Genomic DNA, 55827 nt, shown 5'->3' with positions numbered 1-55827 from the left:
CCGCCAGAATCAGAACAGCGGCCATTGACCTCCAGGCGGATTTCCCCGATGGCCGATTGCACCAGCAGGTGGTCACACCAGCCCCGCCCCTTCTCAATCAGCTCCTGGGTGAACAGGATCAGCGCCGGCAGGTTGGGTGCGAACAGTCGGCTGGCCCGGCCGGACTGAATCTCAATGACATCCCTGTGCAGGAGCCGGCAGGCCTCCTGATTGACGAACTGGACCCGGTCCTCAATCGGATCGATCACCAGTTGTGCGGTGGCGGAGTAATAGAAAAAACGTTCGTCCTGCATAGGGGCCTGCCGTTAAACCGTGGGGTCTGCAATACAGCTAACAAATTTCGGGCCAATAACGACGAAAAATCGTTTTTTTGCCTACGAATTTTCGTGAACTACGATTTTTCGTGGTGGGTATAACGGCTTGTTGTCAGTTGTTTATCTTTTTAAATCAGATAATTGACAGTTGTCAGCAGGGTTGGCACCAAAGTTGCGATGTAGTAGGGCAGCAGTTGCTATCAATGCGAGCAAGCAGGATTTGATAGAACACCGCTGCCCGTCCACGAGCGGTTCTCAGGGTTCAGTGCACCAGCACAGTGCACTGCCACAGCGTTAGCTACAAAACGAAGAGGAAATACATCATGGCGACGAAAAGTTTAGGTAACCCGTTTGATGCCGACACCAGTCTGATGCACACCAATGATTGTTCCTGCAGGTTATGTCAGGCCGAATCTGTAAACCCCGGTGGTCTTAGCGACGATCAGCGCCTGGCCCTGATGGAGCAACAGGCTGAACAGGGAGAGGGTCACAGCCAGTCGGCAAAAGCGGGGGGTATGGCCTTCGACAGTTCTGAAGATTTACTCGACCGCGCAGTGGAAAGTGCCATTGTGCGCGGTGTGTTTGGACACAACGATACCAGTCGTCGAAACTTTATCCGGTTGATGGGCGGCGGCACCCTGGCCACGGTGCTCGGCAGCATGATCCCGCTGGAAAAAGTGAAAGCGGCGGTGAAGGAGTCGATGGGTCCACTGGAGAAAACCAAACTGAAGGTGGGATTCGTGCCGATTACCTGTGCCACGCCCATCATCATGGCCCAGCCAATGGGCTTCTATGCAAAGTATGGCCTCGATGTGGACGTGATCAAGACAGCCGGTTGGGCGGTGGCCAGGGATATGTCACTGAACGGGGAATACGATGCCTCTCACATGCTGACGCCCATGCCGCTGGCCATGTCCATGGGGGCCGGATCAACGGCGACTCCTTACATCATGCCGGCCGTGGAAAACATCAACGGTCAGGCCATTGTGCTCCACAACAAGCACAAGGATAAGCGCGACCCGAAACAGTGGAAGGGCTTCAAATTCGGGGTGCCCTTTGACTATTCCATGCACAACTTTCTGCTGCGCTATTACGTGGCGGAACATGGGCTGGATCCGGATCAGGACATTCAGATCCGGGTCGTGCCGCCGCCGGAAATGGTGGCCAACCTCCGGGCCGGCAACCTGGATGGCTACCTGTCGCCGGATCCGTTCAACCAGCGTGCTGTGTTCGAAAAGATCGGCTTTCTGCATATTCTCACCAAGGATATCTGGGAGGGCCACCCCTGCTGTGCCTTTGCCTGTAGCCAGAAGTTTGCCACGGAGATGCCCAATACCTATGCAGCCCTGTTCAGGGCCATTGTGGATGCCACCCATTTTTCTGCCAAAGCGGAAAACCGTGAAGAAATCGCCCGGGCCATCTCGCCGAAAAACTACCTCAATCAGCCGGAGGTGGTGGTCAGGCAAGTTCTGACGGGCCGCTATGTGGATGGCTTGGAGGAAAAGATTTACGACGTTCCCGACCGCATTGATTTTGATCCCTTCCCCTGGCACTCCATGGCGGTATGGATTCTCACCCAGATGAAACGCTGGGGTTATATCAGTGGTGATGTGGATTACAAGAAGATCGCCGAACAGGTCTACGTTGCCTCGGAAACCGGCAAGGTCATGGAGGAGCTGGGTTATACACCACCGGCGACCACCTACAAGAAACACATCATTATGGGCAAGACGTTTGATTACAACGAGCCCGAGGAATACATCAACAGCTTTGCCATCAAGAGGGTATGACATGGCCTCACTGAATATGAAGGCAACCCTGCTCTCGCTGCTGCTGTTACTGGTTGGGCTCGGCATCTGGGAGGCGATGAATCAGGCGCCCTCGGCCACGGCGGGGTTGTCGGAGTATGAACTGATGATGGGCGGTGCGGATCAGGAGGCCCGCGTTCCACCCCCGTCTCAGGTCTTCAGCCATGCCTGGGATGAGCTGAGCGACCCCTTCTACGATGCCGGTCCCAATGACAAGGGTATCGGCATCCAGTTGGCCTATTCCCTCTATCGGGTGCTGACCGGCTATCTTGCGGCGGCGTTGATCGCAATACCTCTGGGTTTTGTGATCGGCATGTCGCCTTTGATGCACAAGGCACTCAATCCTTTTATCCAGGTGCTGCGTCCCATCTCACCACTGGCCTGGATGCCGCTGGCCCTTTTTATCATCAGGGACTCGGAGGGGTCAGCCATTTTTGTGATCTTTATCTGTTCCATCTGGCCCATGTTGATCAATACCGCCTTTGGTGTGGCCAATGTCCGCACCGATTGGATCAAAGTGGCCCGTACCCATGAGCTGAGTCCGCTGAAAACGGCCTTTCTGGTGATTCTACCGGCGGCAGCGCCCACCATTCTCACCGGGATGCGCATTTCCATTGGCATCGCCTGGCTGGTGATTGTCGCCGCCGAGATGTTGGTGGGGGGGACCGGTATCGGCTATTACGTCTGGAACGAGTGGAATAATCTAGATCTGAACAGCGTTATTTTTTCCATTTTAATGATTGGTATCGTCGGTATGTTGCTGGATATGACCCTGGCGGCGGTGACGAAACTGGTGCAATACGAGGATTAGCCCATGAGTCGACATTTTGTCAGTATCGAAGGGCTTTCCAAAGTCTATCCTTCAAAAGAGCAGGACCTGGTGGTGTTTGAAGGTGCCAATATCGGCATCGACAAAGGGGAATTTGTTTGCATTATCGGTCACTCAGGCTGTGGAAAGTCCACCATTTTAAATGTGATGGCGGGATTGGAGACCCCCACCACCGGCACCATGATTATGGACAACAAGGAAGCTTCCGGGCCGAGCCTTGATCGCGGTGTGGTCTTTCAGAATTACAGCTTGCTGCCCTGGCTAACGGCTCTCCAGAATGTCAGTTTTGGGGTCAAGGCGCGCTGGCCGGCGTGGAATAAAACCAAAGTGGACGCCCACAGCAGCCATTTTCTGGAAATGGTCGGCTTGTCCGGGGCGCTTCACCGCAAACCATCCGAGTTGTCTGGCGGCATGTGTCAGCGTGTCAGTATTGCCCGCGCCTTTGCCACCAGTCCCAAGCTGTTACTGCTCGATGAGCCGTTTGGTGCCCTCGATGCACTGACCCGGGGCGTCATTCAGGATGAACTGCTGAAAATATGGAGTGAAACCCAGCAGACTGTTTTCATGATTACCCACGACGTCGACGAGGCCATACTCCTGGCGGACAGGGTGTTGCTGATGACCAATGGTCCCCATGCCAGAGTGGCGGAATCCGTCAAGATCAATATTCCCCGTCCGCGCAACCGCGCCAATATTATTGAAGATCCTGCCTACTACAAGATTCGCAATTATCTGGTGAATTTCCTGGTGAAACGCTCCGGGCAATTGTCGGGCTCAGCCGGGCAGGTTGGCGGGGCCACACAGGAGGTAGATCCCTCCGTTGAAATCAACCCACAAAGTGAACAGTCGGCAGCCCTGAAAGCTGTTATCTAATGAAAAGTGAAGGAGTGTCCATGAACAAAATCTCGATGACTGAAACCATTATCAGTATCAAGCTGGCCAAGGGGTTGAGCTGGGAAGCCATGGCCAATGACCTGGGTATGTCGACGGTATGGCTGACCTCCGCCTGTCTCGGCATGAACAGTGCGCCACCGGAAAAGGCGAAAGCGATTGCCGACTATCTGGGTCTGGGGCCGGAAGTTGCCAGTGCGCTGGCGAGCTATCCAACAAAGAGCTGGGACAAGGCGGTGCCGACAGATCCGTTGATCTACCGACTTTATGAGGTGGTTGGGGTCTATGGCGATACCCTGAAAGAGGTTATCCAGGAAAAATTTGGTGACGGGATTATGAGTGCCATCGACTTTTCCATGGAGGTCGACAAGATTGAAGACCCCAAAGGTGACCGGGTGTTGCTGACACTGAACGGCAAATTTCTGCCCTACAAGAGCTGGTAATGTCCTGCCTGATTGTGCGGGCGTGGTTGCCACGTCGGTTTCTGCGAGGAAAAATTCATGAATGAACCACTGAAACCACCGCTGCCTCCGTTTACGTTTGAGGATGCGGTGCTCAAAGTGCGCAGGGCCGAGGATGCGTGGAATACCAAAAACCCGGCATTGGTAGCGCTGGCCTATACGGAGGATTCCCGCTGGCGGAACCGGTCAGTGTTTCTCTGTGGACGCAGTGAGATTGTTGCGTTTCTGGAGAGCAAGTGGTTGCGCGAGCTGGACTACCGGTTGATCAAGGAGATATGGGCCTTTAGTCATGACAGAATCGCGGTGCGTTTTGCCTATGAATGGCACGATGGGGAGGGTAACTGGTTTCGCTCGTACGGTAACGAAAACTGGCAGTTTGCCGAAAATGGCCTGATGAAAACCCGGCATGCCAGTATCAACGATATACCCATCACTGAGGCTGAAAGAAAATTTGACTGGCCGCCGGGACCCCGGCCAGCGGATTACCCCGGCCTGTCGGCTCTGGGGCTCTGATTCAGGGTTCAGTCGGGAGTGGAGGTGGTCATTACCGGTAATAGTGAAGCACCTGACAGGAGAAGGTCTCCGGCAGATAGTCGGTATTGGCTATTTTCTGCTGGCTGCAGGTGTAGCCAAGCTGGGCCATTTTTTTACTGAATGGCGCGTGATGGCCTCTGCCCGGATCTACGATGATGACTTCGCAGGTGGCCTGCGCGTGTTTATCGATGAAGGTTGCCAGCAGATCGACGTGTTCGCGCTCGTACAACACATCACTGCCGATAATCATATCGAATTTACCCAGCAGTTGGTCCTCATCGGCCCAGCCGGTTCGGACAAAAGGAATGGGTCGTCCCTGATTGAGCTGAACATTGATATCGAGGAACTCCCCTGCCCGGGGATGATAGTCCGTGGCGGTGATGTCTGCACCGCCATGATTGAGCACCAGGCTCGCCAGGCCAATACCACAGCCTACCTCAAGGATGCGTTTGCCACCGGTATCCTGGCTGAGCATGTGGTGTGCCAGCGCCCTGGCCGAATCCCAGACAATACCGAAAAGTGGCCAGCTGGCTGAGGATATACCCAGCGCTTCAGCGTCCCCGTCCGGATCGCTGTATTCCAGATTACTGCGCAAGGTTCGGACATGAATATCCAGTTCACCAAATTCTATGGTCTGGTAGCGGACGCGCAGCAGTGACATGGGAGCTCCAGTATGCGTTGGTTGGTAATGTCAGTTACATTATGGTTCGTCCACCTGGAAAGCAGGGGCGGTGATGACGGGTAAAATTGATTGTTTGCCCCGCCCCTGTGGGGGAAGGCGGGTTTTCGGCAGCTTTGGTACAGACTCGGTTACCACAAACCCGGTGAAGGGGGTGATCAGCCTTCAGGGTATATCACCAGCAGCGTGCAGCCGGTTTCCGATTGCGGGACGTGGGAAGAGTTCTTGGGTTGATGCACAAAATCGCCCTCGCGGTAGTCCTCCTTGCCACCACCGAACACACCGGAGATAACGTAGATTTGTTCTGGGCCCTTTTCGTGCACGTCAACATCGGCGAATTTGGCACCGGGTGTCAGTTCATAAACGGCCACCCAGCTACCATTCTCTCCGACCCAGAGCTTCCGCTCAAAGATACCCGGACAGACTTCGACAGCGTCAACATCTTTCCAGTTGACGCGGGTTACGCCCTCAAAATTCAGTTTGGTGGTCATTTTTATCTCCTTGTCGTAGCTTTAATCTAGCAACATTCAGGATAAAGCGTTAATAAAAAAGGGCAAGGTATAAACCTTGCCCTTTTTCTGTCCGCTTCTTCAGGAAGAAGCGGGCTGACAACTATTCGTTGTCAGCAGGTAGTCTCGGAGTCTCTGTATTAAGAGACGACTACGATGTTTTCAGCCTGGGGACCTTTCTGTCCTTGGGTGACAGTAAATTCCACTTTCTGGCCTTCGATCAGGGTTTTGAAGCCTGAGCTTGAAATGGCGCTGAAATGAGCAAAAACATCGGGGCCGGATTCACGTTCGATAAATCCAAAACCTTTTGATTCGTTAAACCATTTTACGGTGCCGGTAACTGTAGACATATTCGTTTCCTATCTATTCATTGGTAATAAAGTATTAATTGTTGCCTTTTTAGGAGGCGGTATTTGCTGGAAGTATTGCTAGTAATTATGAATAACAGGACGAAGTTCTAAAGATGAGACATCGAAATGGTGTACATAAATATAGGACGTACTTTCAAGCTTTACGCACTATATCGGGTTTTTTTGAAAAAAGGTAGATTTATTTGATCGTCAGTAGGTTTGGGGACTTGACGTCGCTTCTCCTGGGTTCAAGGTTCATCTAGCTTGGTGCGCTTGATTCGGCTTTGGTAGTTTTGGCGAAACTGATCGATCGTATCCAGCAAAATGGCATCCGATACGCCCATATCTGCCAATGCCATCCTGGCCAGTTCGAGACTGGCTTCGAGGTTTTCCGATACCACCCCGTTGGCACCCAGGTCACTCAGAGACTGGCATTGGGGCAGTCCGAGACCCCGAGCATAGATATGCTTCTTGGGATAGGTGCGTCGCAGAGAGGCGACGATCTCTTCTGTGGCTTTCGCGTCATTGATAGTGACGATGATGATCTGTGCGTTGGTTGCACCAGCGGATATGAGAACTTCCGGTTTTCGAACATCGCCAAAATAGACGGGGTGGCCGTTGGCTCGCTCCCGCTTAACGACGCCGGGGTCCGCATCCAATGCGACGAAAGATTTCCCGGAGCGGGTGAGAATTTCTCCGACATTGCAGCCAACCCGGCCAAAGCCTGCCAGGACAATGGGTGCTTCCGCGATAGTTTCTGGCTCATGATGTTCTCCATGGTGGGCTTTGGCCAGTTGTTCAGCTTTTCTTGCCAGCAGCGGAGTCGCCAACATGCTCAGTAATACCACCAGCAGTAGTTGTTGAAACAATGCCGTGTCGAGCAGACCGGATTGATTGGCCAGGGAGAAAATCACCAGCGAAAACTCACCACTTTGGGCGAGTATCAGTGCGACAGCCAGGCTGACACGGGTGTTCAGCCCAAACAGGAGGCAGACCGGCAACAGCACCAGCATTTTCACCAGTAACAGCAGACCGAGCAGGCCAAGGGAGAGGAACGGCTTGTCCAGCAGCAGGCCGATATTGAGCGACATTCCCATGGACATGAAGAACATGCCCAGCAACAGGCCGCGAAAGGGTTCAATTTCCGCAATCACCTGGTGGCGGTAGAAAGAGTCGGAGATCAGCATACCCGCCAGAAAGGCGCCCATCGCCATGGACAGGCCGGCATGTTCAGTGGCGAGTGCGGTACCCATCACAATCAGTACTGCCGAAGCCGTAAATACTTCGCGGCTACCGGACATGGCCACCCGGTGTAACAGTGGGTGCAGCAGATACCGCCCCAGAAAGACTACCAGAGCGACAATCGAAACGGATTTGATCAGCGTCAGCCAGAGGTCGTCATCCATTTTTATTTCGGGTCCGGAGAGCAGAGGAACCAGGGCCAGCAAAGGGACTACGGCGAGATCCTGCATCAGCAGCACGGCGATAGAAGAGCGACCATAACCTGAATTTATCAATTTTTGATCGGCGATTATCTGGATCACGAAAGCAGTGGAAGACAGGGCCAGAGCCGGGCCAATCAAAATGGCCGCATGGGAGGGAATGTCGAATAAAAAATAGGCAATGCTGCCGATCAGGATTGCCGTCAGCAGAACCTGCAGGGAACCCAGACCAAATACCAGGCGGCGCATCTGCCAGAGCAGGGACGGTTTCAGTTCAATACCAATCACAAACAGCAGAAAGACCACGCCGATTTCGGCGAGGTGGCTGATGTCGCTAATGTTGCTGATCAGTCCAAAACCGTATGGCCCCACTGCCAGCCCGGCGATCAGAAACCCCGGGACGGCGCCCAATCGCAGTGCCTGAGCCAGCGGTACAGCGATGACAGCCGCCACCAGCAGGGTGATGATGTCAGTGAGATAGGATGGCGTCATGATCGGGCATAATTTTCAATGGATTGCTGTAGTTTGTGATAGCAGGGGCCCGGTTAAGGGACTGCCATCGGTTAAATACTGTCAGGTGCAATGCGGATCAAGCGTTTGCCCAGATTATCGCCGCGGTAAAGGCTGGCGATTGAATCCGGTGCCTGATCAATGCCTTCGAGAATGGCTTCCCGGTATCGAAGCTCACCATCGCGAACCAGGGGGGTCAGCGTTTCAAGCGCCTCAGCATAGCGATCCACATAATCGAATACCAGAAAGCCCTGCATTCTTGCCCGGTTGACCAACAGTTGCCGGTGTACTCTTGGGCCCTGCGGGATGGGATCCCAACGAGTGATAGAGGCGGTGCCGCAAAGAGTGATACGTGCGCCGACATTGATGTGTCGCAGCACTGCATCGCTGATCGGACCGCTGGTGTTATCGAAATAGATATCCACGCCATCCGGGCAGGCCAGGGCGAGTGCCGCTTCGAAATCATCGGTTCGGTAATCAATCGCTTCGTCGTACTGAAAAACCTCCCGGCAAAGGCCCACTTTTTCGGGGCCACCGGTAATACCGACGGTGCGGCAACCATGCAGTTTGGCCAGTTGGCCCACACAGGAGCCCACTGCACCGGCGGCGGTAGACACCACCACGGTGTCGCCCGGGCTCGGCTGGCTCAGATCGAAAAGTCCAAAATAAGCGGTTAATCCATTGATGCCCAAAACGCCGAGCGCAGTGGAGATCGGCAGCCCGTTATCGGGTACCTTGCGTTGAATGGCGGCTGCCTCGACAGCCGCATAGTCCTGCCAGCCAAACATGCCCGTGACAACCTCGCCAATCTGGAAATCGGGATGGCGAGACTCCACCACACGTCCCACGGTGAGACTGCGCATTACGCCATCTATCGCCACCGGTTCCGAATAATTGGCCACCGCGCTGACCCAGCCGCGCATGGCAGGCTCCACCGAGAGGTATACATTGCGAACCAGCACCTGCCCGTCGTCCAGAGTGGGTACTGCCGATTCGATAACAGCAAAGTTTTCCGCCTGCGGAACATCGGAAGGCCTTGATTTGAGAATTACCTGACGATTGACCGGTTGCTGCATTGTTCATCCCCGCAATGGTTGACTTGGCTATTTGTCGTGCTGCGCCGACAAAACTGTAGGATAGTATGATACTGATTATGGCCCACAGCAGGTGGATTTGTCGGCACATGTCAGACATTGTCGGGAAATTCTTTCCAGGAAAACATCTATTGCCATTGCCCATCACGGGTCAGCAGTGGATGGTCAATCCGCCGAATGTACGCAGATATCGTGGTGTGCACGTACAGAGGCAATCTGGATACCACACTGGTGCGTATGGGGCTGACAGGTCATTGCAACAGGAGCAGGAGAGGAAGATGAGCAAGCAGACGGACATACTTTTTGAACCTTTCAAACTCGGCAATCTGCTGTTGCCGAACCGTATTATCATGTCGCCGCTGACCCGTTCCAGATCTACCCAGCCAGGTGATGCTCCCAATTCGATGAATGCTGAATACTATCGGCAGCGGGCCGGCGCCGGACTGATTATCAGTGAGGCAACCCAGGTCTCCCGGCAGGGCAAGGGCTATGCTTTTACCCCCGGTATCTATACGGACGAGCAAATCAATGGCTGGCGCAAAGTCACGGACGCTGTACACCAGGCGGGTGGCCGAATTCATCTGCAGCTCTGGCATGTGGGTCGGATTTCCCACCCCGCACTACAGGCGGAGGGTGCACAGCCTGTGGCTCCTTCCGCAATCAAGCCTCGCGGGGCGCAGACTTTTATCAGCGCCGACTCGGGAATGGTGGATGTCCCCCGGCCCAGGGCGCTGGGCAAAGATGAAATTCCCGGCATCATCAATCAATACCGAATCGGGGCGGAGAATGCCCGGCGGGCCGGGTTTGACGGTGTTCAGATCCATGCGGCAAATGGCTATCTGATCGACCAGTTTTTGCGCAGCGGCAGCAATCAGCGCGATGACGAATTTGGCGGCTCTGTGGGAAACCGGCTGCGTTTCCCGATGATGGTGGTGGACGCTGTCCTCAGTGTTTGGGGTGCCGATTGCACCGGCATCCGGGTCAGTCCCACCGGCAGTTTCAATGATATGTATGACGATGACCCGGTGACCACCTACGGGGCCTTTGCTGAACGGCTGAACCAGACCGGGCTGTCCTACCTTGAGGTGGTGGAGGATTCCTTTCAGGGCAACCATGCCGACGGTCGGCCCGAGCAGGTAATCGATGCTATCCGGGCGGGGTACAAGGGTTGTTACATGGCCAATGGCGGATACACGGCTGATGAGGCCCGCCAGAGGATCAAGGCAGGCCGTTGTGATCTGGTCTCCTTTGGTCGCCCGTTTATTGCCAACCCCGATCTTCCCGAGCGTTTCCGTCGCAATGCCCCGCTCAATGAATGGGATTCCGCCAGCTTTTACGGTGGCGATGAGCGGGGGTACACCGATTATCCCCGTCTCGCTGACGTGAACTGAAATACGGAATCTGCGCCTGCAACAGATTCACTGTGTGCCGGTGAGCTTGCGCAGCACGTAGTGCAGAATGCCGCCATTTCTGAAATAGTCGAATTCATTGGGGGTGTCGATACGCACTGTGACGGAGAAGGTGCGGGTGCCATTCTCGCCGGTTACCGTGACCGACAGCTCGCGCTGGCCTGCTTCAACAGCGGGAATATCGAAATGCTCGGTGCCGTCCAGGCCCAGCGAGTCGGCATCTTCCCCGTCACTGAACTGCAGCGGCAAAACCCCCATGCCCACCAGATTGGAGCGATGGATGCGCTCGAAGCTTTTGGCAATCACCGCCCGGACGCCGAGCAGAATGGTGCCCTTCGCCGCCCAGTCCCGGGAGGAACCGGTACCGTATTCCTGTCCTGCCAATACCACCAGAGGTGTTCCGTTTTGCCGGTATTTCATGGCGGCGTCGTACACACTGATCGAGGAGTTGTCGGGAAAGTAGGTGGTCCATCCGCCCTCGGTGCCCGGCGCCAGCTGATTGCGCAACCGTACATTGGCAAAGGTGCCGCGCATCATCACCTCGTGGTTGCCCCGCCGCGATCCGTAGGAGTTGAAATCCTTCGGCTCCACACCCTGTTCGATCAGATAGTGCCCCGCCGGGCTGTCCTTGGCGATACTGCCGGCTGGCGAGATGTGGTCGGTGGTGATGGAGTCCCCCAGTTTCAGCAGGCAGCGGGCCTGATCGATAGGTTTTATCGCCGCCGGCTCGGCGGTCATGCCTTCAAAAAAAGGTGGCTTGCGAACATAGGTGGATTCCGGCCAGCTGTAGAGCTCCCCACCGGAGACTGGCAGGTTCTGCCATTCCTCATCACCACTGTAGACATCTGCGTACTTTTCCCGGAACAGCCCGGCTGCCACATGGGCATTAACCAGCGCCTTGATTTCCTCTGAGGATGGCCAGATGTCTTTCAGGTAAACGGCACGACCTTCCGCGTCTTCCCCCAAGGGCTCATTTTTCAGATCCAGTAGCATACTGCCGGCCAGTGCGTAGGCCACCACCAGAGGGGGCGATGCCAGGTAGTTGGTTTTTACATCGGAATGAATGCGGCCTTCAAAATTGCGGTTGCCAGACAGCACCGACGCCACCGTGAGATTCCGGGTACGGATGGATTCGGCTATTTCATCGGGCAGTGGACCTGAATTGCCGATACAGGTGGTGCAGCCATAGCCCACCAGATAGAAGCCCATCGCTTCGAGATCTTCCAGCAAACCGGACTGTTCCAGATATTCAGTGACCACCTTGGAGCCGGGTGCCAGACTGGTTTTGACCCAGGGTTTTACGGTAAGTCCCCGCTGTCTCGCTTTCCGGGCGAGCAGGCCCGCTGCCAACATGACACTCGGGTTGGAGGTGTTCGTGCAACTGGTAATGGCGGCAATGACCACCGCGCCATCACGGAGCTGAAAATTTTGATTCCGGAAGGTGATCTCGTGAACGGTATCTTCCGGCTCCTCCATGGCCGCCCCTTCGTCATCCATGTCCCGTGCCTGAATCTGGTCAGTGCGTGCGGTGGTAGCATCGTCCAGCAGCCCGCGATAGTGGTCGGCCATGGCCGAGAGAGGAACCCGATCCTGGGGGCGCTTTGGTCCCGCGAGGCTGGGTACGACATCGGCCAGATTGAGCTCCAGCAGCGAACTGTATTCTGCGTCCGGGGTATTTTCGTCATGCCATATCCCGACAGTTTTGGTGTAGGTTTCCACCAGGGCCAGTTGCTGTTCACTGCGACCGGTGAGTTCGAGGTAGTTAATGGTTTCCCGGTCGATAGGGAAAATAGCGCAGGTCGCGCCGTATTCCGGAGTCATATTGCCGATGGTGGCGCGATCCGCGAGCGACAGACTCTCCAGCCCCGGGCCAAAGAATTCGACAAATTTTGATACCACCCCGTGTTTGCGCAGCTGTTCGGTTACGGTCAGCACCAGGTCGGTGGCGGTAGCGCCCTCGGGTAACTTGCCGGTCAATTTAAAACCCACGACCTGGGGCAATAGCATGCTGATGGGTTGCCCCAGCATGGCGGCTTCTGCCTCGATGCCGCCCACTCCCCAGCCCAGTACCCCCAGGCCGTTAATCATGGTGGTGTGTGAGTCGGTACCTACCAGCGTATCGGGATATGCCACTAACTTGCCGTCAACGGTCTTTGAGTAGACTGCCTGGGCCAGATATTCCAGGTTGACCTGGTGGCAAATGCCGGTGCCGGGAGGGACGACCTTGAAGTTTTCAAAGGCTTTTTGTCCCCAGCGCAGGAACTGGTAGCGTTCCCGGTTGCGAGTCACTTCAAGGGCAGTATTCTTTTTGAGTGAGTCCTCGTGACCGTAAAAATCCACCATGACGGAATGGTCAATGACCAGATCCACAGCGGAGAGGGGATTGATCCGGTCCGGTGAGCCCCCCAGCTCTCCCATGGCGTCGCGCATGGCTGCCAAGTCGACGACTGCCGGGACGCCGGTGAAATCCTGCAATAGAACTCTCGCCGGCACAAAACTGATTTCCTCGCTTGGTGTTGCCTGTGGGTCCCAGTTGGCCACCGCTTCAATATCCCTGTCCTGAACAAAATCCTCGTTGGCATGACGGAGTAGATTTTCCAGCAGGATTTTAAGCGAGTAGGGGAGTCGGGTAATGTCGTATTTGTCGGACACACCCTTAAAGTCGTAAAAGGTGTAGGTGTTGTCGCCGATAACCGACGTGGTTGTAGATTGATACTTAGACATGCTCGCTCCTTCAGCTCAATTGCCCAATCACTAGCTTAAGGGTAGTCAAAGCCTGCAATCGTGTCTGTATTAACATGATGGGCGAAATGAATGATTTTTTGGCACCCTGTGAAACCCGTTTATTTTGCCAGCTTGATCGCCAGTGAAGTACAGACGCCCCATACCCCGTTAAAAAATAGTACCAGCAGCGGTGTCAGCAACCCCAGTTCCAGACCGGCTACGCCTTTCTGTGCCTGGAGTGGGAACACGATGAACAATTGCACGGCGGTGGGAAACAGGCTCAGCATCATCCCTTTCCAGACTATTCTCGACTGCCATATCGGCAGTAAAAACAGCAGCCCCCACAGTCCGCCCCAGACGATCCTCGGGTAGAGCCATTGGGGGGAGAGGCCCGGGGCAATAGCGACTCCCAATGCTTGCGATATACCGAGATCACCAAAGAGCCAGACGGTGAGGCTGTTGGCCAGTGCACCCAGGCAGCCGGCTGCGAAAAAAATGAATGACTTGTGCATAAGTGCCTCCCCGAAAAGACTGGCCTGGCCAGCGCTGTTGTCTCCGTCTGTCGATCAGCAGCCAACTGGGTGCCGGGACAGACACTTTAACTGACGGTATCCCATACGGACAGGCCAGGTATTGGCCGTTTATTTATCAGGGGGAAAAGTGACAGTGCCGCTGGCAAAATCCAGCGCTGTTTCCAGCCGCTCGTTGCCCCAGAACAGTTCCCTGCCGACAAGAAACGAGGGTGCACCGAAGAGATGTTGTTCGATGGCCTGCCCAGTCTGCTGATGCAGTCGGTCCTTGGTCTCTGCGGAGCCGGTTTCTTCCAATACCTGCTGGGCGGGTGCGCCGCTATCGGTGAGGCAGCGGTTGAGGATCTCTGGCGAGGCGATATCCTCGTCGCGTTCAAAGTTGGCGCGAAATACCTCCCGACAGAACTGCGGTACCCAGTGGGCATCCGGTGCAGTACAGACTGCCCGTGCCGCCAGCAAGCCGTTGCGCGGAAATCGAGAGGGTTTTTGCCAGGGCAATTGCAGCTGGCTGGCGACTCGCGCCATATCACGCCACATGTAGCGCCCTTTGTCGGGGCAGATATTGAATGGCGAGTCGCTCCAGCCCTGTTGTTTGAAGATGGCTCCGAGCATGAAAGGGCACCACCGCACCGGGATGTTTTTCTCCCCGGCAAGGGCCTCGATACGCATGGCGGCGGGATAGGAATAGGTGCTGCCAAAGTCAAACCAGAATTCCAGGTGCATGGTGTTGATTGCTCCTCTGAATCAGTCGCCGGTGCCGTCTAATCGCACCACACTGACCCGTTGTGTGATCGGCGAGACAGCCGGGCCGAACTGATTGTAAATAGCCACATCGGCGGCGTCTCGACCATAGCCGATTGCCACATAACCGCCTTTTAGCGTTGGTTGTGTGGCATCAAAGGTATACCACTGGCCGCCCACATAGGCCTCAAACCAGGCATGCATATCGATAGGGTCAAGCTCGTAGAGGTAGCCGACGACCATCCTGGCCGGAATGCTGAGACTCCGGCACAACGCAATACCCAGGTGGGCAAAATCACGACAAACGCCCCACTGGCGCATATTCACTTCTGCCGCGGAAAGTTGATCATTGCCGAGCATCGGCTCATAGCGAATGCGCTCACGCAGCCAGCGCTGAATGGCATTAACCTGATCGTAGCCCGGTTGTTGGTCGGCGGTAATTTCATTGGCCATCTGGACAAAGCGATCCGACTCGCAGTAGCGGCTGGGAAGCAGATAGCAAAGCATGGAGTCCGGCAGATACTGTACTTCAATAAAAGGCGCGCCTGGGGCCTGTTCGATGACATCCACTGTCTTTACATCGGCCGAGGTGGTGATGGAAAAAGGGCCGGGCTGGCCCAGCAATCGCTGACAGAGGTTGCCGAAATTGTCGGTAAATTCCTCCATTGGGCAATCGGGCGTGAGCGTGTATTCCTCCCGGGCCACCCGTTGTTGCCCGCCGCTGCGCGGTCTGAGCATGAAGATAAAAGGTGTCGGAACGTCGATCTCGAAGCTCAGGCTGCAGGTAGTTCGTAACCACATATGGCAATGTCCAGTATCAAAACCGTCTTATGAACGGGGCCGATCAGGCCGCATAGTAGAAAATGGCAATATAGTGGCAAGTAGTCCCCGCCATGACAAACAGGTGCCAGATAAGATGGCCGTATTGCAAATAGCTGTCGGTGGTGAAAAAGGCTACCCCTACGGTATAGGCCAGGCCGCCGGAAGCGAGCCAGATCAGGCCCGGTGTCGGCAAGTGAAGCCACAGAGGGTTGGCTGCAATCACAATCAACCAGCCCATTAACAGATAAAGGCCGGTGGAAAACACCGGATGATTAAGTCTGTTGCTGGCCTTGAGTATGACGCCTGTGGCCGCCAGACACCAGATCGCTGTCAACAGGAACCAGCCCCAGGCACCCCGCAGAACCCCCAGAGTAATGGGAGTGTAGGTGCCGGCGATCAGTAAATAAATAGCCGAATGTTCTATTACTTGAAATAGCCGCTTTGCCTGCCCCCTGGGAAGGCCGTGATAGAGCATGGATGCGAGATAGAGCAATATCATCGTCAGGGCAAAGACCGCCGAGCCGATCAGGAACCCCGTGTTGCCCTGTTGGGAGGCACGGATTAGCAGCGGGGGTGTGGCAATGAGTGCTGCCAGGAGCCCTGCCCCGTGACTGAGGCTGTTAGCAAATTCTTCTTCGGAGGACTGCTCGCGCCCCGGTGATTTGATAGATGATGACACAATGCTCCATTTTCTCGGTTCTGGCAGGCATTAGGCCTTTAGTATCCACGCGAAAGGTTGAAACTGGCAAGCCCAACGTAGCACTCAGTCTGCCCCTCGCCAGTCACCAGTAAAACAAACCCCGAAGCGCTGAATGGGATGAGGGCATTTTTGCACATCCGGTTAACAAGGGTCCGTTGAGTGATCGCCGTCAGAGACGAACAAAAATACTTACCGCGTTGTTTTTCCGTTGTCTATGGGGTGGGGTCAGGGTGCGCTGTTCTTGGTCCGGTACATGGCATGGTCGGCGTGGCGCAACAGTTGTGTTTCATCATCGCCGTCGTCCGGGAACTGGGCCACGCCAATGCTGGGAAGAATGGCGATGTTGTGATTTCCCAGCACAAACGGCTGGTTCAATGCCTGGTGAATTTTCTCCACGATGGTAGTGGTGTTTGCCGGCGAGGCGATATTTTCCAGCAAAATCACAAATTCATCACCGCCAAAGCGCGATACGGTATCTGACGCTCTGACACATCCCTCAAGACGCCGTGCGACCTCTTTCAGTAAAAGGTCACCCACCGGGTGTCCATAGTTGTCATTGATGAACTTGAATTTGTTCAGGTCAAGGTAGAGCACGGCGAGCCGCTGCCCATCGCGACGGGCCCTGCTGAGGGCGGACTGGATACGATCCCCGAACAGTGCCCGATTGGGCAGGTCGGTAAGCTGGTCGTAGAGAGCCATATGCTGCAGATGGTCCAGCAGTTGTTTTCGCTCAATGGCGGCGGCAGCCTGTGTGGAGACAAACTGCAGCAGTTCCCGGTCCTCTTCCGAGTAGTGCGGGTTGTCCGGGTGGCTCAAAACGGCCATCGCACCTATGGTTCCCCGCTGTGACTTCAGCGGGACTCCCAGCCAGCTGGAGGAGGTGTCTGTCAGTCCCTGCAGTTCATTGATGTTCTTCGGCAGGAGCAATAGTGTTTCGCCGGTGCGGATGACCTCTGCGCAGTGAACCGTTGAATCGATCAGCGAGGGTGATACCTGATTGCCTGCATGGTAAGGGAAATACACGTCATCTTTCGCGCCATCATAGAGGGCGATCGAGAAGCTGGCAGCCGGCAGCAGGTTTTCAATAATTTGATGAATCCGTTCAAACAGGGTCGGCAGGTCCTCCGCGGCGTGAGCTGCTTCTGAAATGGCAAACAGGGCCGCCTGTCTGGCCTCAATGCGTTTGCGTTTGGTGATATCCCTGGCCACGGCAATACGCAGTTGATCAGAGTCGGACCAGCGCGCTGACCACATGATATGAACAATCTGCCCATCCTTGCGCACATAGCGGTTTTCAAAATGGGGTTCGTGCCTGCCGGACATGATATCCCGGGCTGTTTGCAGGGTCATGTCATGATCTTCGGGTAACACCAGATCAATCATGGACTTGCCAATCATCTCTTCACTGGTGTAGCCGAAGATGCGTTCACCACCGCCACTGACGTAGACAAACTTCCCCGCTTTGTCCACCACACAAATGGCATCCAGTAACAGATCTATATAGCTGCTCAGCGATGCATGAGTGTCTGCTTCCATAGTGAGCTCCTGAAAGGAAGGTGGGCTCTGAGACTGATGAGAGGAGCGGGCCTTGCGGCCGGTGGTGGTCATAATGCTTACCAGAGAGATCCAATCAATACTCTATCCTTGATGAGATGCCAATCGGTATAGGGCTTGGGGGCTTGGTGCGCCCTGCAGTCCACCTAGGTCGATCGCACGTTGTCTGCCATAAATAACAGCCCTGAGCCAGTGGGTGTTATTCACCTATCCACTCGACCTTGTAGAGATCGCGCCGCCGGTCTAGGAAGTTTCTCACCGACCCTTCGTTCTGCAACTTGTTCAGCTTCTCCAGATCGAGATCGACAATCAGGGTCATCTCTGTATTCGGCGTGGTTTCAGCCATGATCGCATCGTGGGGGAAGGCAAAGTCCGACGGCGAGAACACTGCCGACTGGGCATACTGGATATCGGCACCATCCACTTTCGGCAGGTTGCCGACACTGCCGGCGATTGCCACATAGCACTCGTTTTCAATGGCCCTGGCATGGGCGCAGCAACGCACCCTCAGGTAGCCGTTCTTGGTGTCGGTCCAGAACGGCACGAACAGCATTTGCATGCCCTGTTCCGAGAGCAGGCGAGCCAGCTCCGGAAATTCCACGTCATAACAGATCAGTACACCAATTTTGCCAAAATCGGTATCAAACACACGCAGGCCATTGCCGCCCTGCATGACCCAGGAGCGCTTTTCACCGGGTGTGGGGTGAAGCTTGTACTGGGTTTCAAGGGTGCCGTCGCGACGACAGAAATAGGCCACATTGAACAGCTCATCGTTCTCAATCAACGGCATGGAGCCGGCGATGATGTTGATGTTGTAGGAAACCGCGAGCCGGGAGACGGCCTCGACAATGTCATCCGTAAACTCGGCCAGCGCCTTGATGGAGTCAATGGAGTTCGTGTGATTTTCTATCCCCATCAGTGGGGCGTTGAAAAACTCCGGGAACAGGGCCAGATCACATTGGTAATCGGAGAGAGCGTCGACAAAGTACTCAACCTGCTGCATCAACTCCTCGACGGATCCGAGGGAGCGCATCTGCCATTGAACACAACCGATCCGGGCGGTGGTACGCGGTGCACCAATCAGCGGGGCTTTGCGCGGGTCATAGTAGAGGTTGTGCCACTCCAACAGTGTGGCATAGCCACGGGACTCCTTGTCTTCTGGCAGGTAATCGTCCAGCACCCGCTTTACTTCGAAGTCATTGGACAACTGGAAGGTCAGGATAGGGTCGTAAATTTCCTTCTTTTTGACTTGCTCGATGTAGACCTGCGGGGTCAGCTTGTCAGCAAAATTCTTGTAATTGGGTATCCGCCCCCCGGCGACGATGGACTTCAGATTCAGATTTTGGCAAAGCTCCTTGCGGGCTTCGTAGAGACGGCGACCCAGCCGCATGCCGTGGTAGTCGGGCGAGACGAATACGTCCACGCCGTACAATACGTCACCGCTCGGGTCGTGTGTCGTCAGATACGCGTCGCCGGTGATCTCATCATAGGTATGCTGATCCCCAAATTTATCGTAATCGACAATGACCGAGAACGCGGCGGCCACAATAATGCCGTGATCCTCGATACAGATCTGGCCCTCGGGAAACACAGCCAGCTGGGCGCGGAATTTCTTCAGTGGCCAGGCACCACCGAGACCCGGATAAACATAATCCATTAATGCCTTTAAGTTGGGGTAGTCCTCCTTTTTCAGATGTCGGAGGGTCAGTTTGTGTTCCGGTTCTTCGGGGTGCGTCGTTGCGTTCACGGGGTTTTTATTCCTGAATAAAATGGATGTCGTAGCAAATAGTTGGAGCCCAGCCCTGCTGCTGTCCAAGGTTACCTGATGGGGCACCTTGTTTTGGCACAAAATAGACCGTTCGCTGAAAGCGGGCTATGTGCTCCACCACAGATGATAACTCAAATTGGCCGGATTAATCGGCTGGAGAGCAAATGCCCAGGCTGTAAATATGCATGTATACGTGGAGTCTGTCAGAAAATGACTTGACTAAGACCGGGAAGATGGCGTGTAGCTTGTTTTGCAGAACGTTTTCGAAGGGTGGGGAAGAATCTTGACCCGGCAAAGCCGGGTCAAATTTCCCGTAGCAAAGAACTAGAAGTTGTCTTTTATTGTTTTGGTGCCGCCGCTGGCTTTGACCGCTGCCAGGGCAGTGTCGCGATCTTCGGCGCTTTTGAACATCTGGCTGGTTCCCAGCACTCGACGTTTTGGGGTTTTCAGTTCAAAACAGTGTTGACCATCTTCTGACTTTTTTTCATAGAGGGCATCGTACGCGCAGCTATGCTGGACGTCTGAGATGTCCATCTTTGCGTTGCCCTTGGAATAATAAGTTGGGCTTGAAAGCAATGTTTCGCCGCTTTCACTTTTGAGGTGAAAGTTGTACTCGCCATCTGGTGTTTTATTGAGCTCGAACCAACTTGACATATTTATCTCCTTTTTATTTTAGTAATGGGCGCACTGGGCACCATATGGTCTAAACGTCAGATGCCTACCCCTGGATCGGGTCACCCGTGAACAGGGTCGCAGCGATTGCGATCTGTCCAACGGGGGCATCCTTTGAAAAGCCCGTACTAGATATCACAGACCATAGCAAAATACAAAGCACCTTTTTGAGAGGCAAGTAGCCGCAGTACTGGGCGTCTTTGCAACAGCATTCCTGTACTGGTCACGATTAGCAGAACGAACATTTTTCCTTGATTGACGGTATCCCCGCCGGCCGAAGACTCCTGGCTGGCGGGGCTCCGAATGCAACTTATTCCACAATCACTCGTGCATTGATGGGTTGAACCGGCCGGTTGGTTGGGTGCTCCATGGCATTGCTGAATTTCTCAATCTGTTCCCTGGAGGCAGTGACGGGCTCCTTCATAACAAACCAGGAAACCCCTTCGCTGCATGGCGGCGTGGTCAGAGAGCCATTGAAGCGATAGTAATCATGATCTTCCGGCATCAAGGACAGGGCGCTGACGGCGGTGGTCAGTTCTACCGGTCCACTGGGATCTGACGGCATTTGTTGCCAGGCCTTTTCAAGCTCGGCATTGGTCTCGCCTATTTCAAACATCACCCCGATGACAGCCAGGTTGCCCTCTTTATCGGCGTGGACAAAGTGTGCATCCATGGGGTAGAGCTTGCCGTTAATGGCATTTTCACTGGGGGCGTGAACATGGAACTGTTTCAGTTCGAAGGCTTTACTGCCCACTTGCATGGTGCTGCCCTGTACATAATTGACCTGGACGGTATGACCATTGTTGATGACATGTTTGCCACCGGTCTTGTAATCCAGTTCCAGTGATGGGAGGTCACCCTCTATCGTGCCGGTGATATTCACCGGCGACTGGTTTTTGCCCGTCTTGCAGGTGGCATATTCTGTGGCGAGACTGCCCCAGTTTTCCGGTCCCTCGTCACCCAGGTAACTCCAGGCGACACCGTCGGCGGCGTGACAAGTCCCGAACGCCAGCATCCCGGCGGTTAGCAGTGATAGTTTCATTGAACATTTTTTCATCGTTAGCTCTCTATTGTTAAAATGGATTTTTATTATTGATACCTCGGAAGGTATGTTACCAAGCATTTCCGTTAATGCACTATTCCCTGTCTCTGGGTGTTATTCGGGCAATGTCACCCCTAACAGACTGACTCACCCCCCACAGGTCCAAGGATTGTGCATTCAACCAGAAATTCGTTGAATTGTTAAAGAGTCGTACAAGGCGCATCGCCATCTCCGGGCTGACGCACGGCGTTCCAGCAACAGCTCATTGACAGACTGTCGTGAAACGCCCAGTGCCGTTGCCGGCTTCGCGACGGTCAAACCGGACCTGCGCATAAACTTTTTCCGCAGTATTGCTCCGGGTACCGATCTTTAGCCGACGGAGGGATGAATGTGTTGTGAGTCAGTGGGGGCTTCAGCGCGGTTTTCGATGGAATAATCCCGGATAACGCCGGCGACGCGTATGCGGTAGTTGGCGAACAGCTGCTCCCGGCCCGTCTGTTGCGCGGCCCTGTGCGCGTGCAGATTACGCCATTCTTGAATGGCCTGCTCATCGTCCCAAAAAGACAGCGACAGTATCTTGTTGCTGTCAGTCAGGCTCTGGAATCGCTCTACAGAAATAAAGCCCTTTATCGAGGATAAAAACTGCTTCAGCTCGGCGGCAGTCTCGAGGTATTGGGCCTTGCCCTCCGCTGTGGGGATAACCTCAAAAATAACGGCAATCATATCGGTTCTCCTGTCACGGTTTGCATCATGGTGTGCCCGGCAGTTATCGACCTGCCTCTTTGGCTGGTTTGACTGTCGTCACTGTTACTTGTCCCCATTGGCGCCCAGCAGGAAGGCAAGCACTTTGCCCATTAAATGGTTAATCGTCCGGTATTGCTCCGGGGTGGCACTGAGAATAGTGGCGGCATTTTGCACGTGGTCGCCGGGCGTTAATTCCGCACCGCAGTGGGCAACAATCTCCCTGGCCGATGCCGGTGTCGTCTCCAGATGAAATTGCAGTCCTATCACCGACGTGCCCAGCTGAAATGCCTGCAGTCGGCAGACCTCGCTGGAGGCGAGGTGAGTTGCGCCGGGTGGCAGATCAAAGGTCTCTCCGTGCCAGTGGAAGACGTCCACTGATGAGGGGAAAGAAAAGTTGTTTGGCCCCGGCGCAGTGCAACCCTGGACAGGAAACCAGCCGATTTCCCGGGTCGGGTTCGGGTAAACCCGTGCGCCCATGGCGCTGGCGATCAATTGCGCGCCGAGGCAGATGCCAAGCACCGGCTTGCCCGCGTCGATGGTGCGGCGAATAAAAGCCTTCTCTGCCACCAGCCAGGGGAATTGTTGCTCGTCATTGACGCTCATGGGGCCGCCCATAACGATCAGTAAATCGATATCCGGGATGTCCGGCAAGGTAGTCCCATCGCTGTAGAAAGGTGTTCGGGTAATCTGGTGTCCCGCGGCTCTCAGCCAGGGCTCAATGCTGCCGGGGCCCTCGAAGGGCACATGTTGAAAAATATGGCTGCGCATGGTCGGTGTCCGGAATCCTGAGATTGTTCGGGTAATGTAGCAGTTGTCAGTTTTCCTGTAACTGCTGTGCGGTTTCCTCTTCGGCAATCTGCAATGCCTGATAGGCAGTAAAGGTAGACAGGAAAATCTCGCCGCTGAGACGCTCGGGGAATCTATCGTTTTCCAGTTGGCCGAGCACCGGGCCTTTCACTTCTGCCAGGTGCAGCTTCATGCCCTCATCAATCAAGCGCTCATTGAGCATGTCGAGCATTTGCATGGCCGTGGCATCGACGCTGCTGACTGACGACATCACCAGCACCAGGTGGTGAGCCTCTGGCTGTGCTTCGAGCGCGCGAAGAATGAATTTTTCCACCGATTCAGCATTGCCAAAGAACAGGTTTTCATCCACCCGGAGTATCAGGATTTCCCCCCGTGTTTCGACCTGATAGCGGTTCACATTGCGAAAGTGTTCGGTATCGGGGACCCGGCCGACAATGGCAATATGGGGCCGACTGGCTCGCCACACCAGGGTTGCCAGTGACAGGGCGATGCCGATGGCAATACCGACTTCCACGCCGGCCAGCAGTACTCCCAGAGCTGTTCCAGCCTGCGCCATGCCTTCGGCGCGATCGTAGTGCCAGTTGTGAATCAATGATTTGATATCCACCAGACCGATCGCGGCGATAATGATTGTGGCGGCCAGCACCGCCATGGGCAGGGCGTGGAATAACCCGGTGGCAAAGACCAGTAACAACGCGATCAGGACTGCCGCAAATATCCCTGAGAGTGGCGAGCGGGCACCCGCTTCGGCATTGACGGCGGTACGTGAAAAGCCGCCGGTGACGGGAAAGGCACCGGACAGCGCACTGGCGATATTGGCGGCACCCAGTCCGCGCAGCTCTGCGTTGGTATTGATGCGCTGCCGGTTCTTGCTGGCAAAAGCCTGGGCAATCGAGACGCTTTCCACAAAGCCAATCAAACTGATGGCCAGCGCCGGCAACCACAGTTTGGTTACGATCGAGAAATCAATGGTTGGCACCTGTAGTGCCGGCAATCCTCCCGGTAGGGAGCCGACCACGCGAAGGTCAGTTTCCCAGCCCATTAGAGATACTAATACAGCACTGCCGAGTACGGTCACGATGGGCATCAGTTTGGCAATCAACGAAGCCGTACCCTCGGCGAGGCCGAGGCCCATGAGCAGTTTTGCCAACCAGTGTCTGGCCAGCCATAACAGCACAAACGTGGCAAAGCCGAATACTGCCGTGAGCGGTTGAATGCCACCCAGGTTAGCCGCCAGCCCAACAGCTAGCTCGACACCGGTTTCACCGTGGCTGTTGATACCCAGTAACGGGCGCAATTGGCCGATAATAATCAGCAATGCTGCGCCACTGATAAAACCACTGATCACCGGGTGACTTAAAAACTGTGCCATGGCGCCGAGACGCATCAGGCCAAAGGTAAACAGCATGACCCCCGACATCATGGCCAGCAGAATAGCCCCGGCAATGTATTCAGCGCTGCCCGGCTCGGCTATCGGGGCCAGTGCGGCCCCGGTCATAAGCGAAATAACCGCCACCGGTCCCACCGACATCACCATGGATGAGCCAAACAGGGCGTAGGCAAGCAGTGGCAGCAGGCTGGCATAGAGGCCCAGTTGCGGTGGCAGGTCCGCCAGTGCGGCATACGCGAGCCCCTGGGGGATCAGCAGCAGAGTGACGACCACCGCGGCCACCAGGTCGCTGGGTAACAGTTTTGCCTGATAATCCGTCAGCCACGAGGGTAGCAGTTTGCGCATCAGAGAGGTCCTGTTGCCAATGGGAGGTCAAAGATAAAAAGGTACATTGTCATTATCAAAGGATGTTAGCCGGGCCGCTGGCGCTGGAGCAGCTCATAAACGGCCATGCCCGATAGCATGGCGACGGTAAATACCAGCGCTTTCAGTTCGCCTGCACCCAGTGCCACCAGTGCCGGGCCGGGGCAAAATCCCGCCAGTCCCCAGCCGATGCCAAATCCAAGGCTGCCCAACACCAGTGGCTTGTCGATATCCTGTCGGGTGGGTAGGCGCATGACGTCACCCAGCAGAGAGGTCTGGCGCTTGTCGGCCAGGTTAAAGGCCAACAGCCCTACTGCCACGGCGCCACCCATGACCAGTGCCAGGGAGGGATCCCAGGGTCCGGCAAGATCGAGAAAGCCCAACACTTTTTCGGGGTTGGCCATGCCGGATACCAGCAGGCCGATACCGAAAATCAGTCCCGCGATAAAGGCCGAGAGCAGAGATTTATTCATTTCATAGCCCCCCTAACAGATGGCGAATAATAAACACCGTCGCAAAGCCGCTCAGCATAAAAGCGGCTGTAGCAACCAGGGAGCGGGGCGATAGCCGGGAAATGCCACAGACCCCGTGACCACTGGTGCAACCGGCACCAAATCGGGTGCTGAGACCCACCACCAGGCCGGCAACAACCAGCATCGGAAAGCTCGCGTCAATCCGAATGACTGGTAGAGAAGAGACCAGCAGCCAGAGCAATGGTGCAGTGACCATGCCCCCCACAAAGGCCAGCCGCCAGCCGGTATCTGCTTTTTTGGGTGTGAGCAACCCGCCGACAATCCCGGAGATTCCTGCGATGCGGCCATTCAGTAGAACAAAGGCTGCGGCGGCCAGGCCGATCAGTGCACCGCCCAGCAATGATGTCCAGGGAGTAAAGGCTTGCCAGTCGATAGTCATGGATAAATACCTGTGGTGATTGATAAATCGGGCGACCGGGTCAATGGTCGACCTTGCAGTAAAGATCGTACAAAAGCGTCACCAGCGCTAGCGCCTTTTGATCCGCCAGCCGGTAAAAGATACGTTTACCTTCTCGCCGCGTGGTCACCAGCTTTTCCCGCCGCAATACGCCCAGTTGTTGTGACAGGCTGGGCTGACGGATTTTCAGTTGCGTTTCAATTTCCCCGACACTCAACTCATGCCTGCTGAGCAGGCAGAGCAGAAGAAGGCGGTCTTCATGGGCGACCCCTTTCAGCAATGCGCTGGCAGCGCTGGCGGCCATGCGCATATGGTCGATGGTCACAGCATCATCAATGGCTGTGTCGGGCGGTGCAGAGACGGACTTTGGCATAGTTCAATATATAATAATACATTATATTTAATTGTATATTATAGGCGGTCAGTTGTGTCAAGGTGTTGCAGGTTTGATGAGATTGCTGTGGAGGGTGTCTGTCAGAAAAAACGTCCTGACCTGACGGGGTTATCAGGTCAGGACGTGAAGGGGGGGGGGTTAATGTGAATTGATGACTTTGGTTGTGCCGACTGATTTGGCCAGACCAATAGCGTTTTCCATGGATTCCGCGGAGCTGAACATCGGGCTGGTGCCGATGATCTTGCGTCTGGGGGTCTGGAGTTCGAAATAGTGCTCGTTACCGGCCGACACGTTTCTCTGATAATAATTCTCATAATTGCAGATATGCTGCAGCTCAGAGATATCATTTATGGCAGAACCCTTGGAAAAATAGGGTTTGCTGACCAGAATTGTCTCGCCATTCTCTGTCTTCAGCGAAAAGTTAAAGACACCCTCGTTATCTTTGTGCAACTCGTATGAACTGGACATTCTCTTTTCCTCTCTTGTTGAGTGATCTGATGCCTGGGCACCGGATTGTTATAGCGCCTGCCTCAATATTTGTTCGGGCAGGATGAGTCGTCATATCCGTAGAGTTACCCCGCCCAATGACCGTTCTGAATCGACAACCGGGTTAAAAACAGGCCAGGTTGATACCCGATTGAATCGTGATCTTTCAGTTCAGATCGGCGGTGAAATTATTATATTTAATTGGTTATTTATTCAATATCCGATGAGTTATATTTTTATTTTTGGATTTTTGATAAGGCACATTTATTTAGTTAAGGTATTGTTATAAATGAATTTTATTATTTTTAATGGCGGGTTTTTATGAGGTAAAAAAAGAGAAACTATTTATCGGTACATTAATTTTAACGGGTTTAATATAAACCAAATAATACGCAATGAAAAAATAATACTGATGAATATTTTTTAATACGTTAAAAGGTGAATAAAATATTTTAATATGTGGTTTATATGTTAATTGGATGAGTGTTATGGCGGGTATGGGTGCGAGTGTCGCTCTGGTGGCGGATGGCCGAAAAGACCGATCTATAAGTTAGTTGTCGGAAGGGGTTTCGGTGTGCAGACCCACAGTGGAAAATAGCGCGCGCAACTGTTCTGGCCCCAGGCTTTCGAGGTGGGCGATATTGCGTTCGGGGATTTTGTCCGTGTCGGGGAAATTGGCGATGGCATTTGCCAGGCTATCTTCGCGAAGCAGGTGAAGCATGGGGTAGGGGGAACGATTGGTATAATTTCCCGGCGCATGCTTGAGGCTATTGAGAAACTGGTAGTCGGGATGAAAACTGGCAATCTGAAAAACGCCCCGGAGTCCCATGCGCTTCAACACCCGATCAGCCCAGATCAAAAATTGCTGATATTCGAAAAAGTCCTCTAACACCTGGGGGTGAATAATCAACGTTGTTTCAATGGACGGATCCCGATCGAGCCTCTCAAGCTCTGCTTCCAGGTCACAGACCAGCATCTCTTCGGTAGTTGCTACCGAAACAAAAAAACGAATTCGGTCTTTCACCAGCTCCCGTTTGGCAAAAGGGCACAGGTTCAACCCCACCACGATGGTTTCCAGCCAGAGCTTCACCTGTTCTGTCACCCGTTCGTGCGAAGCTGGCAAGTTCATTTGGGGCATGCCGTTCAGCTTTTTTTCACAAAGACTGACTTGAGCTGCATGGCACCAATACCGTCAATTTTGCAGTCGATATCGTGATCACCTTCCACCAGGCGGATATTTTTTACCTTGGTGCCGACTTTCACCACCAGCGATGAGCCCTTTACCTTCAGATCCTTGATGACGGTCACAGTGTCGCCGTCGGTAAGGACGTTGCCATTGGCATCTTTGATGGAGGGGTCCTGCTCGGTGTTTTCCGCCGGGGCCTCTATGGACCATTCGTGGGCACATTCCGGGCAGACATACAGATTGCCATCTTCGTAGGTGTATTCGGAGTTGCATTTCGGGCAGTTGGGTAAATTGCTCATACCGGTGGTTGTATCCTGTTCTGGGTGGGGAAGCGTAAGTCGTGTTTCAGCAGGGGTGCTATTTTATGCTTTTTCAGCTGACAGATGTTGGCACTGTGGCAAGGTTTTTGAGGGGTTGCTGGCACTTGCAGGAATTTCCTTCAGGAATCACTTTCAGGAGATCACTGTCACGGGCATGCCTGCCAGCCGCAGGTAAGTTCGGCGGCGGCGAACAATTGGCCACCATCGGTAGAGGAAAATCTCCATGGGTCGCCACATCGCCACCCAGCCGCCGATCATTAATCCTTCACTGAGTAATTCGGCAAATCCGCTGTAGGGAATAGGGTTTGCCAATAGGCGGCCGCCCCCGACACAGAGACCCAGAAAGGATAGGCCGATGACCAGGCTGAGTCTTCCCTCCCGCATTAATTGTCGCAACTCGTGCCGGCAAAATCTGGCCCTCTCGTTGAAATAGTTATGGATGGCCTGTTCCAGGCGGTTTTTTTCTTGTGCAGAGATCGCCGTTGCCAGGGTAATTTCCAGGCAAAAATCTCCCTTGGCCGGATATTCCTGGGCCCAGTCCATGATGAATGCCTCGGCATTGGTGTCCAGGTCTCGCCCGAGAAAAGGCGATGGGTCCAGCGAGTTGAAAAGCTGCTGGATATTGTCCAGCTGCAGGCGGATGACATGGGGGGCATGTTTTGACATACAGAATTTCTTTTGTGTGTGGCAGGTAATGTCTATCGGCAGCAGGTGGTTTGTCAATTGGCCGGTATGGCCTGCATCACAGGGATGCAGGGGGTTGAGGCTGCCGATCCTTGTGGCACTCGAAACGCGACAGAACGGCATCGATGGTGACCTCGAGGGTGGTCAATGCCGCCGCTTTGGCCCGGCCCTCTGCCGAAGCGCGATACAGGTGTGGTGTCATGGCAAGCAGATCAGCTATCGATGCGGCGTCTGACAGCGAGAGGCAGTAGCGAATGCTTTCGCTGGATCGGTGCGTGAACTCCGCCGGTTGCGGCGGCTCGGATGTGCGAGCTGGCCGGATACGGGGATAGATGATGTCGCGCAACTCCCGGAGATGATCTGGCCCGGCATCTACCTGATACAGGATGCCGCCGGGTTTCAGTACCCGGGCAAATTCGTTGTAGACGGGAAAGCCAAAAATACATAGCAGCCGGTTCAGCGTACTACCCAATACCGGCAGATGGGCATTGGTGCCCACGATCCAGTTGGCCCAGGGCGTGACGGTGGTTGTTGCAAGTCCCGGCATGGTGGTGGCCTGCTTGGCCGCAGAGATGACAGCCCACTTCGAAATATCCAGCCCCATCAGGGCGAGTGAGTGTTCCCCCCCGCCTGTCGCTGTCCTCAGCTGTCGCAGGTAGTAACCTTCGCCGCAACCGGCATCGAGGCAGCTCGCGGTGGTGTTGGTGGGGAGCTCCGCCAGAACTGCGCGGCTCACGGCATCTGCTATGGGCTGATAATGACCGGCATTCAGGAAACGTTGGCGTGCCGCCACCATCCTCTTGCTGTCGCCGGGGTCGGCTGACCGCTTTTTCTGAACCGGCAGTAAATGGGTATAACCCTGTCTGGCGATATCGAAGCTGTGTCCGCCGGCACACTGCCAAGTTGTGCCCTGGCGTGTCAGGGGCTTGCCATCCAGGGGGCAAGCCAGTGACGTGAACGGCGCTGTGTTAATGGTCTGGTCTCCGGGACTTTGCCGAAGCACAGCGGCGCATCCCGGCAAGATGCGCGGTCGCAATCATTTCTGGTCCATTGCCCAGAGCAACTCTTCGGCGCGCAGAATCAATTGTTCCTGATCTTTTAACAGCGCTTCCAGTAATAGCACGGGATTGCCGGATTTGCTCTGGGCGACCGCCGCGAGCTGATCCTTGCGCCGGAACAGGGTGTCGAGTCGTTCCTTGATGAGGTCCTTCTGCTGCAGGAACTGGTCCAGCTTTGGGTTGGTTGCCTGGCCCAATTTGTCTTTCTCGCGCTTGGTGAACGTCTGGCCACATTGTTCGCAGACAAAATCGCCGGTCTTTGAGCCAAACATGTATTCGTCGGCAAAAGAGGGGTGGTTGCAAGGCTTGTCGCCCCAGCTTTCGCGCAGTGCTTTTGCTTCTTCTAATTGCATGGGATCTCCGTGATATATCGCGTGAATTCAGGTGGTCTTGGCCGGGGGTGGTTTTGACACTGCCTGAGCAGGCCGTAAGGGTGCCAAACCGGCTGAAAAACAGCAAATATAAATAACGCTGCACAGCAGAGTGACGGTTCAGTATGGACGGCTCTTCGTCTTTAATGTAATGATTGAATCGTCTTAATAAAGTCAGGCCGGGCGCCATGAGTAAAGCTGTTACGATTCGTCAGACGTGCGGGGTTCCTCTTTCGCTGTTGGTGGTGCTGCTGGTGATGATGTTGGCATCGTGCAGCAGCGGTTTGCCCAAGGGTGGGGCCAAGACCAAATCCCAGTGGAACAGTTTTGAAGAGGCAAAGGCGTCCTACGACAGCATCATTCTCAATGAAACCACCACCGATGATCTGCCTGCCCTGGGTTTTGACCCCTACAGTGCCCCCAACGTCAGGATCCTTTCCTACCTCGATATCATCCAGAAGTTCAGCCCGAACAGTTCAGTGACAAATGATGAGCTACCTCCCAGTGTGAGAACCTGTCTCAAGTCCCGCGAGAAATGTCTGGCCTATGAGGCAACGCCCAGCGTCAGTAACAGCAAACGGGTAGGCAATGTGGTGCTGGACTTGCTAAAATTCAAACGCGAGCGTATTCGCAACGGTTGGAATTTCTATGCCCTGATCGTGATTGACCACAATACGGTGGTCTACAAGATCTGGAGCGGGGTTCCCCTGATCGACGAAGAGGAAACCCGCCGCAATCCACTGGGACCGCTGCAGGATTCTGTCGGCACGGCGGTTCGCAGCGGTGCTGAATAAGTCCGGCGCCGAGAACACCTTACTCTATCGGCGGCGATTACCTCTCCGGTTGATAAAATCCATTGTTGGCAGCTGTGTCTGTTACGCTACTGACACCACAGTTGCTGTGCCAAGTGATGAGTACCCAAGATTATGACCAGCAAAGATCAGCACGATACTTCGCCAGAAGCTGCCACCGAAGTGGACTCGCAACAGGTTGAAACCGAAGAGACCAAACCGAAAAATCTCAGTGCGCTTGAGATTATTACCCAGGCGTTCTGTCTGGTGTTTGCCCTGCAAAGAAGGCGTGGTATGAAGAGAGCATCAGACCTGCTGGAGACCAATCCGAAATCCGTGATTCTGGCGGGTATCATGGCAATGGTGATTTTCTTCTCTATCTGTTTTATTGCCTCGCAACTGGTCATCAGGCATCTGGTGCCATAACAGCTCCCGCAGCATGATGGGCTGGCAGGGTTTACTGCCTGCGCGCGGCAAAACAATCGATCGTCGGGCTGATGCTGCGCACAATTTCCCTGCCCACATTGGCAGTCAGTTTGTTAAAACCAAAATTTGATGTTAATACATCGGTTTCGTTGAGAATTTCTGCCTTATTGACGTTTTCGATTAACTCATACCTGAAGTCGATTCTCGTGAAGAGGTTGCCCCGGGCAATATTGAGCACCTTGATTTTCAGTAAGAGCCCGTCTGTTTTTGCCTGTTCGCTATCCTGGACGATTACCACCTCATCAACAATACCGGTCAGCGCCGAGGCGGTTTCCTTTCTGACCAACTGCGCAATACTCTCACGCGGCTGATGCTCTTTGTAGGCAAACAGATAAACCTTGTTCGAGCCGGGCAGGGCAAAATCACCACACAGGGTGTTTGTCTCAGCTGAAGCCGCATGGGCCTGATGCACCAGAAGGCTATAGCCATTTCCGATAATAAAAAAGGTCATGGCAAATAAAAATGTCATTTTATGTTTCATTCATCGTCCTGAATTTTTCTGTTCAATACGGTGCCCGAAAGTGGCAGCTTGTAGCTTCAGTCAGTTGAGAGAATCCCCAGCAGTTTCTGGGTGTGATCGACTGTCTCGAAACCCAGGTCGGTCAGGTAGCCTCCATCCCTGTTTGTGATCAAGCCTTTTTGATGCAAGCGCTCGGCTGCCGCCACCAGTTCGGGCGCCGCCTCGTGTCGGTGAACCTTGATGCCCTCCTGCAGTGAGGGGGTGCTGAACATGACCAGCAAGTTCAATTCGGTTAGATGTTCCGGAGAAAAGGGCATAGTGGTACCTCTTATTGTTGTTCTTGAAGGGTGCATAGTCGGCTGCCTCAGGCAAGACGTGGTAACCGCATCTCAGGGTTCACCCCTGCTGACCATAGAGCTCCCAACCTTGGGTAATGTTAACAGGAAAATGCACAGTTCTCGTTAACATTGGTGACTTATGCCAGCGGATGTGGCTGTCAGCTTTTTGCAATGAGATAACTCCCCGCTCCGATCATTACACCACCGGCTGTTTTTCTGATGGCGGGTTCAAACGGGAGGCCTTTCGACAGGGTGGCAATATGTGCTGCTGAAAAGGCATAGACGACTTTTACACCACCCACAGCGACCACTGTGATTGCCGTGATAATAAAAACATCAGTTAGCTGGAGTGCGGTTAAATCAATGAATATGGGAAACAGGCTAAGGTAGAAAAAAATGGCCTTGATATCCCCGAGCGTCAGGGCGAGGCCGGCAAGGAAGCCTGTTGTGAGACGTCCTTTGCCTGTCGGGTTGTTGGTCGTAAACCCGGTGGTGTGTTTTCTTGCCAGCAACGTCAAGCCAAGCCAGATCAGATAGGTTGCACCAAGATACCTGATGACCAGAAACAAGCTGCCCAGGGCCTCTGCAAGCGTGGATAGACCCAGTATCACCAACATGACAAAGAGCAGGTCGCCGACAACAATTCCTGCAGCAACCGCTATACCGTTTTTAACGCCCAGCGTGGCAGCGCGTGTGACAACCAGTGCGACACTGGTGCTTGGCATGGCCGCAAGTGCAACCATGATCCCCAGAAGTGCTATCGACTCGATGATGCTCATAGTGTGTAACGTCTTTTGTTCAGCCGTTCCTGCTTTTTTGTAACCGGCAATAGCGCTATCGCGTGTGTACAACATTATTGTAACTTAATGGCTGGAGAGAACTCATAAAGCAAAAGCAGTTTTTTATTGTGCCGGTTGCCTGGAAGCTCGGTTATCGCGGAGCCGCCAGCGATGCTTCGAGCTTCAAAGGCGTCACTCTCCGGATACCCTTGATAAACCGTTAAGTTCGTTGCCACTAACCTATTGTGGCAAAATCAGCTGTCGTATCGCTCGAACACAATATTATGAAACCAAGTACTTCGTCATTGCGCCTGCGGCAACGTATCCTTTTCGGAAAAGCTATCGCTATCGGCCCCGGTAAAGCTGAACTACTGGAGCACATCATTGCCACTGGTTCCATCTCGGCCGCATCCCGGCAGATGGGGATGAGCTATCGTCGGGCCTGGTTGCTGGTTGACACTATGAACCAGTGTTTTTCCTCACCCCTGATTGAATCCGCCGCCGGAGGCAGTGGCGGTGGGGGTGCCCGGATTACACCACTGGGTGAACAGGTGCTGGCCCTGTACCGACGAATCGAAGAAAAGACAGCAACGGCAGTGGCTGATGAATTGAACGAGCTCTCGGCCCATCTGGCTCCGTTCCCTCCCAGCAGTCCCCACTGACTCAGATACTCACTCTGAGTTGACGACCCGGCGATCTGGCCCTATTCTTCACGTTATATTCAGTTGGATATAACGTGATAGAGCATCCGGTCTGGCCACAGAAAAATCACACCATTCCTTGCTCGGAGATCGACAATGCCCCTATTCGTAAAACCGGGTCGGCTGCTTGTGATACTGACTCTTCTGTTGTTGACCACAGCGTTGCACGCCAGCGACCCGGTACGTATCGCAGCGGCCTCTGACCTGCGTTATGCGTTGGATGACATCGTGCAACTCTATCGTGAGGCGCACCCCGATGCCGCCATCGAGGTGATTTACGGCTCCTCCGGGAAAATGACCACGCAGATCATTAATGGTGCGCCCTACGATATCTTCTTTTCGGCCGACATTGCCTTCCCCCTGCAACTCAAGGACAAAGGCCTGACAACCACGGAGCCGGTTGTCTATGCCATTGGCCGGATTGTGATCTGGAGCAACACCCTGAACGCCGCCAGCCTCACCCTTGAAGACCTGACTTCAGATACGATTGCCCGCATTGCCATTGCCCAGCCCTCGCATGCGCCCTACGGCCTGCGTGCCAAAGAGGCCATGCAGTCGACAGGTGTTTGGGATGCTGTGCAGAGCAAACTGGTGTTCGGCGAGAATATTGCGCACGCCGCCCAGATGGCTGAATCGGGCGCTGCACAGGTGGGCATCATCGCCCTGTCTCTGGCCAGGTTTCCCGAGCTGGCCAGGCATGATCACTACCTGATCGATAACGCTCTGCATAATCCGCTGACTCAGGGTTATGTGGTCACCAGGCGCGGCGGCAATAAGTCCGAAGCGCTGGCATTTGCAGGGTTTATGGCGACCGACAAAGTGCATGACATTATGACTCGCTACGGTTTTGTCATACCGGAGTAAACAACACCACCGGGCCGGCGGTCTCCCGGAATGAGGAAACGCCATGTACACATTTGGACCTGCGGAATGGCAAGCCATTGAGGTCACCCTACGGCTGTGCCTGTACACCACGATAATCCTGTTGCTGTTGGCCACCCCGCTTGCCTGGTGGCTGGCAAAGGAGCGCTCCCGTGGCAGGGACGTGGTACAGGCGATTGTCTCTCTGCCCCTGGTGCTGCCGCCCACTGTGCTCGGCTTTTATCTGTTGGTGGCAATGGGGCCGCGGGGGATTGTGGGCAAAACGCTGGAAGACCTGGGTTTGCACCATCTTGCCTTTTCTTTTGAGGGCATTCTGATTGCATCCATTCTCTATTCCATGCCCTTTGCCGTGCAGCCGCTGACAGAAGCTTTCAGCCATCTGGGGCGGCGCCCGGTCGAGGTGGCCAGCAGTCTTGGTGCCGGGGCGCTGGACCGTTTCCGTACCGTGATTTTTCCACTGACACGCAGCGGTTTTGTGGTGGCGGCCACATTGACCTTCGCCCACACCATGGGTGAGTTTGGCGTTATCCTGATGCTCGGTGGCAGCATACCCGGTGAAACCAGGGTGTTGTCGGTATTGATCTACGATCATGCCGAAGCCATGAACTACGAGGCTGCCCACAGTCTTTCATTGATGCTGCTGGTCTTCGCCTTTGTCACCCTGTTGGTGGTTTACAGTCTCACCCGCCGCTTTCAGGTCGTCCGGTTATGATGCTTCGTATTCAGGCTCACCTGCGTTATGGCGGAGACTTTGAGCTCAAGGTAGATCACGAGTGGCCTCTTGAGGGCGTGACCGGGCTGTTTGGCCGCTCTGGTTGTGGCAAAACGACTTTACTGCGTCTGATCGCCGGACTGGAGCGAATCAGGGGGGCTGCAGTGAGCTTTGGCGACCAGCAATGGCAGCAGGGAAGCAAGTTCGTGCCACTGCACAGGCGGCGTATCGGTCTGGTTTTTCAGGAACACAGCCTGTTGCCGCACTTGTCGGTGGAGGACAACCTGCTCTATGGCTACAGGCGAACCCCAGCGCTGTTGCGCCGACTGCATCCGCCCGAAGTCTCCGCCATGCTGGGTATTGAAGATCTGTTTGGCCGCCGCATCGATCAGCTATCCGGTGGTCAGCGCCAGCGAGTGTCCCTGGGGCGGGCCTTGCTGATCAGTCCACAACTGTTGCTGCTCGACGAGCCAATGGCGGCACTCGACACCCAGACCAGGCGCGAGATCATGCCGTTTCTCGGTCGTATGGCGGTTGAGTCGGGTGTACCGATCATCATGGTCAGCCACTCCCCGGATGAGATCGAACGCCTGGCGGACCGGATTGTATTCCTGCAGGATGGCCTCATCCAGCGCATCGAAACGTTGCACGAGTCGCTGGCGCGTCCGGACTCGCCACTATTTGATGATGCCGGTGCCGTCTCGGTGCTGGAGGGGTCTCTGGGTGAGACCGGAGAGGATGGTGTCAGACCCTTTGGTCCACCCGAAGCCCGGCTGTGGATTCCCAGGGCGGAGCAAGCGTCTGGCTCCCGACCCACCCGGATACTTATTCGCGCCCGTGATGTCAGCCTGTCCCTGGTTGATCCCCACCACATCAGTATTCAAAACCACCTGCCCGTGACCATTGAGCGCATCGACCCTCCAACAGATAGCCGCTTTGTGGTGGCCTGTCGTACTGCGGATGGACAACTGGTGCTGGCAGAAGTGACCTCGAGAGCAGTCAGTCAGCTTGGCCTCGAGGCAGGGAAGTCGCTCTATATGCTGATCAAATCGGTGGCGTTGCTGGAGTGATATTTTATGCCACAGAGGAGGGCGACAGGGTGACGTTCATTTCTCGAAAATACGAGATCACTAGATTTCTGCCTGTTGAGCGCGGAGTGGGCTATTCTCCAGACAATTTACGAGCTTTTTACGTAAATATGGATCGTATTTGTATTCGTTTTCCTCATGGATGACCTTCATGATAAAGCTGTGAGGTTTGCCTGGACGATACGGCCTGGATGTGGCCATGGCATCGTAACAATCGGCCAGTGCGATGATACGCGAGAGAACAGGGATGTCCTCGCTGCGTTTGCCGTCGGGGTATCCGCTCCCATCAAACGCCTCATGGTGGTATCGAACCACGTTGGCCACCGGGCTCGCATAGGGTGATTCGACGGTGCTGAGAATCCGGAACCCGTGCTCCGGATGGTTCTTCATCACCTCCCATTCCTCTGCGTCAAGGCGCCCGGCTTTTAACAGGATTCGATCGGGAATCCCGATTTTTCCGATATCGTGCACAGACGCCGCAATTTCGAGGATCGCCAGCTCCTCAGCTTCCAGCCCACATTGCTCTCCGATATCCACCGCAATCAGCTTCGTTCGCTGATCATGACCCGCCGTGTATTCATCCCGCTTCTCAAGGGCGGCAACGAGAGATCGAAAAGGGTTGGTCAGATTTGAAAAGAAGTCATTCATTATTTCCTCCTGACTTGAGAGGCCTGACGCACCAATCCCCGCAGCTTTGTAGCAGCAGAGCTGCAACGATAAAACGGTTGCCGTGTTCGGTCTGTTGTCGTCAGGGTCTGTCCGTCTGCTTGTAAGGCTTTTCCGTAAACCATATGGGTGCTACCGGAGTAAATTGCATTTACAACTGGCTTAAAAGTTATGTTAGAACAGGTGGTTAGGCTGTCAAGGCCGCTCCCCGGGTCGGGAGCTATATGGTCTTTAGAGCCGATGGGTGGGTATAAAAAGCATGGAACGTACCCTAAACCAAGTATCCCCTATGTCATCCACTCAGCTCCTCGGGGCATGCCCCCAAGGGGGCTGTACCCCTGCGAATCGATTCGTGCAGGTGTGGTGGGAGAGCTATGATTCCGATACTGCAAAAAAGAGGGGGGGGGGAGGCGTGGCGATAGGCCAACAGAGGGCAAGATGTGCCCTCTGTTGGAGAGAGGTTGATTGAAAGCTTGCTAAAAGTCGTAACGAATTCCCATCTCTGCAGAGCGGCCGGGACCGTGGAGTGATTCAAAGGGCCCCGTCATGCCGTCATCACGCCATTGGGCCAGACTGACACCACCCAAAGGCAAGTCATGGCTCTCATCCAGCAGATTACGTACACCAAAATTGAGCGTGGTGTTATGCCAGCGGTATTGGGTGAATATGTTCAGGAGGGTATATTTGGCCGTTTTATTTTCCAGACGAATCCGGTCCACGTCGTCTTTTTCATCGACCCACTCCAGTTCAATGGTATTGGCCCACTGCTGAAAAGACTGTTCCAAAGCGATTTTCACATTAAGTGGCATGATGTGGTAGAGGTCTTCCGGGCCGTCCTTGCGTTTGCCTCGGGTGTAGGACGCACGGGCTTTCAGGTTCACGGTGCCCCACTTGCCAGATTGGGAAAGAAGGTGGGAGCCATTTACATCCAGACCGTAAAACTCGGCGTCGATATTGGTAAATTGCAACCTGGGTCGTGTAACGGACATTACCATTCTCGGATTGAATGTACCGATCTGAGTAGCATCAATAAAATCATCCACGTAGGTGTAATAGGGACTGATGGTGTATTCCCAACGGCTATCTGAAGCCTTTTTGCTATAGGCGGCGCTCAGGGTATGTGCAGTTTCCGGATCCAGGTCAATATCACCCACATAGCCATTGCCGTCGCCATACCAGCCAATCATGGTCATTGCCATGGTGTTCCTGCCCCATGTGTAGCGCTCATAGAGGTTGGGTGAGCGGGTTTTGCGTGCGTAGCCAAACTCTACAGTATCCTCGGACGTAGGCTGGTAGCGGAACAGCAGGGTTAAATCGATGTTGTCATCAACCTGCTTGTGATTGCGAGCATTAAACGCAGTTGCAGCCGGTGCATCAAGGTTGGGGCTCATCATGATCATCGGCATGGTGTTGTAGGGTTGCACATCATCGGTATCGGTAATGACATGCTCGTAGCGAATACCGTAGAGAGCGGTCCAGGATGTATTGATCCGATATTCTGATTCAGCCCACAGCGCGTAGCGGGTGCGCTCGCCATCATTGATATTGATATAGTCATCGGGGCCCATCATCATTGAGCCGGGCACAGCAGGCCACCAGTCGTCGAGTTCAAATTTGTGGTATTCATTGCCGATACGCAATGTGTGTTGCTCTGACAGTGGGAATTCTGCCTTCAGGACGTAACCCATGTCCTTGCCCTCGGTATACATGGGCATCGTGCCGGTCTTCTCCTCGGTGAAAAAACCCATTTCATGCTCGACATCATTCCAGCTAAACAGGACATCCAGTTTCATCCAGCTGAAATCGTGGAGGTAGTTGACAATAACGCCGTCACCTTTATTGCCTACCATGTCCATGTACTGATTGGGAAAGCCTTGATAGTGTACTTTCTGGTGGGTGAGTTTCAGGACGAGCTCCTGAACTTCACCTCTGGCACCAAAGGTAATGGCGTGATTTTCTGAACGATAGAGCGTATCAAGAACTTTGTCGCCACTGCCATCGCGATAGCTGTCGGAGCGGTCCAGGCTACCGCTGTAACCCAGACTTAGATTGCTGTTGGCAATGGTAGCGTTCAAGTATTCGCCATGGCGCTGCCCATTGCTTTCGTAAATGGCCCCAATAGAACCCTGCATAAGCAGTTCGTCGGAATCAGAATAGGCGGGTTTGCGGGAATTGACTGAAATTGTGCCGGCGATACTGTCGCCGCCCATACTGACAGGGGTAATTCCACTCAGGACCGTCGTCGATGAAATACGGCTGGCGTCCATATAGGAAAGCGGGGGATTCATATGGTTTGCACAGGCAGAAGTAATTTCACCGCCGTCAATGAGTACTTTGACCCGATCACCATTCATTCCGCGAATGCTGGGTAACTGGGAAATGCCACCGGCAGCAGAAAAATTGACACCCTGGTCGCCCAGTAAACTGGTGGCGTCGCCCGTTGTTGTAGGCATCGTTTGCTGAGGCTTGATAAGGATAATTTCTTCTACAGTCTCCTCAGCGTGTGAAGCTGCCAGCAAAACGACCGGGAGACCCGTGGCCAGTACAGCATGGAAAATAAAACGTTTCATTACGCGGGAATAGATGAAAGTCAAAACAAGCCACTCCTTAGTGAAGACTCAAAAAGAGCGCTATTCTAAAAGACAGGCGAAAAACAGAACATGCGACAAATTGACGCAGGCAGAAGGGCAGGAACGTCTAACAGTCAGGAGTTATTTGCCGGGCGCTGACATAAAGTGCTGAAGAAAAGCGGGCCGAGGCCGAACCAGCTGGCGGAGTCATCTGAACACAGGTCATGGACCTAAAAGTCCAGACTTTTCAGTCGTTTATCAGGCATGGGTAAGTTTGAGGCCAACAATGCCGGCACAAATCAGGCAAAGGCTCAGTATTCTGGGCAGATCGGCGGACTCGCCGAACAGGAATATCCCCAAAATCGCTGTGCCAACGGCACCGATACCAACCCAGACAGCATAAGCCGTTCCCACAGGCAGTGACCGCATGGCTATACCAAGCAGCACGAAGCTGACCACCAGTGAAATCACTGTCCCCACGGTTGGCCATAGTCGTGTGAAGCCCTCTGTGTACTTCAATCCAATAGCCCAGCCGATTTCGAGAAGACCGGCAACAAACAAAATAAACCAGTTCATTAAATATCTCTCATGTGGGGTCGTCCCGGTCTGCAGGGGCGAGAACCGTGGCTCGTTAAGCGGTATGTGTCAACATTTCAGCAAATAGTGCAAAGCAAAACCCAAGCACGGCACCCAGGGGCGGTGCCCAGTGTTTTTTCAATCGCGATTGTGGCGCGATATCCTGGAAAATCAGATAAAGAATGCCGCCAGCTGAAAATAGCATGATCGCCCCCATGATGGGCTCGTGCTCCGAGAGAAATGAATAACCAGTAATTCCCGCCAACGGCCCTACGGGAACCAGGAGGCTCATTGTCAGCAACGTTTTTTGGGGAGAGGTATTATTTTGAGATTTAAGCTCCCTGTAGGCGTTAAATCCCTCTGGCAGGTTTTGTAAACCAATCAGCAATGCCAGTAACGGAGCAACAGGTGATCCCAGAGCGATTAGCCCTCCCAATGCGATAGCTTCGGGCACGTAGTCCAGGACCATCGCCATCAATTGGGGAGACTCCCTCCGCCTTAAATCGAGTAATCGCTCAATGAGAAAGAACGTGAGACCACCGGCGAGGACAACAGGAATTGAAAATACAGAATCACTCATAAATGCGGTTCCTTCTGGAACCAGAACGACAGAAACGGCCCCCAGAAGAATGCCGCCACCGAAGGCAATCAGAAAATGTCGAAATTCCTGTTCGAGCCAATTGGGTCGAATATGCTCGAAACTCGCGATAAGTCCACCTACGGGGATACAGATCCCGGCGGCAGTGCCAAGAATAATAATTGTTGAAACCAGTGATATGTCCATATGATGTCCATTTGGCCAAGCGACAGTTGTTAAGTCGTCGTTTCGAACTGCTGTGATGCAGAAGCAGAGCCCGAAGCCCCGTTGGTCTGCACATCAATAACGATGTGGGAGTGGCTCCATCGGGTCACGACGAGGTTGCAACTTATTGCTCCGGAGGGCACTGGTCGGCATCGGTCAGGGTGCGTGGTCGATAGTTAAACCTGGCATCTTTCCAGCGCTTCCAGACACTGTTATCAACCGAAATATTGACCGCAGGGTGTCCGTTTATACCCTCGGAATATCTTCTGCAGAACCGGCCATCTCCCTCGCCTTTGATTTTGCGGAACCACGCGTAGGCGCCGTTCAGGAATTCCTTGAAGGAGTCTTTTGGCTCGGTTTGCCATGCGTCGTCGGCAGCCTTGAATGGATCTAGCTTCAGCCCTGCTTTCTCAGCTTTCTCCAGAATCCATTGCAACGGAATATCGGCAAGTGAATCCTTGGCACCATAGCCGCCGCCCACATTCGCGTGGGCGCCAATAAACCAGCGTTGTTCCACCTCCAGATTACGCTGTTTTTTGTTTCCATCGGTACTGGTCCACAGCGGTACGTCGTAGGCCGCCCTGTGCTCATCCAGTGCAACCGCATGGTAAGCATAATCCACAATGCTGGAGAGTTCGGTATCGTGCCACGAGTACTTCCCCCTTTCGGAAAGGACAGTACCGGGCACCCCCAGTGCGCCGACGGTATCCCATACGCCGATGAAGTGGATCCTCGGACTTCGGCTGTAGCGTTCCCTGAAATCCTTGCAGACGTCAGCATCTGGAGAGAGGCTTTCATCCCGGTAGATACTTTCAGCTTTTTCCAGCAAGCCCGGGGTGACGATATGCAGTAATCCACATTTGCGGATTAACCCAACGAGACTTCTTGCCGTATAGGCTCCACGACTGAAACCGAATATCCAGATTTCCTCGCCATCGGTGTAGCGTTTTGCAAGCCACTCGTATCCCGCCAGCAAATTTTTGCTAAGACCGTAACCGAACACGCCGCCTCTGAAGCGCTCCAGCTTCGATGTGCCAACACCGGCGTTGTAGAAAAAGCGTTGTCGCATATCGCCGTCATAATCATGAAGGCAGCGCGAGATACGATAAACATTTGTTTGATCTTCGGGATCGTTCCAGGTCCCGTCGAACAGCATAATCAATCGTTGTTTTGCCATAGGGTTTCCTACCGTCGCAATAATGGGGCTTCACCACGTACGTGGCGGTACCTCTGTAGCTGTTATGTGTTTCTTATGTCAGTACACCATGAATATGAACCTGATAATTAATTCAAATCAAGTTGATAAGTAACAGGGTTTGCAAGTGGTAAATCCTGCATCCATACTTTAAAAGTAATAACCCCCGTGTAGATCTGACTTGTTTTTTCTTCAGTAAGGAGAGCTTCATGAAATCTTTAGTAAAGTTTTTACCTGTTCTGATGATGGTGGCTGTCACTGGTTGTGCAAGCAACTCATCGGTAGATGAGGTCAGGGCAATGGCCCAGGAAGCTCAGCGCTCTGCTGCCGAAGCAAACAGGGCCGCCGTCGATGCCCAGCGGTCAGCTGATGCTGCAAATAAAGCTGCTGCCAATGCCCAAAGTACCGCTGACGAAGCAAAAACATCAGCATACGAAGCGAACGAGAAAATTGACCGGGCCTTTAAAAAGGCAATGGAAAAGTAGTCCATTTACTCAGTCATATCCGGTCGGTTTGAGTGGTCTGACCGGATATGATTTCGATAATACTCAAAATCTGATAATGAATGTGGCTGTATTCCCACCAGCACGGGCATACCCGTAGCTTTTGTTATTGCAATATCGACCCTGTTCCAGTCAATCAGAACCTCCGGCTGTTTCTCCAGCATCGATGTCAGCTTATCGACAACCCCTGTTCGGTTTTCCTCCTGTACCTCGCCATCAAGTTCCAGTGGATGATGTACCTCCAGGTAAAGCTTTTCGTCTTTCCAGCCGATTTTATAGGGCTGATTGACGATGGTGACAGGCGTATTAACCGGCGCGAGGTTATAGAGTTCTTCAATATGTTCGGGGTACATCCGAATGCAGCCGTGGGTGACCTGCATACCAATGCCAAAACGTTTGTTCGTACCGTGGATAAAGTAACTGGGAACATCCAGTGCCAGCAAATAGTCGCCCAGAGGGTTGTCCGGGCCAGCGGGCACGACTTTAGGCAGTAAATCTCCCCGGGCGGCGTGTTCCGCACGGATACTTTCGGGGGGATACCAGGATGGCTGTTCAACTCGCAGGGTGATGCGGGTTTCAGTCAGCGGTGTCGCCCAGTCCCTGCGACCCACGCTGATGGGGTAAACCGTCACGGTGTTTTGATTCTGCTCATCCCCGTGGTAAAAATAAAGGCGCATTTCCGCTGTATTGATGACAATGCCTTTGCGTGGCGCATCCGGCAAAATGACACTGAACGGCAATAATACTTTGCTCCCGTCATCGGGAAGCCAGGCGTCGACATCCGGATTTGCCGATCGGATCATGTTGTATCCCAACTGATATCGTACTGCGATATCAATCAGCGTCTCTTCTCTTGATATGTAGGTGCTGCTGTTACTGCCCACCAGATCCGTATTGGTCTCTGATGTCAGGATATGCCGGTTCTCAGCCAGGCAGGGCAGGCAACAAAGAGCAACTAACAGGAGACCAAAGGCCCTGGCGCTTGTCATGGTTACCTGAATTGGCTGCCAAGCTGCCATTAGGGACGAATATCAATAGGTGTTCCCGGCTTAATGGCCGGCCAGATTTCATCCATATCCGCATTGGTCACCGCAATACAGCCATCGGTCCAGTTGAATTTCTGAATCAGCTCGGGAGGCAACGTCGTATTATTTGGCATGCCATGGATCATGATTGAACCTCCGGGCGGTGCCCCAATGTCCAAAGCCCGCTTGATATCCTGCTCATTAGGATAGGAAATATGAATGGCCTTGTAATAATCACTTTTTTCAGTCTTGAAATCCAGAATATAGCGTCCCTCAGGCGTCCGCTCATCCCCAGCATGCAGCTTGTGGCCGCGGGGTCTGGGTCCCAGAGCGATGGAATACTCCCGGTACTTGATGCCATCCCGAAGCAGATAGAGCTTTCTCTCTGACTTGTCGACCAGCACACTATCTGCAAGAAACCGCTCATCAGACATAGCCAGCTGGCAAATCAGCAAGCCGATTATTAAAACTTTGTACATGACAGGTAAACTTACCCCAAGTGCTGTTCTGCTGTGAAAGTTGGCTGCCAATAGGCGATCAATTGGCCATTAAAAAGGCCGTAACGATTATTCTAGATCAAGGGTATTTGGTTTCGGGGTAATAGCGTTAAATTTTACTGATTCGGGATAAGTTGACCACTAAAAAGTACAGCGTGTCAGTCTCGCGGTGAAAATGGTTAAAAAATAATCGTTATCACCTATTTAACTGTTAGCCGTTTGCTGAACGATGCCTTTTCATCTGGTACATATTGTTATCTGCATAACTCAGCAGGGCATCGGCATTCTCCCCATCCAGGGGGTAGCAGGCGACACCGATACTACAGGTCGGCATTCTGACCACTTCGAGTTCGGCTCCCAATGGCTCGGCCATGATTGCGTTAATCTGTCCCACCTTCTCGAAAACGGCATCCGCCGACTGGATGTCCGTCAACAGCACAGTGAACTCATCGCCGCCCATCCGGGCCACGGTATCTGTCTCACGCACACAGCTTTCCAGTCGATGTGCAATTGCACAGAGCACACGATCACCCACCGCATGTCCATGGATATCATTGATAATCTTGAAGTCATTGATATCCACAAACAGCACGGCCAGGCTGCTTTGGTGGCGGTGGGCTACACGCAGAGCCGAGTCCAGTCGATCATAGAACAGCGCCCGGTTAGTCAGTTCCGTCAGTGGGTCGTGATGGGCGAGGAAACGTAATTCCGCCTCGGCCTGCCTGAGAGCCGTCACATCCCGCGCGACCCCGATCCGTACACCCTCCTCCTCGGACCAGCGGGCAGACCACAGGATGTGTACGATAGCGCCATCCTTGCGGATATAACGGTTACGGAAATCGATGTGGGGTTGGCCGTTCATGACCCGGAGAATGGAGGCGCGTGTGGCCGCCCGGTCGTCAGGATGCATGTAGTCGGTGATTCGCGTGCCGATCAGCTCGTCGGCATGGTAACCCAGCAATGTTTCGCAGGCACTATTCACAAAGACGATCTGGTTGTCGTTATCAACCACGAATACCGTGTCCAGCATCAGATTGATCAGTTTGGGATAGAGCGCTTTCAGGTCAACGGCCATAGGGCGGACTCCGGTTTACGTAGCCTGATTGTAGACTGATCTCACCGGAGGGTGGTAAAAAAGCCTGCAAAGGGCTCGATCCCTTTAGTTCGGTGTAAATAAATCTGGAGGCAATCATAAAATATTTTTTAGAACAGTTAGTTAGCAGTTCTGAGCCGCTTAATATGACCTGGATGGATAGAAAGGTCTGTGCGGTTTTGAGCGGAGAGGACCATCCGTCGCGATAATCAAATTTGTGTAAACAGGCCTTAGGCGCAATCTCTCTATGGATTTGACGGGTGATCTCTGCCACTGGGGAGGAGCTTGGCCCCTGCTATCTACATTGCCCGATAAGCGATTGGTCTGGGTAAACCGGGGGAGTAGAATAAAAATCCACAGCTCTCTCGCCAATGAGAACGTCAATTCCAATCTTATATGGACACAAAAGACAGTCGCAATCAGTTTTCCCGCTCGTTACTGCGCGCCATACAGGAAGCGTCGCCGGATGGTATTCTGGTGGTTGATCAGCACTCGCAGGTTATTTCCTATAACCAGCGATTCCTCGAAGTCTGGCAGATAGAAGAACAATGCCGCCCTGATGAGCAGGCTATGTACCAAAGCCTGTCCGAAGAGCCTTTACTTGATTCGGCGCTGCGCAAGTTAAAGAACCCCGATGCATTTTTGCAGCGCATTCAGGAGCTTTACAATAACCCGGCGCTGCACGATCACGCCGAAATCGAACTGAATGATGGACGGACACTGGATCGCCATTCAACCGGTTTATTTGATGATCAGAATAACTACCTCGGTCGCGTCTGGTTCTTTCGTGATATTACCCGGCAGAAACTGAATGAAGCCCTATTGCAAGACCTCGCCTGGCGTGACCCACTGACGGGAACCATGACCCGCGGGTATTTTCTCGAACGCGCTGAAGAAGAGCTGCAGCGGGCGCAACGCTATGGGCATACACTGGCCGTTATTATGCTGGACGTGGACCACTTCAAGGAGGTCAATGACCGTTACGGACATTACGCCGGTGACCGGGTGCTGGTGATACTTTGTCAGCGCTGGCTCGAAACCATACGGAATAATGACTTGCTGGGGCGCATTGGCGGTGAAGAGTTCACCATACTGTTACCACAAAGCGATCTGCAGACAGCCCTGCAAACTGCCGAGCGAGTCCGTTCAATTACAGAAAGCCAACCTGTACACAGTGATGGGGTCGCTATCAACTGCACAGTCAGTGGCGGTGTGGCCATGCTTGATAATAATCAAAATGACAGTGTCAAGGATGCCCTCAAGCGTGCAGATAATGCACTGTACAGCGCCAAAAAACTTGGCCGTAATCGTGTCGAGCAGTTCAGCGGAATTGTATAAATTCAGTTCGTAATGCGGACGTTTAATGCCTCGACAGGATGGACTGAACAGGTTCTGCGTTCGCCGTAGAATTGGAAAAGCCCCCTCAGTTTCCTGTAGGGGGCCGAGCTTGAGTGAGGTGGGCTGCTTAGTCGGCGTCGTAAATGCTGTTATCCACAGTGGCCAGTGTCTGAAAGGCAGGCCTGGCGAAGTAGAAGCCCTGGAACAGCTCGATGCCGAGAGATTGCAGGGTATCCCATTCTTCGCGGGTTTCGATGCCTTCGGCGATCACTTTGGCAGAGAGTTCATCGCTGACCTGCATCACGCCGCGCACAATGGCCTGGCGCACCCTGTCCTGATCGATGTTGCGGATCAGGGCCATGTCGAGCTTGATAATGTCGGTCTGGATTTCGCTGAGCAGGTTCAGGCCGGCGTAGCCGGCACCGAAGTCGTCGATGGCGGTCTTGAAGCCGCGCTTGCGGTAGTGGTCGACGATCATGCGCAGGTGGGACAGGTCGTCCACTTTTTCGCTTTCGGTGATTTCGAAAATGATTTGCTCCACCGGGAAGTTGTACAGCTCTGCCGCCGCCAGGGTGGTGCTTAGGCACCGTTCGGGTTGGTAGACGGCATTGGGCATGAAGTTGATGCTTAAAAAGCCGGGCACCCCGAGCTGCGAGGCGAGCTTGATGGCCTTGGTTCGGCACACCTGGTCGAAACGGTAGCGGTTGCTGTCGTTGACATGGCTGAACACCTGGCCTGCCGATTCGTTATTGAGTCCGCGTACCAGCGCTTCGTGGGCAAAAATTTGTCGGTTGGTGGTGTCCACGATGGGCTGGAAAGCCATGGTGAAGTCAAAGTCCAGTGCCTTGCCGCTGGCGCATTCGCGGCAATTGAGCAAAGGTGGGATTTCAGGTGTGTGCATAGTTGCGGCCTCCTGTCCTGTCTCGGCGGCGGTATTGTCGGTGCCGCACTCGATCATTCATTGTTTTATTGTGCCCCGTTGGCCTTGAGGTCGTCCGTGTAATCTTCGCCCAAACTGTGTTGACTGACCAACTGTAACAGGGTTTTTCCCTTTAATTGAAACAACGCGTAGGCTGACCCATAGAGCCCGCGCTTTTCGCGGCCGGAATGAACTTGACCGTCCTGTTATGGACAACTAAAACATTGTACATATTTAGACTCCCTTCTCGTTGCACAATTACGATATCACTACTGAAAGCGCATAACCGTAACCGGTACCCAACGCAGTTGGGCGTGGTTAACGCTGTTGTCAGGCAAATATCTACACAGGTGAAAACAATTTTTTGTGAGTCCTGTGAATCAGTAGGAGTGCCACTCCCAGTGCCAGCAACTCCGCCAGCGGGATTGCCGCCCAGACACCATGAATACCGATAAATATTGGTAACACCGTGACGCCAATCAGCAAGAACACCAAACCTCGCAGCACGGCAATGATGAAGGAGTTTTTAGCTTCGCCCAGTGCAGTAAAATAGGCGATAATCAGCACGTTAAGTCCGTTCACTAAAAACACGAAAGCGAAGATGTGCAAGCCATCAGATGCGATCTGGAACGCTTGGCTTTCATTGCTATCGAAGAACAACAGCATTGCGTGGCTTCCGAGTAACTGCAACACGATAAACACCATGACACCGATGCTCATATTGACCACTGCGGCAAAGCGAAATAATCCCTTGACCCGCTCGTGGTTTCCGGCTCCAAAGTTGTAGCTCAGCACCGGGATCAGGCCATCCGAAATACCGAGGAACAACAAAACACCCATAAAGTTAACGTAGTTGATAGCAGCGAACGCAGCCACACCGTCAGCCCCCAAGAGGCGAACGACAGTGAGATTGATGATCAGAATACTGACCGCAACCGCCGTTTCCGATACACCTTCGGATGAGCCGTTGTAAGCGGCACGGCGCAAGAGCAGCAGGTGGAAACGACCCTTCAGCATCGACAGCCGTTGTTTGGGATTGAAGGTGATACTGCCGGAAATCAGCAATCCGATGGTGAAAGCCAGGCCAGTGGCCACGCTCGCTCCAGTCGTGCCCCATTCCAGTCTCATCACAAAATAGAACGTCAGTAACACATTGATCAGCACGCTTAGTGACATGATAATCATCGAAAACTTGGGATGCCCCAATGCCTTCAGCATGGCATCGGAATAAAAGCATAACATCAGTGGCAATATGAACGGCACCAGCCCTTTAAGGTAGGCAAGCGAGAACGGCAGCAGCCGCTCGTCGGCCCCCATCAGTGTGGTCAGCGGTTCAGTGAACAGCAGCAGAAAAGCCGTTGCCATCAAACTGACTGCTACCAGCGCCCAAAAGCCAGTAGACATTGCGTCCTGCGCCTTTTCTGTATTTTGGCGACCCAGTTCCATACTGACCAGCGTCTGGCTTCCGATGCCGATGATCAGCGCCAACACCATAATAAAGCTGAAAAACGGCAGGATGATGCTGATCCCACCCAAAGCGTCTGACCCCAAATGGTTTCCCACTACGATGCCGTCTACCAGGCTTTGCACGCCAAAAAACACCATCGTGACGATGCTTGGTAGCGCGTATTTCAGAAAGATCCTGCTGACTGGGGCTCGTTCTAGTAAATGCTTATCGTCTAAATTGCTTTTCATAATTCACTTAGCTGCCTAACGCTTGGTTAAGGGGTAGGTTTAATGTGACCCCTTTAATTATTGGGAACCCTTTCTCATGTGGAGTTGGCTGGCGGGAGACGCTAGCGGAATGAAGTTAAGCTTGCCGAGGCGCATGGGCATAACGATTCGATAACCGGCCCAACCTCAGGAGGGTCTGGCGCGCTTTTTGCGCGAAGTTGATTGATTCGTTATGCAATTGATTTTGCGATGTAGCGACATTTTGGAAAAGCGCTGCATGCGAGAAATTCAGCGCCCTCATGTTCTCCCTTTCTCGCAACCTTCTTGATGAGTGGAGCAGAGCATTTTGGGCACACTTGTCTTTCTTCCACTTCAGCTTGAGGTGCTTCCGGCAACGAAGGTTCCTCCGATGCTTCAGCTGGTGGATCGAAAAGGGCACCCCTCACTTGGCTTATGTTGTAAGTTGCTGCGGCTTTGAAACGGTGTAAAGGTAACCCGGCAGCAGAACATGCGCTTTCAAGAAAACGATCGCGATCCTGACGCTTTCCTTTGGAGTGCGATTTATCATCTAACTCGATTGCGGCCAAAACGGAAAGGGTTTCAGGAGCGCAAATAACGTAATCGAAGTGCTTGGAAGAGATACGGTTGAATGCCTGTTGCCAATGGCTTCTTCCCATGCCCTTGGATGGGCGGAGGACATCGGCTACACGCACCTTTCCGAAAACAACCGCCTGACCTTCGGCAGCTTGGCTTAGAATACCGAAGAAAGATCTTTCAGCGGGCGAAAACAATGGCTCGTTTTTCTCGTACGAGAATTCATCCGTTGGACCTCTTTGTTTTGTAAGTATTACTAGCACTACGAGGGCAAGAAGAGCCAGCAATATCAACCATTCCATGTCGTTTCCTTTTTATGCATAACGCCCGCGTTCAACAGCGCAGTGGAACTGCGCCTGTTGCAACTGTTGGTTATGCGGCTGACTCATGCTCAACATCCCAGCCGGGGAATACCAATACGGCAGGATGACAGCGCAGCGCCTTGGCCAGCACCTTTGCGCGGTCAACGCCCAGGCGAACACGGCCGTTCTCAATGGCAGAAATCGTTGATTGGGGGATACCGGTCGCAGCCGCCAGATCGTTCTGGCTCATCTCCTGAAGCTCGCGCAAGATTCGAACCGAATCTCCTGTTGATACGTCAATTCTTTTAATCGCCTTCCGATAATCGCTCATTCTTCACCTCCGGTAGTCATGGGGAGTGACACGTTCAACCTCCACCTCCACCAGCACCTGGTCATTTTGTACCTTATAAATCACCCGATATTGGATATTCAGACGAGAGGACCGAAAACCTTTCCAGTTGCCAGATAGCCCCTCGTCTTTAAAACCCTTGATCAGTCTCAATCCCTGCGGGCCAGAAATTCTTACAATATCTTTCCATTTTTCATAGCGTTGCTGAACCTCAATTGGCGCTATCGCCAAGGCTTTATCAACACGTTTATGTTCGAGAATCTCCCACATACTAAATTTAGTATATATACCATTTATGGTATGTCAACTGGATAGCCTTGAGCTGGATTAAAAACCGCATAACTCCTTGAACAGGTAGCGTAAGCTGCGCACTGCGACCGAAGGGAGTGATCTGCTTCAACTGGTTATAGCCCACCACCCCAGACTCTTCGCCCCTGCCTAGACTCACTTTGGCGGGTTTATTGTTGCCAATCATGGGTTTCTTCAGAAAGCTCTACTGCAATTACGGTATCGAAAGCACCTCAACGCTTTCCGCGCGGCAGGCAGTCTTACTCCTGTCGAGGCTGCGAATGGGGTTGGTCACGTAGCGAACCCCGGACACCCTGACGGTGGCGCCTTTGGGGATATCCCACGGCACCGGCGCATTAATGTCGCCGACTAAAGCCGATGAGCGGCAGTATCGCTTCCAGTCATCGCGCCCTTGCGCAGCCACTAAGGCTCCGCGGAAGACACCGACTACATCCGGCATCGGCGCATACTCGGGCGTCCAGGCCATCTCAGGCGGAGCTTGCGGTTCAAGCTTGGCGTAGGTATTTCGACAGGACTCAATGTCGGCGTCCGACACCTCCCTGCCACGCGCGAGGTTCCGCGACGCCAAAGTGCAGGCATGGAAGCATTCGCTGCCTGCAGCACGACATTCAATGGCCATCTGTTGAAGCTCCGCCGCCAGGTCCTGTTGCGCCGAGGCGACCGGGAGTAGATTAACGGTCAGGATCGCCAGAGTCAGTGTGGCTTTGGCGACCTTACTAATAGTTATTGGATTCATTGGGAACCCTTTCTCATGTGGACAGTTGGCTGATGGGAGACGTAGCGGAATGAAGTTGAGCTTGCCGAGGCGTATGGGTATAACAGTATGTTAAGGCTTGGAGGCAATTGTATAAACATGCTTTTCTGGATATTGGTCTAGTTCAAGGTGCAAAACAGACAAGCCATTATTTATAAGCACCTGCACATTTTCATTAATACCAATAGAGCTGTAGTAAAAAGTGTCATCGTGCCACTGATCAGTATGTTCTCCCTCAGCATTCCCAAATGTATATATCAGAATGCCGCCTTCCGCTAAGAGCTGACACAGCTTTGATACGACAGGTTTTTGCATAGCCAACGGCAAGTGGAAAATACTATCCCATGCAACAATTAGATCGAACTTCTCTTTTGTTTCCCAGGAACAGATATCCTCATGCAAAAATTCGTGCTCTGGATGGTTTACGCTAGCCAACCTAATCATTTCTTTTGATACATCAAGGCCTATCACAGAGAAACCGCTGCCTTCCAATATCCGTACAAATCTACCACCAGAACCACAACCTACATCGAGGGCTTTTCCACCGCGCCGCGCAAATTGAACAGCTCGTTGAAACTGATTTACACCATAGCCAGACTCTACGTGTTGGTCATGCCACCATTGAGCAATTTTGTCGTATTTCGTTCCTAGTGCAGATGATTCCATTTGAAAGCCTTAACGCCTTGCTAAGGGGACGACAAAGCACAGCTTTGGTGTTCCCGCGGAGGGCTGAAGGCCCGGAGTAAACTTGTTAACTGGTTTACCAGTTGCATGCCACGCCATCTATGCCTGCTGAAAACATTCGTTGTGCAACATAGTGAGCGACTTCAACAATGTTAGAAAATGTTTTTTCTTCTATAAGTTTGAACTGCATACAACCAACCTCTGATTTAAGAATTGTGTGGTAGCTACTATTGGTCTGGGTGACGTATACACCGTCGAAGTTTTGTTCTGGACCCCAATCTTTGGGATAACCACCAAACCTATGAATGCTGTCCTTAATAGCACTACCTAGCTCATTGATAGAAAGCGGCTGGTCAAGAAATAAAGTCCTTTCCTCAACGTTAAGGTGAAAAGTGTTTATAAGTTTGATAATTGCTTCCGCACGTTCCATGTGAGTTTCCAGTTAACGCCCCGCTAAACGGCGAGCGTTAGCGAGTCCGGTGGAGGCCACGTTTTTTGTGGCCGGAACGAATTTGAGCGGCTTGTTAAAAGTTACTCTCTCTCTGTAGCGCACCAGCTACCCCCACTACCATGATATGTTTCTGCCGTGAGGTGATAGAGCTGGCCGCACTCAGGGCACTCAAAATAATAATCTACGAAATCACCCAAAGACTTACCATTTGCCAGCTCAGAAAATGGGCCACTATCGCAGCAATTTAGAACACCTTTAGGCCAATAATCGCTTTCGCGGATTGTACCGTCAGATAAATTGTCCGCTACAACTCGAATTGCCTTCTCAAGATCTATCGGGCTTCTAATCCGAAATTCTTGATTCACCTCCGAACAGTGCTCACATGCTTGATGGCTCATAGACTTTTAACGCCAAGCTTTGGGGCGGCTGGAGCGCAGCGTAAGCCGTCCCAGCCGCGATAGCGGCGACAACAGCGCCTTGTTAGCCGCACCTACGCTTTGACAGGGTAACGGCTGGAGATAGCAATACGATTCCATGTATTGATGACAACGGCAAGCCACTCAATGGCCGACACTTCTTCTTTGGAAAGACTGGTTGCGGCCTGCTCGTAGATTGCGTCAGGCAGTTGGCCGTCAGAGATCAGTGTAATTGCCTCCACAAGCTCTAACGCGGCACGCTCTTTTGAGCTGAAGCATTCGGTCTCTTTCCATGCGGAAAGGACTGCTACACGATCAGCAGACTCCCCGCTGGCAAGTGCATCCCGCGCATGCAATCTGACGCAGAAAGCACATTGATTTATCTGGGATGCGCGCAGGCGTAAGAGATGCGAAAAGCCTACGGCAATTCCTACATTGGTTAAGGCATCGGAGGCAAGCCGGTCAAGCTCAATGACTGCCTGATACAGATCAGGTGCTGACTTACCAAGGTTCACTCTTTCTGTCATGTGACCTCCTTATGTTGTACGGCTAACGCTGCCAACACGTGCAGCTTTGTAGTGGAGGCGAAGCCGGAACGTAAAAGCTGTCGCTGTGCTTGGCCTGGTTATGGCTAATGTGGCAGCTTATACGAGACATTACCATTACTCACCTTTATGTACTTGCGCTGCTCAAGATCTTTTACAATCGAGCTTAACTGCTGTTCAGATAGCTTCTCAGTAAACAGCGAATTAATAGTGTTTGAGAGTGTCTTTACCTTGCGGGGGCGCGACTGCCCACGACCAGCTAAATTTTTCACGATAGCTAGTACTTTGTCGTCGGTAGAGGTGGCAGTGGACATCCTTACAACGGGTATTTCTGCTAAGTCTCGCTCACGCTGGATCTTAATACCACGCGACTTGAGATGCTTGATAAGTGTGTCGAAACCAGTATCACGGCTGATGACGTGGAAATAAGCACTTGAGTCCTTCGCCGCCAACTCGCCAATATAGTAGGCAATGTGGAAATCAAGAGCGTTTTTTCCCGTACCGGTGATTTTTATGTACTGTGCCGCATTCCCAAGGGCTTGCATAGATGCAGCCAGATCAAATGGTATTTTTACTTGGTTTGCACCAACGAAAACCACCACCCTGAAAGGATGCTGCTTGAGAACCTCCAGATTACTCGGCTGCACATTCTCAAAATCTATAAGAACATAGTTTGTTACCAAGCAGGCTCTCCTTGATTTGGCCATAACGCCCGCAGCACGCGCGGCTTTGTAGTGGAGGCGAAGCCGCAACGAAAAAGCCGTCGCTGTGCCTGCGATTGTTATGTCTTGGTTGCCTCATGCCCGACTCTTTAGATATTCGTAAACGAACGAGCCGATGACTGAGCCGGTAATCCCAAGCATTAACGCAAATATACTTGATAGAACCAGCGCTGCAATTGGATGCTTTTTAACGTGACCGACTATTCTGAAATATAAATCTTTTTTAATGCGCTTAATGTCACCTTGGGTGTTTTCAATATCAGACTTAGACACTCTTTCCTGCTTCAATCTCTCTTGGCACTCATCACATATTTGCGGGTTATGGCAAGAAGCGACCAAATCAGTCTTTATACCATTCATGTCAAAGAGGCATCCACGCGTCTCGTCGTGTGTAAAACCTGGAGCCTCATCAAAATCAGGGATCTTGTTTCCCGCGCGCCGATACAAAAGTGTGTACGCATATAGTAAACGGTAAACGACATTTTCTAGCGGAATATTGTAGTGTTCGAGGATGTCTTTGATTTGATGAAACGTAAATACAACCTGATTATTTCCGAGCCTTCTCGAGTACCAGTTGTCCTCAATAGGAACGTTTACAATAGCGATCATAAAGTCAGCATTAAACTGGTTAGGGAGCTGTCCTTTTACTGCACTATCTGAGAACTCCCAATCAAAACCATCAGAGTCACAACGAAGTGAATAGTTGTCGATATCCTCGACAACCTCGAAAGTCTTAGACGACCAATTTTTGATTTTTTTAGACTGGAACTCTAAAGGTAAGTGCCCAATCGATACCAGCTTGATCCTAACTTTACTCATAAGCTTCCTTTAGAGACATAACGCCTTTGGAAGGGGCAAATTGTGGCGAAGCCACGCTTTAATTTGTCCCGCTTGCCAAACTTGTTAAGCATTGCTGGCACCTTATTTTAATTTCTGAAGATCGGATGAGAGCTTCTGTTGTAGCAGAATGACTTTAGGCTGAAGATCCACTGTTTGCTTTTCAGCTACAGCCATAAGCCCCTGATTTAACTCAACGCGCTTACTAATGTAATTACGGCCAGCTGCCGATTTATAGAACTTCGATATCTCTTTAAGCTCGGAAATTGAAAATGCCTCGGTATACACACGAATATATTCGTTCTTGAGTGTATCCCAGCCCATGGCTGTTTGTAGCAACTCGGTTAAATCAATGAAATATTGTTCCACCACAGGCGCAGCTTCGACGGGAAGATTCATTTGTTGAATCTGGCGTATTTGTGCCTGTTTAGTGCCTTCCAATACTTGCGTCATTTGTTCATTAACTTTGGTAAGCAGCAGAAGCTCTTCGGCCGCTTTCTTATGCTCGTCAGATGCTGCAAAGCTTATTCCTGAGAGCATGAAAGAAATTGCCATTACTATTAGATGCTTAAATTTCAACTTGAACCCCTATGATGCTTAACAGTCTGTTAATGAGGCCTTCGGCCTCATAATAATTATTAAAAGGCGGCCAC

Annotated in this window: 64 protein-coding genes (1 of these 64 only partly in view); 14 read left to right on the top strand and 50 right to left on the bottom strand. The window is 53.1% G+C overall.

Annotation, left to right across the window (positions count from 1 at the left end):
- Window positions 1-293, bottom strand: partial view of a sigma 54-interacting transcriptional regulator gene (locus tag QZ516_RS08615; protein ID WP_297188484.1) — the 5' end (the start) only. It extends 1591 nt beyond the left edge of the window; 293 of the gene's 1884 nt are visible here — the first part of the coding sequence; its start codon is at window positions 291-293; its stop codon lies beyond the left edge, outside the window.
- 344 nt (window positions 294-637) lie between these two features.
- Here QZ516_RS08615 and QZ516_RS08610 point away from each other — a divergent pair, with 344 nt between their 5' ends.
- The 5 genes from QZ516_RS08610 to QZ516_RS08590 are packed head-to-tail and all read left to right on the top strand — an operon-like array spanning window position 638 to window position 4816.
- Window positions 638-2104 (top strand): CmpA/NrtA family ABC transporter substrate-binding protein, encoded by a 1467-nt coding sequence (locus QZ516_RS08610; RefSeq protein ID WP_297188483.1) that lies wholly within the window; start codon window positions 638-640, stop codon window positions 2102-2104.
- 1 nt (window position 2105) lies between these two features.
- The gene (gene ntrB, locus QZ516_RS08605) at window positions 2106-2933 is read left to right on the top strand and encodes a nitrate ABC transporter permease (RefSeq protein ID WP_297188481.1); all 828 of its coding nucleotides are present in this window, start codon (window positions 2106-2108) and stop codon (window positions 2931-2933) included.
- Window positions 2934-2936: 3 nt separating this feature from the next.
- Entirely contained in the window at window positions 2937-3824 is an 888-nt protein-coding gene (locus QZ516_RS08600; RefSeq protein WP_297188480.1) for an ABC transporter ATP-binding protein, read from the top strand.
- Between the two features lie 20 nt (window positions 3825-3844).
- Window positions 3845-4285, top strand: coding sequence for a cyanase (cynS, locus tag QZ516_RS08595; RefSeq protein WP_272991801.1), 441 nt, complete (start codon window positions 3845-3847; stop codon window positions 4283-4285).
- Window positions 4286-4342: 57 nt separating this feature from the next.
- On the top strand, window positions 4343-4816 hold the full coding sequence (locus QZ516_RS08590) for a nuclear transport factor 2 family protein (RefSeq protein ID WP_297188477.1): 474 nt from the start codon (window positions 4343-4345) through the stop codon (window positions 4814-4816).
- A 31-nt stretch (window positions 4817-4847) separates the two neighbouring features.
- On the opposite strand, the gene QZ516_RS08585 is transcribed toward QZ516_RS08590, so the two are convergent.
- The 5 genes from QZ516_RS08585 to QZ516_RS08565 all read right to left on the bottom strand — a co-directional run bounded on the left by QZ516_RS08585 (window position 4848) and on the right by QZ516_RS08565 (window position 9403).
- Window positions 4848-5498, bottom strand: a complete 651-nt coding sequence (locus tag QZ516_RS08585) for a methyltransferase domain-containing protein (RefSeq protein WP_297188475.1) — start codon at window positions 5496-5498, stop codon at window positions 4848-4850.
- 176 nt (window positions 5499-5674) lie between these two features.
- Window positions 5675-6007 carry a cupin domain-containing protein gene (locus tag QZ516_RS08580; RefSeq protein ID WP_297188473.1) on the bottom strand — a complete coding sequence of 111 codons (333 nt, stop codon included), beginning with the start codon at window positions 6005-6007 and terminating at the stop codon, window positions 5675-5677.
- 158 nt (window positions 6008-6165) lie between these two features.
- Entirely contained in the window at window positions 6166-6375 is a 210-nt protein-coding gene (locus tag QZ516_RS08575) for a cold-shock protein (RefSeq protein ID WP_036858546.1), read from the bottom strand.
- A gap of 248 nt (window positions 6376-6623) precedes the next feature.
- On the bottom strand, window positions 6624-8309 hold the full coding sequence (locus tag QZ516_RS08570) for a monovalent cation:proton antiporter-2 (CPA2) family protein (protein WP_297188471.1): 1686 nt from the start codon (window positions 8307-8309) through the stop codon (window positions 6624-6626).
- Window positions 8310-8380: 71 nt separating this feature from the next.
- Complete coding sequence (locus QZ516_RS08565) at window positions 8381-9403, bottom strand: NADP-dependent oxidoreductase (RefSeq protein ID WP_297188469.1); 1023 nt, start codon at window positions 9401-9403, stop codon at window positions 8381-8383.
- A 296-nt stretch (window positions 9404-9699) separates the two neighbouring features.
- Here QZ516_RS08565 and QZ516_RS08560 point away from each other — a divergent pair, with 296 nt between their 5' ends.
- Entirely contained in the window at window positions 9700-10812 is a 1113-nt protein-coding gene (locus QZ516_RS08560; protein ID WP_297188468.1) for an alkene reductase, read from the top strand.
- Window positions 10813-10839: 27 nt separating this feature from the next.
- On the opposite strand, the gene acnA is transcribed toward QZ516_RS08560, so the two are convergent.
- From acnA to QZ516_RS08455, 21 genes are all read right to left on the bottom strand, one after another.
- Window positions 10840-13554, bottom strand: a complete 2715-nt coding sequence (gene acnA / locus QZ516_RS08555) for an aconitate hydratase AcnA (RefSeq protein ID WP_297188466.1) — start codon at window positions 13552-13554, stop codon at window positions 10840-10842.
- 119 nt (window positions 13555-13673) lie between these two features.
- The gene (locus tag QZ516_RS08550; RefSeq protein ID WP_297188465.1) at window positions 13674-14066 is read right to left on the bottom strand and encodes a hypothetical protein; all 393 of its coding nucleotides are present in this window, start codon (window positions 14064-14066) and stop codon (window positions 13674-13676) included.
- A 129-nt stretch (window positions 14067-14195) separates the two neighbouring features.
- A complete protein-coding gene (locus QZ516_RS08545) occupies window positions 14196-14807 on the bottom strand; it encodes a 2-hydroxychromene-2-carboxylate isomerase (protein ID WP_297188464.1) in 612 nt (203 codons plus the stop codon).
- Between the two features lie 21 nt (window positions 14808-14828).
- Window positions 14829-15626, bottom strand: coding sequence for a transglutaminase family protein (locus QZ516_RS08540; RefSeq protein WP_297188463.1), 798 nt, complete (start codon window positions 15624-15626; stop codon window positions 14829-14831).
- A gap of 43 nt (window positions 15627-15669) precedes the next feature.
- Window positions 15670-16326: a hemolysin III family protein gene (locus QZ516_RS08535; RefSeq protein ID WP_297188462.1), complete on the bottom strand. Its 657-nt coding sequence runs from the start codon at window positions 16324-16326 to the stop codon at window positions 15670-15672.
- Window positions 16327-16572: 246 nt separating this feature from the next.
- Window positions 16573-17883, bottom strand: coding sequence for a GGDEF domain-containing protein (locus QZ516_RS08530; protein WP_297188461.1), 1311 nt, complete (start codon window positions 17881-17883; stop codon window positions 16573-16575).
- Window positions 17884-18100: 217 nt separating this feature from the next.
- Entirely contained in the window at window positions 18101-19648 is a 1548-nt protein-coding gene (locus QZ516_RS08525) for a bifunctional GNAT family N-acetyltransferase/carbon-nitrogen hydrolase family protein (RefSeq protein ID WP_297188460.1), read from the bottom strand.
- A 345-nt stretch (window positions 19649-19993) separates the two neighbouring features.
- On the bottom strand, window positions 19994-20323 hold the full coding sequence (locus tag QZ516_RS08520) for a YegP family protein (RefSeq protein ID WP_297188459.1): 330 nt from the start codon (window positions 20321-20323) through the stop codon (window positions 19994-19996).
- A gap of 328 nt (window positions 20324-20651) precedes the next feature.
- Window positions 20652-21383 carry a carbonic anhydrase family protein gene (locus tag QZ516_RS08515; protein WP_297188458.1) on the bottom strand — a complete coding sequence of 244 codons (732 nt, stop codon included), beginning with the start codon at window positions 21381-21383 and terminating at the stop codon, window positions 20652-20654.
- 369 nt (window positions 21384-21752) lie between these two features.
- Window positions 21753-22106 carry an antibiotic biosynthesis monooxygenase gene (locus QZ516_RS08510; protein WP_297188457.1) on the bottom strand — a complete coding sequence of 118 codons (354 nt, stop codon included), beginning with the start codon at window positions 22104-22106 and terminating at the stop codon, window positions 21753-21755.
- An 84-nt stretch (window positions 22107-22190) separates the two neighbouring features.
- Complete coding sequence (locus tag QZ516_RS08505; protein WP_297188456.1) at window positions 22191-22895, bottom strand: gamma-glutamyl-gamma-aminobutyrate hydrolase family protein; 705 nt, start codon at window positions 22893-22895, stop codon at window positions 22191-22193.
- Window positions 22896-22941: 46 nt separating this feature from the next.
- On the bottom strand, window positions 22942-24669 hold the full coding sequence (locus QZ516_RS08500; protein WP_297188454.1) for a SulP family inorganic anion transporter: 1728 nt from the start codon (window positions 24667-24669) through the stop codon (window positions 22942-22944).
- Window positions 24670-24734: 65 nt separating this feature from the next.
- Window positions 24735-25160 (bottom strand): YeeE/YedE family protein, encoded by a 426-nt coding sequence (locus QZ516_RS08495; protein ID WP_297188452.1) that lies wholly within the window; start codon window positions 25158-25160, stop codon window positions 24735-24737.
- Between the two features lies 1 nt (window position 25161).
- Window positions 25162-25599, bottom strand: a complete 438-nt coding sequence (locus QZ516_RS08490) for a YeeE/YedE family protein (protein ID WP_297188450.1) — start codon at window positions 25597-25599, stop codon at window positions 25162-25164.
- Window positions 25600-25639: 40 nt separating this feature from the next.
- The gene (locus tag QZ516_RS08485) at window positions 25640-25990 is read right to left on the bottom strand and encodes a metalloregulator ArsR/SmtB family transcription factor (RefSeq protein WP_297188448.1); all 351 of its coding nucleotides are present in this window, start codon (window positions 25988-25990) and stop codon (window positions 25640-25642) included.
- Between the two features lie 159 nt (window positions 25991-26149).
- On the bottom strand, window positions 26150-26479 hold the full coding sequence (locus QZ516_RS08480; protein ID WP_297188446.1) for a DUF1508 domain-containing protein: 330 nt from the start codon (window positions 26477-26479) through the stop codon (window positions 26150-26152).
- A 568-nt stretch (window positions 26480-27047) separates the two neighbouring features.
- Window positions 27048-27635 (bottom strand): DUF1415 domain-containing protein, encoded by a 588-nt coding sequence (locus tag QZ516_RS08475; protein WP_297188444.1) that lies wholly within the window; start codon window positions 27633-27635, stop codon window positions 27048-27050.
- 5 nt (window positions 27636-27640) lie between these two features.
- Window positions 27641-27982, bottom strand: coding sequence for a zinc ribbon domain-containing protein YjdM (locus QZ516_RS08470; protein WP_297188442.1), 342 nt, complete (start codon window positions 27980-27982; stop codon window positions 27641-27643).
- A gap of 153 nt (window positions 27983-28135) precedes the next feature.
- On the bottom strand, window positions 28136-28669 hold the full coding sequence (locus tag QZ516_RS08465; RefSeq protein ID WP_297188439.1) for a hypothetical protein: 534 nt from the start codon (window positions 28667-28669) through the stop codon (window positions 28136-28138).
- A 76-nt stretch (window positions 28670-28745) separates the two neighbouring features.
- Complete coding sequence (locus QZ516_RS08460; protein WP_297188437.1) at window positions 28746-29690, bottom strand: putative RNA methyltransferase; 945 nt, start codon at window positions 29688-29690, stop codon at window positions 28746-28748.
- Between the two features lie 33 nt (window positions 29691-29723).
- Window positions 29724-30098 carry a hypothetical protein gene (locus tag QZ516_RS08455; protein ID WP_297188435.1) on the bottom strand — a complete coding sequence of 125 codons (375 nt, stop codon included), beginning with the start codon at window positions 30096-30098 and terminating at the stop codon, window positions 29724-29726.
- Window positions 30099-30304: 206 nt separating this feature from the next.
- Here QZ516_RS08455 and QZ516_RS08450 point away from each other — a divergent pair, with 206 nt between their 5' ends.
- Together QZ516_RS08450 and QZ516_RS08445 are read left to right on the top strand one after the other, a co-directional pair.
- Window positions 30305-30910: a hypothetical protein gene (locus QZ516_RS08450; RefSeq protein WP_297188433.1), complete on the top strand. Its 606-nt coding sequence runs from the start codon at window positions 30305-30307 to the stop codon at window positions 30908-30910.
- A 132-nt stretch (window positions 30911-31042) separates the two neighbouring features.
- A complete protein-coding gene (locus QZ516_RS08445; RefSeq protein WP_297188431.1) occupies window positions 31043-31333 on the top strand; it encodes a hypothetical protein in 291 nt (96 codons plus the stop codon).
- Window positions 31334-31364: 31 nt separating this feature from the next.
- On the opposite strand, the gene QZ516_RS08440 is transcribed toward QZ516_RS08445, so the two are convergent.
- The 3 genes from QZ516_RS08440 to QZ516_RS08430 all read right to left on the bottom strand — a co-directional run bounded on the left by QZ516_RS08440 (window position 31365) and on the right by QZ516_RS08430 (window position 32970).
- Window positions 31365-31874: a hypothetical protein gene (locus tag QZ516_RS08440; protein ID WP_297188429.1), complete on the bottom strand. Its 510-nt coding sequence runs from the start codon at window positions 31872-31874 to the stop codon at window positions 31365-31367.
- Between the two features lie 56 nt (window positions 31875-31930).
- The gene (locus QZ516_RS08435; protein ID WP_297188427.1) at window positions 31931-32170 is read right to left on the bottom strand and encodes a TIGR02647 family protein; all 240 of its coding nucleotides are present in this window, start codon (window positions 32168-32170) and stop codon (window positions 31931-31933) included.
- A 179-nt stretch (window positions 32171-32349) separates the two neighbouring features.
- A complete protein-coding gene (locus tag QZ516_RS08430; RefSeq protein ID WP_297188425.1) occupies window positions 32350-32970 on the bottom strand; it encodes a LysE family translocator in 621 nt (206 codons plus the stop codon).
- A 284-nt stretch (window positions 32971-33254) separates the two neighbouring features.
- Between QZ516_RS08430 and QZ516_RS08425 the strand changes: the two genes are divergently transcribed.
- From QZ516_RS08425 to modC, 4 genes are all read left to right on the top strand, one after another.
- Window positions 33255-33632, top strand: coding sequence for a LysR family transcriptional regulator (locus QZ516_RS08425; RefSeq protein ID WP_297188423.1), 378 nt, complete (start codon window positions 33255-33257; stop codon window positions 33630-33632).
- Between the two features lie 135 nt (window positions 33633-33767).
- On the top strand, window positions 33768-34535 hold the full coding sequence (gene modA / locus QZ516_RS08420; protein WP_297188421.1) for a molybdate ABC transporter substrate-binding protein: 768 nt from the start codon (window positions 33768-33770) through the stop codon (window positions 34533-34535).
- 43 nt (window positions 34536-34578) lie between these two features.
- Window positions 34579-35265: a molybdate ABC transporter permease subunit gene (gene modB / locus QZ516_RS08415; RefSeq protein WP_297188419.1), complete on the top strand. Its 687-nt coding sequence runs from the start codon at window positions 34579-34581 to the stop codon at window positions 35263-35265.
- A complete protein-coding gene (modC, locus tag QZ516_RS08410; protein ID WP_297188417.1) occupies window positions 35262-36335 on the top strand; it encodes a molybdenum ABC transporter ATP-binding protein in 1074 nt (357 codons plus the stop codon). Before modB ends, modC begins: the two co-directional genes overlap by 4 nt.
- A gap of 60 nt (window positions 36336-36395) precedes the next feature.
- Here the strand turns inward: modC and QZ516_RS08405 are convergent, their stop codons facing one another.
- The 5 genes from QZ516_RS08405 to QZ516_RS08385 all read right to left on the bottom strand — a co-directional run bounded on the left by QZ516_RS08405 (window position 36396) and on the right by QZ516_RS08385 (window position 42144).
- The gene (locus tag QZ516_RS08405) at window positions 36396-37001 is read right to left on the bottom strand and encodes an HD domain-containing phosphohydrolase (protein ID WP_297188415.1); all 606 of its coding nucleotides are present in this window, start codon (window positions 36999-37001) and stop codon (window positions 36396-36398) included.
- A gap of 494 nt (window positions 37002-37495) precedes the next feature.
- Window positions 37496-39613 carry a TonB-dependent receptor gene (locus QZ516_RS08400; protein ID WP_297188413.1) on the bottom strand — a complete coding sequence of 706 codons (2118 nt, stop codon included), beginning with the start codon at window positions 39611-39613 and terminating at the stop codon, window positions 37496-37498.
- A gap of 234 nt (window positions 39614-39847) precedes the next feature.
- Window positions 39848-40165: a quaternary ammonium compound efflux SMR transporter SugE gene (gene sugE, locus QZ516_RS08395; protein ID WP_297188411.1), complete on the bottom strand. Its 318-nt coding sequence runs from the start codon at window positions 40163-40165 to the stop codon at window positions 39848-39850.
- Between the two features lie 55 nt (window positions 40166-40220).
- Window positions 40221-40949: a divalent cation transporter gene (locus tag QZ516_RS08390; RefSeq protein WP_297188409.1), complete on the bottom strand. Its 729-nt coding sequence runs from the start codon at window positions 40947-40949 to the stop codon at window positions 40221-40223.
- A gap of 142 nt (window positions 40950-41091) precedes the next feature.
- Entirely contained in the window at window positions 41092-42144 is a 1053-nt protein-coding gene (locus QZ516_RS08385) for a DUF2235 domain-containing protein (RefSeq protein ID WP_297188407.1), read from the bottom strand.
- Between the two features lie 227 nt (window positions 42145-42371).
- On the opposite strand from QZ516_RS08385, the gene QZ516_RS08380 reads away from it, so the two are divergent.
- A complete protein-coding gene (locus QZ516_RS08380; RefSeq protein WP_297188405.1) occupies window positions 42372-42647 on the top strand; it encodes an Lpp/OprI family alanine-zipper lipoprotein in 276 nt (91 codons plus the stop codon).
- Window positions 42648-42652: 5 nt separating this feature from the next.
- Here the strand turns inward: QZ516_RS08380 and QZ516_RS08375 are convergent, their stop codons facing one another.
- The 3 genes from QZ516_RS08375 to QZ516_RS08365 form a co-directional block, all read right to left on the bottom strand.
- Window positions 42653-43654, bottom strand: a complete 1002-nt coding sequence (locus QZ516_RS08375; RefSeq protein WP_297188404.1) for a L,D-transpeptidase family protein — start codon at window positions 43652-43654, stop codon at window positions 42653-42655.
- A 29-nt stretch (window positions 43655-43683) separates the two neighbouring features.
- Window positions 43684-44169 (bottom strand): L,D-transpeptidase family protein, encoded by a 486-nt coding sequence (locus tag QZ516_RS08370; protein ID WP_297188402.1) that lies wholly within the window; start codon window positions 44167-44169, stop codon window positions 43684-43686.
- Between the two features lie 229 nt (window positions 44170-44398).
- Window positions 44399-45262 carry a sensor domain-containing diguanylate cyclase gene (locus QZ516_RS08365; protein ID WP_297188400.1) on the bottom strand — a complete coding sequence of 288 codons (864 nt, stop codon included), beginning with the start codon at window positions 45260-45262 and terminating at the stop codon, window positions 44399-44401.
- Window positions 45263-45676: 414 nt separating this feature from the next.
- On the opposite strand from QZ516_RS08365, the gene QZ516_RS08360 reads away from it, so the two are divergent.
- Window positions 45677-46618: a sensor domain-containing diguanylate cyclase gene (locus tag QZ516_RS08360; RefSeq protein ID WP_297188398.1), complete on the top strand. Its 942-nt coding sequence runs from the start codon at window positions 45677-45679 to the stop codon at window positions 46616-46618.
- A gap of 127 nt (window positions 46619-46745) precedes the next feature.
- On the opposite strand, the gene QZ516_RS08355 is transcribed toward QZ516_RS08360, so the two are convergent.
- From QZ516_RS08355 to QZ516_RS08300, 12 genes are all read right to left on the bottom strand, one after another.
- Complete coding sequence (locus tag QZ516_RS08355) at window positions 46746-47519, bottom strand: EAL domain-containing protein (RefSeq protein ID WP_297188396.1); 774 nt, start codon at window positions 47517-47519, stop codon at window positions 46746-46748.
- Window positions 47520-47879: 360 nt separating this feature from the next.
- Window positions 47880-49232 carry an MATE family efflux transporter gene (locus QZ516_RS08350; protein ID WP_297188394.1) on the bottom strand — a complete coding sequence of 451 codons (1353 nt, stop codon included), beginning with the start codon at window positions 49230-49232 and terminating at the stop codon, window positions 47880-47882.
- A 209-nt stretch (window positions 49233-49441) separates the two neighbouring features.
- Window positions 49442-50107, bottom strand: coding sequence for a DUF2726 domain-containing protein (locus QZ516_RS08345; RefSeq protein ID WP_297188392.1), 666 nt, complete (start codon window positions 50105-50107; stop codon window positions 49442-49444).
- Between the two features lie 70 nt (window positions 50108-50177).
- Complete coding sequence (locus QZ516_RS08340) at window positions 50178-50438, bottom strand: helix-turn-helix transcriptional regulator (protein ID WP_297188390.1); 261 nt, start codon at window positions 50436-50438, stop codon at window positions 50178-50180.
- A gap of 3 nt (window positions 50439-50441) precedes the next feature.
- Complete coding sequence (locus QZ516_RS08335; protein WP_297188388.1) at window positions 50442-50726, bottom strand: type II toxin-antitoxin system mRNA interferase toxin, RelE/StbE family; 285 nt, start codon at window positions 50724-50726, stop codon at window positions 50442-50444.
- Window positions 50727-50958: 232 nt separating this feature from the next.
- Window positions 50959-51501: a hypothetical protein gene (locus QZ516_RS08330; protein ID WP_297188386.1), complete on the bottom strand. Its 543-nt coding sequence runs from the start codon at window positions 51499-51501 to the stop codon at window positions 50959-50961.
- 90 nt (window positions 51502-51591) lie between these two features.
- On the bottom strand, window positions 51592-52185 hold the full coding sequence (locus QZ516_RS08325) for a class I SAM-dependent methyltransferase (RefSeq protein ID WP_297188384.1): 594 nt from the start codon (window positions 52183-52185) through the stop codon (window positions 51592-51594).
- 94 nt (window positions 52186-52279) lie between these two features.
- Window positions 52280-52633, bottom strand: coding sequence for a hypothetical protein (locus QZ516_RS08320; protein WP_297188383.1), 354 nt, complete (start codon window positions 52631-52633; stop codon window positions 52280-52282).
- 511 nt (window positions 52634-53144) lie between these two features.
- Window positions 53145-53597, bottom strand: a complete 453-nt coding sequence (locus QZ516_RS08315) for a carboxymuconolactone decarboxylase family protein (RefSeq protein WP_297188382.1) — start codon at window positions 53595-53597, stop codon at window positions 53145-53147.
- 104 nt (window positions 53598-53701) lie between these two features.
- The gene (locus tag QZ516_RS08310; RefSeq protein ID WP_297188381.1) at window positions 53702-54298 is read right to left on the bottom strand and encodes a PIN domain-containing protein; all 597 of its coding nucleotides are present in this window, start codon (window positions 54296-54298) and stop codon (window positions 53702-53704) included.
- Between the two features lie 114 nt (window positions 54299-54412).
- Window positions 54413-55156 carry a hypothetical protein gene (locus tag QZ516_RS08305; protein ID WP_297188379.1) on the bottom strand — a complete coding sequence of 248 codons (744 nt, stop codon included), beginning with the start codon at window positions 55154-55156 and terminating at the stop codon, window positions 54413-54415.
- Between the two features lie 102 nt (window positions 55157-55258).
- The gene (locus tag QZ516_RS08300) at window positions 55259-55729 is read right to left on the bottom strand and encodes a DUF2059 domain-containing protein (protein ID WP_297188377.1); all 471 of its coding nucleotides are present in this window, start codon (window positions 55727-55729) and stop codon (window positions 55259-55261) included.
- Window positions 55730-55827 lie beyond the last annotated feature (98 nt).

It is taken from the genome of uncultured Porticoccus sp. (assembly GCF_913061305.1).
Lineage (GTDB): Bacteria > Pseudomonadota > Gammaproteobacteria > Pseudomonadales > Porticoccaceae > Porticoccus.
This window is presented reverse-complemented; position numbering and strand designations above follow the sequence as displayed.

Bases quoted from the DNA above. Each gene is read 5' to 3' on its own strand.
- QZ516_RS08610 (WP_297188483.1), top strand. From the start codon at position 638: ATGGCGACGAAAAGTTTAGGTAACCCGTTTGATGCCGACACCAGTCTG.
- ntrB (WP_297188481.1), top strand. From the start codon at position 2,106: ATGGCCTCACTGAATATGAAGGCAACCCTGCTCTCGCTGCTGCTGTTA.
- QZ516_RS08600 (WP_297188480.1), top strand. From the start codon at position 2,937: ATGAGTCGACATTTTGTCAGTATCGAAGGGCTTTCCAAAGTCTATCCT.
- cynS (WP_272991801.1), top strand. From the start codon at position 3,845: ATGAACAAAATCTCGATGACTGAAACCATTATCAGTATCAAGCTGGCC.
- QZ516_RS08590 (WP_297188477.1), top strand. From the start codon at position 4,343: ATGAATGAACCACTGAAACCACCGCTGCCTCCGTTTACGTTTGAGGAT.
- QZ516_RS08585 (WP_297188475.1), bottom strand. From the start codon at position 5,498: ATGTCACTGCTGCGCGTCCGCTACCAGACCATAGAATTTGGTGAACTG.
- QZ516_RS08580 (WP_297188473.1), bottom strand. From the start codon at position 6,007: ATGACCACCAAACTGAATTTTGAGGGCGTAACCCGCGTCAACTGGAAA.
- QZ516_RS08575 (WP_036858546.1), bottom strand. From the start codon at position 6,375: ATGTCTACAGTTACCGGCACCGTAAAATGGTTTAACGAATCAAAAGGT.
- QZ516_RS08570 (WP_297188471.1), bottom strand. From the start codon at position 8,309: ATGACGCCATCCTATCTCACTGACATCATCACCCTGCTGGTGGCGGCT.
- QZ516_RS08565 (WP_297188469.1), bottom strand. From the start codon at position 9,403: ATGCAGCAACCGGTCAATCGTCAGGTAATTCTCAAATCAAGGCCTTCC.
- QZ516_RS08560 (WP_297188468.1), top strand. From the start codon at position 9,700: ATGAGCAAGCAGACGGACATACTTTTTGAACCTTTCAAACTCGGCAAT.
- acnA (WP_297188466.1), bottom strand. From the start codon at position 13,554: ATGTCTAAGTATCAATCTACAACCACGTCGGTTATCGGCGACAACACC.
- QZ516_RS08550 (WP_297188465.1), bottom strand. From the start codon at position 14,066: ATGCACAAGTCATTCATTTTTTTCGCAGCCGGCTGCCTGGGTGCACTG.
- QZ516_RS08545 (WP_297188464.1), bottom strand. From the start codon at position 14,807: ATGCACCTGGAATTCTGGTTTGACTTTGGCAGCACCTATTCCTATCCC.
- QZ516_RS08540 (WP_297188463.1), bottom strand. From the start codon at position 15,626: ATGTGGTTACGAACTACCTGCAGCCTGAGCTTCGAGATCGACGTTCCG.
- QZ516_RS08530 (WP_297188461.1), bottom strand. From the start codon at position 17,883: ATGGAAGCAGACACTCATGCATCGCTGAGCAGCTATATAGATCTGTTA.
- QZ516_RS08520 (WP_297188459.1), bottom strand. From the start codon at position 20,323: ATGTCAAGTTGGTTCGAGCTCAATAAAACACCAGATGGCGAGTACAAC.
- QZ516_RS08515 (WP_297188458.1), bottom strand. From the start codon at position 21,383: ATGAAACTATCACTGCTAACCGCCGGGATGCTGGCGTTCGGGACTTGT.
- QZ516_RS08510 (WP_297188457.1), bottom strand. From the start codon at position 22,106: ATGATTGCCGTTATTTTTGAGGTTATCCCCACAGCGGAGGGCAAGGCC.
- QZ516_RS08505 (WP_297188456.1), bottom strand. From the start codon at position 22,895: ATGCGCAGCCATATTTTTCAACATGTGCCCTTCGAGGGCCCCGGCAGC.
- QZ516_RS08500 (WP_297188454.1), bottom strand. From the start codon at position 24,669: ATGCGCAAACTGCTACCCTCGTGGCTGACGGATTATCAGGCAAAACTG.
- QZ516_RS08495 (WP_297188452.1), bottom strand. From the start codon at position 25,160: ATGAATAAATCTCTGCTCTCGGCCTTTATCGCGGGACTGATTTTCGGT.
- QZ516_RS08490 (WP_297188450.1), bottom strand. From the start codon at position 25,599: ATGACTATCGACTGGCAAGCCTTTACTCCCTGGACATCATTGCTGGGC.
- QZ516_RS08485 (WP_297188448.1), bottom strand. From the start codon at position 25,990: ATGCCAAAGTCCGTCTCTGCACCGCCCGACACAGCCATTGATGATGCT.
- QZ516_RS08480 (WP_297188446.1), bottom strand. From the start codon at position 26,479: ATGTCCAGTTCATACGAGTTGCACAAAGATAACGAGGGTGTCTTTAAC.
- QZ516_RS08475 (WP_297188444.1), bottom strand. From the start codon at position 27,635: ATGCCCCAAATGAACTTGCCAGCTTCGCACGAACGGGTGACAGAACAG.
- QZ516_RS08470 (WP_297188442.1), bottom strand. From the start codon at position 27,982: ATGAGCAATTTACCCAACTGCCCGAAATGCAACTCCGAATACACCTAC.
- QZ516_RS08465 (WP_297188439.1), bottom strand. From the start codon at position 28,669: ATGTCAAAACATGCCCCCCATGTCATCCGCCTGCAGCTGGACAATATC.
- QZ516_RS08455 (WP_297188435.1), bottom strand. From the start codon at position 30,098: ATGCAATTAGAAGAAGCAAAAGCACTGCGCGAAAGCTGGGGCGACAAG.
- QZ516_RS08450 (WP_297188433.1), top strand. From the start codon at position 30,305: ATGAGTAAAGCTGTTACGATTCGTCAGACGTGCGGGGTTCCTCTTTCG.
- QZ516_RS08445 (WP_297188431.1), top strand. From the start codon at position 31,043: ATGACCAGCAAAGATCAGCACGATACTTCGCCAGAAGCTGCCACCGAA.
- QZ516_RS08440 (WP_297188429.1), bottom strand. From the start codon at position 31,874: ATGAAACATAAAATGACATTTTTATTTGCCATGACCTTTTTTATTATC.
- QZ516_RS08435 (WP_297188427.1), bottom strand. From the start codon at position 32,170: ATGCCCTTTTCTCCGGAACATCTAACCGAATTGAACTTGCTGGTCATG.
- QZ516_RS08430 (WP_297188425.1), bottom strand. From the start codon at position 32,970: ATGAGCATCATCGAGTCGATAGCACTTCTGGGGATCATGGTTGCACTT.
- QZ516_RS08425 (WP_297188423.1), top strand. From the start codon at position 33,255: ATGAAACCAAGTACTTCGTCATTGCGCCTGCGGCAACGTATCCTTTTC.
- modA (WP_297188421.1), top strand. From the start codon at position 33,768: ATGCCCCTATTCGTAAAACCGGGTCGGCTGCTTGTGATACTGACTCTT.
- modB (WP_297188419.1), top strand. From the start codon at position 34,579: ATGTACACATTTGGACCTGCGGAATGGCAAGCCATTGAGGTCACCCTA.
- modC (WP_297188417.1), top strand. From the start codon at position 35,262: ATGATGCTTCGTATTCAGGCTCACCTGCGTTATGGCGGAGACTTTGAG.
- QZ516_RS08405 (WP_297188415.1), bottom strand. From the start codon at position 37,001: ATGAATGACTTCTTTTCAAATCTGACCAACCCTTTTCGATCTCTCGTT.
- sugE (WP_297188411.1), bottom strand. From the start codon at position 40,165: ATGAACTGGTTTATTTTGTTTGTTGCCGGTCTTCTCGAAATCGGCTGG.
- QZ516_RS08390 (WP_297188409.1), bottom strand. From the start codon at position 40,949: ATGGACATATCACTGGTTTCAACAATTATTATTCTTGGCACTGCCGCC.
- QZ516_RS08385 (WP_297188407.1), bottom strand. From the start codon at position 42,144: ATGGCAAAACAACGATTGATTATGCTGTTCGACGGGACCTGGAACGAT.
- QZ516_RS08380 (WP_297188405.1), top strand. From the start codon at position 42,372: ATGAAATCTTTAGTAAAGTTTTTACCTGTTCTGATGATGGTGGCTGTC.
- QZ516_RS08375 (WP_297188404.1), bottom strand. From the start codon at position 43,654: ATGACAAGCGCCAGGGCCTTTGGTCTCCTGTTAGTTGCTCTTTGTTGC.
- QZ516_RS08370 (WP_297188402.1), bottom strand. From the start codon at position 44,169: ATGTACAAAGTTTTAATAATCGGCTTGCTGATTTGCCAGCTGGCTATG.
- QZ516_RS08365 (WP_297188400.1), bottom strand. From the start codon at position 45,262: ATGGCCGTTGACCTGAAAGCGCTCTATCCCAAACTGATCAATCTGATG.
- QZ516_RS08360 (WP_297188398.1), top strand. From the start codon at position 45,677: ATGGACACAAAAGACAGTCGCAATCAGTTTTCCCGCTCGTTACTGCGC.
- QZ516_RS08355 (WP_297188396.1), bottom strand. From the start codon at position 47,519: ATGCACACACCTGAAATCCCACCTTTGCTCAATTGCCGCGAATGCGCC.
- QZ516_RS08350 (WP_297188394.1), bottom strand. From the start codon at position 49,232: ATGAAAAGCAATTTAGACGATAAGCATTTACTAGAACGAGCCCCAGTC.
- QZ516_RS08345 (WP_297188392.1), bottom strand. From the start codon at position 50,107: ATGGAATGGTTGATATTGCTGGCTCTTCTTGCCCTCGTAGTGCTAGTA.
- QZ516_RS08340 (WP_297188390.1), bottom strand. From the start codon at position 50,438: ATGAGCGATTATCGGAAGGCGATTAAAAGAATTGACGTATCAACAGGA.
- QZ516_RS08335 (WP_297188388.1), bottom strand. From the start codon at position 50,726: ATGTGGGAGATTCTCGAACATAAACGTGTTGATAAAGCCTTGGCGATA.
- QZ516_RS08330 (WP_297188386.1), bottom strand. From the start codon at position 51,501: ATGAATCCAATAACTATTAGTAAGGTCGCCAAAGCCACACTGACTCTG.
- QZ516_RS08325 (WP_297188384.1), bottom strand. From the start codon at position 52,185: ATGGAATCATCTGCACTAGGAACGAAATACGACAAAATTGCTCAATGG.
- QZ516_RS08320 (WP_297188383.1), bottom strand. From the start codon at position 52,633: ATGGAACGTGCGGAAGCAATTATCAAACTTATAAACACTTTTCACCTT.
- QZ516_RS08315 (WP_297188382.1), bottom strand. From the start codon at position 53,597: ATGACAGAAAGAGTGAACCTTGGTAAGTCAGCACCTGATCTGTATCAG.
- QZ516_RS08305 (WP_297188379.1), bottom strand. From the start codon at position 55,156: ATGAGTAAAGTTAGGATCAAGCTGGTATCGATTGGGCACTTACCTTTA.
- QZ516_RS08300 (WP_297188377.1), bottom strand. From the start codon at position 55,729: ATGGCAATTTCTTTCATGCTCTCAGGAATAAGCTTTGCAGCATCTGAC.